The 57,671-nt window shown below is 58.8% G+C and carries 41 protein-coding genes and 1 tRNA gene (2 of these 42 running past the window's edge); 27 read left to right on the top strand and 15 right to left on the bottom strand.

The genetic code is table 11. The features are described from left to right. On the top strand, positions 1-721 hold the 3' end of the coding sequence (locus OHL14_RS17485; protein WP_263380665.1) for a TonB-dependent receptor. 3,260 nt of this gene lie to the left of the window's left edge; only the last 721 of its 3,981 coding nucleotides appear in the window; the start codon falls outside the window, past its left edge; the stop codon is at positions 719-721. Positions 722-791: 70 nt separating this feature from the next. Here OHL14_RS17485 and OHL14_RS17480 read toward each other — a convergent pair whose 3' ends face one another. Together OHL14_RS17480 and OHL14_RS17475 are read right to left on the bottom strand one after the other, a co-directional pair. Further along, complete coding sequence (locus OHL14_RS17480; protein ID WP_263380664.1) at positions 792-1,565, bottom strand: RNA methyltransferase; 774 nt, start codon at positions 1,563-1,565, stop codon at positions 792-794. An 82-nt stretch (positions 1,566-1,647) separates the two neighbouring features. Continuing rightward, a complete protein-coding gene (locus tag OHL14_RS17475; RefSeq protein WP_263380663.1) occupies positions 1,648-2,928 on the bottom strand; it encodes a YXWGXW repeat-containing protein in 1,281 nt (426 codons plus the stop codon). A gap of 212 nt (positions 2,929-3,140) precedes the next feature. Here OHL14_RS17475 and dnaG point away from each other — a divergent pair, with 212 nt between their 5' ends. The 4 genes from dnaG to OHL14_RS17455 all read left to right on the top strand — a co-directional run bounded on the left by dnaG (position 3,141) and on the right by OHL14_RS17455 (position 8,997). Next, the gene (gene dnaG / locus OHL14_RS17470) at positions 3,141-4,916 is read left to right on the top strand and encodes a DNA primase (protein WP_263380662.1); all 1,776 of its coding nucleotides are present in this window, start codon (positions 3,141-3,143) and stop codon (positions 4,914-4,916) included. 163 nt (positions 4,917-5,079) lie between these two features. Beyond that, on the top strand, positions 5,080-5,259 hold the full coding sequence (locus OHL14_RS17465; RefSeq protein ID WP_263380661.1) for a hypothetical protein: 180 nt from the start codon (positions 5,080-5,082) through the stop codon (positions 5,257-5,259). A 390-nt stretch (positions 5,260-5,649) separates the two neighbouring features. After that, positions 5,650-6,564 (top strand): energy transducer TonB, encoded by a 915-nt coding sequence (locus OHL14_RS17460; protein ID WP_263380660.1) that lies wholly within the window; start codon positions 5,650-5,652, stop codon positions 6,562-6,564. A gap of 42 nt (positions 6,565-6,606) precedes the next feature. Next, complete coding sequence (locus OHL14_RS17455) at positions 6,607-8,997, top strand: S9 family peptidase (protein WP_263380659.1); 2,391 nt, start codon at positions 6,607-6,609, stop codon at positions 8,995-8,997. A 169-nt stretch (positions 8,998-9,166) separates the two neighbouring features. On the opposite strand, the gene OHL14_RS17450 is transcribed toward OHL14_RS17455, so the two are convergent. Then, entirely contained in the window at positions 9,167-9,802 is a 636-nt protein-coding gene (locus OHL14_RS17450; RefSeq protein ID WP_263380658.1) for a hypothetical protein, read from the bottom strand. Positions 9,803-10,428: 626 nt separating this feature from the next. Here OHL14_RS17450 and OHL14_RS17445 point away from each other — a divergent pair. Both OHL14_RS17445 and OHL14_RS17440 read left to right on the top strand, forming a co-directional pair. Continuing rightward, positions 10,429-12,441: a DUF2075 domain-containing protein gene (locus OHL14_RS17445; protein WP_263380657.1), complete on the top strand. Its 2,013-nt coding sequence runs from the start codon at positions 10,429-10,431 to the stop codon at positions 12,439-12,441. A gap of 322 nt (positions 12,442-12,763) precedes the next feature. Beyond that, complete coding sequence (locus OHL14_RS17440) at positions 12,764-13,099, top strand: hypothetical protein (protein WP_263380656.1); 336 nt, start codon at positions 12,764-12,766, stop codon at positions 13,097-13,099. Positions 13,100-13,336: 237 nt separating this feature from the next. Here OHL14_RS17440 and OHL14_RS17435 read toward each other — a convergent pair whose 3' ends face one another. Continuing rightward, positions 13,337-14,773: an alpha-L-fucosidase gene (locus OHL14_RS17435; protein ID WP_263381146.1), complete on the bottom strand. Its 1,437-nt coding sequence runs from the start codon at positions 14,771-14,773 to the stop codon at positions 13,337-13,339. A 106-nt stretch (positions 14,774-14,879) separates the two neighbouring features. After that, the gene (locus tag OHL14_RS17430; protein WP_263380655.1) at positions 14,880-16,259 is read right to left on the bottom strand and encodes a glycosyltransferase family 4 protein; all 1,380 of its coding nucleotides are present in this window, start codon (positions 16,257-16,259) and stop codon (positions 14,880-14,882) included. Positions 16,260-16,620: 361 nt separating this feature from the next. Between OHL14_RS17430 and OHL14_RS17425 the strand changes: the two genes are divergently transcribed. The 11 genes from OHL14_RS17425 (at position 16,621) to rplI (ending at position 30,159) form a co-directional block, all read left to right on the top strand. Continuing rightward, the gene (locus OHL14_RS17425) at positions 16,621-19,074 is read left to right on the top strand and encodes an NHL repeat-containing protein (RefSeq protein WP_263380654.1); all 2,454 of its coding nucleotides are present in this window, start codon (positions 16,621-16,623) and stop codon (positions 19,072-19,074) included. Between the two features lie 452 nt (positions 19,075-19,526). After that, positions 19,527-21,698, top strand: coding sequence for an NHL repeat-containing protein (locus tag OHL14_RS17420; RefSeq protein ID WP_263380653.1), 2,172 nt, complete (start codon positions 19,527-19,529; stop codon positions 21,696-21,698). A gap of 461 nt (positions 21,699-22,159) precedes the next feature. Next, positions 22,160-24,238 carry an NHL repeat-containing protein gene (locus OHL14_RS17415; RefSeq protein WP_263380652.1) on the top strand — a complete coding sequence of 693 codons (2,079 nt, stop codon included), beginning with the start codon at positions 22,160-22,162 and terminating at the stop codon, positions 24,236-24,238. Between the two features lie 28 nt (positions 24,239-24,266). After that, positions 24,267-25,337 (top strand): 4-(cytidine 5'-diphospho)-2-C-methyl-D-erythritol kinase, encoded by a 1,071-nt coding sequence (locus OHL14_RS17410; protein ID WP_263380651.1) that lies wholly within the window; start codon positions 24,267-24,269, stop codon positions 25,335-25,337. Between the two features lie 36 nt (positions 25,338-25,373). Further along, positions 25,374-25,447: transfer RNA gene (locus OHL14_RS17405), tRNA-Gln, on the top strand. 360 nt (positions 25,448-25,807) lie between these two features. Further along, complete coding sequence (locus OHL14_RS17400; protein ID WP_449727810.1) at positions 25,808-26,944, top strand: ribose-phosphate diphosphokinase; 1,137 nt, start codon at positions 25,808-25,810, stop codon at positions 26,942-26,944. Positions 26,945-27,034: 90 nt separating this feature from the next. Then, a complete protein-coding gene (locus OHL14_RS17395) occupies positions 27,035-27,697 on the top strand; it encodes a 50S ribosomal protein L25 (RefSeq protein ID WP_263380650.1) in 663 nt (220 codons plus the stop codon). A 113-nt stretch (positions 27,698-27,810) separates the two neighbouring features. After that, complete coding sequence (pth, locus tag OHL14_RS17390; protein WP_263380649.1) at positions 27,811-28,410, top strand: aminoacyl-tRNA hydrolase; 600 nt, start codon at positions 27,811-27,813, stop codon at positions 28,408-28,410. Positions 28,411-28,512: 102 nt separating this feature from the next. Then, complete coding sequence (gene rpsF, locus OHL14_RS17385) at positions 28,513-28,989, top strand: 30S ribosomal protein S6 (RefSeq protein WP_263380648.1); 477 nt, start codon at positions 28,513-28,515, stop codon at positions 28,987-28,989. Positions 28,990-29,181: 192 nt separating this feature from the next. Then, positions 29,182-29,562: a 30S ribosomal protein S18 gene (rpsR, locus tag OHL14_RS17380; RefSeq protein ID WP_263380647.1), complete on the top strand. Its 381-nt coding sequence runs from the start codon at positions 29,182-29,184 to the stop codon at positions 29,560-29,562. A gap of 63 nt (positions 29,563-29,625) precedes the next feature. After that, on the top strand, positions 29,626-30,159 hold the full coding sequence (rplI, locus tag OHL14_RS17375) for a 50S ribosomal protein L9 (protein WP_263380646.1): 534 nt from the start codon (positions 29,626-29,628) through the stop codon (positions 30,157-30,159). A 96-nt stretch (positions 30,160-30,255) separates the two neighbouring features. Here rplI and OHL14_RS17370 read toward each other — a convergent pair whose 3' ends face one another. Further along, on the bottom strand, positions 30,256-31,629 hold the full coding sequence (locus OHL14_RS17370; protein WP_263380645.1) for a hypothetical protein: 1,374 nt from the start codon (positions 31,627-31,629) through the stop codon (positions 30,256-30,258). A gap of 292 nt (positions 31,630-31,921) precedes the next feature. After that, a complete protein-coding gene (locus OHL14_RS17365) occupies positions 31,922-33,193 on the bottom strand; it encodes an ABC transporter permease (protein ID WP_263380644.1) in 1,272 nt (423 codons plus the stop codon). Positions 33,194-33,537: 344 nt separating this feature from the next. On the opposite strand from OHL14_RS17365, the gene OHL14_RS17360 reads away from it, so the two are divergent. Then, positions 33,538-35,082, top strand: a complete 1,545-nt coding sequence (locus OHL14_RS17360; protein WP_263380643.1) for a flavin monoamine oxidase family protein — start codon at positions 33,538-33,540, stop codon at positions 35,080-35,082. Between the two features lie 27 nt (positions 35,083-35,109). Further along, positions 35,110-35,601 (top strand): Rid family hydrolase, encoded by a 492-nt coding sequence (locus tag OHL14_RS17355; RefSeq protein ID WP_263380642.1) that lies wholly within the window; start codon positions 35,110-35,112, stop codon positions 35,599-35,601. 44 nt (positions 35,602-35,645) lie between these two features. Here OHL14_RS17355 and OHL14_RS17350 read toward each other — a convergent pair whose 3' ends face one another. After that, positions 35,646-36,083, bottom strand: a complete 438-nt coding sequence (locus tag OHL14_RS17350; protein ID WP_263380641.1) for a hypothetical protein — start codon at positions 36,081-36,083, stop codon at positions 35,646-35,648. Between the two features lie 5 nt (positions 36,084-36,088). Then, a complete protein-coding gene (locus OHL14_RS17345) occupies positions 36,089-37,318 on the bottom strand; it encodes a dipeptidase (protein ID WP_263380640.1) in 1,230 nt (409 codons plus the stop codon). A 192-nt stretch (positions 37,319-37,510) separates the two neighbouring features. Between OHL14_RS17345 and OHL14_RS17340 the strand changes: the two genes are divergently transcribed. Continuing rightward, the gene (locus tag OHL14_RS17340; protein WP_263380639.1) at positions 37,511-38,755 is read left to right on the top strand and encodes an FAD-dependent oxidoreductase; all 1,245 of its coding nucleotides are present in this window, start codon (positions 37,511-37,513) and stop codon (positions 38,753-38,755) included. A gap of 535 nt (positions 38,756-39,290) precedes the next feature. Then, positions 39,291-42,968, top strand: coding sequence for a TonB-dependent receptor (locus tag OHL14_RS17335; RefSeq protein ID WP_263380638.1), 3,678 nt, complete (start codon positions 39,291-39,293; stop codon positions 42,966-42,968). Between the two features lie 67 nt (positions 42,969-43,035). Here the strand turns inward: OHL14_RS17335 and OHL14_RS17330 are convergent, their stop codons facing one another. The 3 genes from OHL14_RS17330 to OHL14_RS17320 are packed head-to-tail and all read right to left on the bottom strand — an operon-like array spanning position 43,036 to position 47,106. After that, on the bottom strand, positions 43,036-44,745 hold the full coding sequence (locus tag OHL14_RS17330; protein WP_263380637.1) for a tetratricopeptide repeat protein: 1,710 nt from the start codon (positions 44,743-44,745) through the stop codon (positions 43,036-43,038). 22 nt (positions 44,746-44,767) lie between these two features. After that, on the bottom strand, positions 44,768-46,561 hold the full coding sequence (locus tag OHL14_RS17325; protein WP_263380636.1) for a tetratricopeptide repeat protein: 1,794 nt from the start codon (positions 46,559-46,561) through the stop codon (positions 44,768-44,770). Positions 46,562-46,566: 5 nt separating this feature from the next. Then, a complete protein-coding gene (locus tag OHL14_RS17320; protein ID WP_263380635.1) occupies positions 46,567-47,106 on the bottom strand; it encodes a hypothetical protein in 540 nt (179 codons plus the stop codon). A gap of 121 nt (positions 47,107-47,227) precedes the next feature. Between OHL14_RS17320 and OHL14_RS17315 the strand changes: the two genes are divergently transcribed. The 3 genes from OHL14_RS17315 (at position 47,228) to OHL14_RS17305 (ending at position 52,579) form a co-directional block, all read left to right on the top strand. Continuing rightward, the gene (locus tag OHL14_RS17315) at positions 47,228-49,630 is read left to right on the top strand and encodes an amylo-alpha-1,6-glucosidase (protein WP_396271433.1); all 2,403 of its coding nucleotides are present in this window, start codon (positions 47,228-47,230) and stop codon (positions 49,628-49,630) included. A gap of 521 nt (positions 49,631-50,151) precedes the next feature. Beyond that, positions 50,152-51,159: an SPFH domain-containing protein gene (locus tag OHL14_RS17310; RefSeq protein WP_263380633.1), complete on the top strand. Its 1,008-nt coding sequence runs from the start codon at positions 50,152-50,154 to the stop codon at positions 51,157-51,159. Positions 51,160-51,181: 22 nt separating this feature from the next. Beyond that, on the top strand, positions 51,182-52,579 hold the full coding sequence (locus tag OHL14_RS17305) for a porin (RefSeq protein ID WP_263380632.1): 1,398 nt from the start codon (positions 51,182-51,184) through the stop codon (positions 52,577-52,579). Positions 52,580-52,646: 67 nt separating this feature from the next. Here the strand turns inward: OHL14_RS17305 and OHL14_RS17300 are convergent, their stop codons facing one another. Both OHL14_RS17300 and OHL14_RS17295 read right to left on the bottom strand, forming a co-directional pair. Continuing rightward, entirely contained in the window at positions 52,647-52,838 is a 192-nt protein-coding gene (locus OHL14_RS17300; RefSeq protein ID WP_263380631.1) for a hypothetical protein, read from the bottom strand. A 131-nt stretch (positions 52,839-52,969) separates the two neighbouring features. Further along, positions 52,970-54,136 (bottom strand): response regulator, encoded by a 1,167-nt coding sequence (locus OHL14_RS17295; protein WP_263380630.1) that lies wholly within the window; start codon positions 54,134-54,136, stop codon positions 52,970-52,972. Between the two features lie 1,296 nt (positions 54,137-55,432). On the opposite strand from OHL14_RS17295, the gene OHL14_RS17290 reads away from it, so the two are divergent. Both OHL14_RS17290 and OHL14_RS17285 read left to right on the top strand, forming a co-directional pair. Then, positions 55,433-56,074 (top strand): OmpH family outer membrane protein, encoded by a 642-nt coding sequence (locus OHL14_RS17290; protein ID WP_263380629.1) that lies wholly within the window; start codon positions 55,433-55,435, stop codon positions 56,072-56,074. An 80-nt stretch (positions 56,075-56,154) separates the two neighbouring features. Further along, entirely contained in the window at positions 56,155-57,318 is a 1,164-nt protein-coding gene (locus OHL14_RS17285; RefSeq protein ID WP_263380628.1) for an acyltransferase family protein, read from the top strand. 334 nt (positions 57,319-57,652) lie between these two features. Here OHL14_RS17285 and OHL14_RS17280 read toward each other — a convergent pair whose 3' ends face one another. Continuing rightward, positions 57,653-57,671 carry the final stretch of a cryptochrome/photolyase family protein gene (locus OHL14_RS17280; RefSeq protein WP_263380627.1) on the bottom strand. Its footprint extends 1,697 nt past the window's final position, so the window shows 19 of its 1,716 coding nt (coding positions 1,698-1,716); its start codon lies beyond the right edge, outside the window; it ends in the stop codon at positions 57,653-57,655.

The following is a 57,671-nucleotide window of genomic DNA, read 5'->3' as shown; positions in this document are numbered from 1 at the left end:
CGCCGCCAACCGCATTGACCGCTCCGTCGGCAATTTGGACCAGCCAGAAAACCTGGCGATATACGGCGTCTATAAGCTGCCGTTCGGCAAGGGAGGCATCGGCAACAACTCCCGTGCCGTTCGCTGGATCGCCGGTGGGTGGGAGGTCTCGGGCATCGGAACCTACCTCTCCGGTGTGCCGCTCTTCATCACCTCCTCCGCCTGCACCAGCAGCACCGAGCCTGGACAGGGCCAGTGCATGCCGGACGTCAACCCCAACTTCACAGGCAAGAACATTCGTGTTAACGGCAAGTGGGGACAGGGTGTAACCGCTACCACACTCGGCACCCTCAGCTATCTGAACGGTTACGTTCCGAGCACGACACCCGGGCAGGGAGTCAGCGGCACCACCGCGACGGCCTGCACGGGATCGACCGGACCGTTCTGCAACTCCGGCTACCAGATGATCGGTGACGCTCCGCGTGCGCCTTTCAACCTCCGTGCTCCAAGCAACGCCCGCATCACGGGTGGTCTGCGCCGTACCTTCGACATCACCTCGCAGGTCAAGTTCACCTTCGGCGTCGACGTCCAGAACCTCCTCAACTCCGTCACCTTCGGCGGAGGTGGAAGCGGTTCGAACGCGGGCATCGGTCAAAACATCAACACAGCCACCTTTGGAACGCTGGGCTCTGCTTCGTCAGACAGCCGCGACTTCCAGTTCTCTGGACGTATCAGCTTCTAACTTCAACTCGCACCCTCACCCAGAAAGCCCCACGCATCCGCGTGGGGCTTTCTGGTTCTACTTCGGTTTCTTACTTTCCCTCCCCACGCTCCCGCCACAGCACCTGCCGCAAGAACCCCATCCATGTCATCGCCTCGCGATGGCTCCCCCCAAGCTGCTGTGCCAGCTGCCGTACCAGCGTCTCGCTCGCATTTTGCGGATAGCGCCGCGTGTATCCCACCGCATGCATTGCATCCAGCAGCAATTGCGTCAGCCGCTCGCGATCCTCGCCCGTCGCCGCTGCTTCATGCTTCACCGGCAGCGCGCGCGCGCCCTCAAAGCCCTCGCGCGCCAGCTCATACAAACACACCGCCACCGACTGCCCCAGGTTCATTGACAGATGCCGCGCACACTCGGGCTGATACATCGGGATCGTCGTCAGCAGGTTGCAATGGCTTAGCTGCTCGTTCGTCAGCCCCGTCTTCTCCGACCCGAACAGCAGCGCCACGCGCCCATCGCCGCCCTGCAGAGCCGCGGTCATCTTCGGAGCCGTTACCCGCAGCGGTTCCACCACCTGCCGCATCTCGCGTTCGCCAATCGCCGTTGTCCCAACCACCACATGGCAGTCCGCCACAGCCTCGGCGACGCTCGCAAATAGCCTCGCGTTCTCCATCACCGTGCTCGCAGCCACGGCCGACTTCGCCTCCAGCTGCGCTGCCTCGAACGACGCTCCGTACTCATTCACCACGCGCAGGTCGCTGAACCCGAAGTCATGCATCGCCCGCGCAGCCGCGCCGATATTGCTCGGGTTCCTCGCGCCCACCAGCACCACGGTCAGCCGAGCTCTCTCTGCGCCATTCAACATCCGTCTATTCTATCGAGCGCACACGGCAGAGGGACCGTCACACTCAGCGGTCCCTCTGTCTTACCCGTTGATAGATAGCCTGCTACTTTGCCTTTGGCATCTTCTCGTTGTTGTGCTTCTCGTTGTTGATCTGCCGCGAGTTCCTGTTCTCCGCGCGGTTCGCCTGCTGCTTCTGCTGTCCAGTCAACGCTCCACCATTCGCCGTCCGCTCATTGTGGACACCTTGTGCCACGCCCGCCTGGTTCGCGTTCGTGCGGGCAGCCTCACCTGAGGTCATCTGACCCGAGCGCAGACCCTGCGCCGTCCGTGCCTGCTGGTTCGCCTCGCGGTTGTCCACCTGGTTCGGAGTGATCGTGTTGCCGTTGTGCTTCTCGTTATAGATCTGCTGGCTCGCCTTGTTCTGCTCGCCGTTGATCTGTTGCTTCTCCTGCCCGGTCAACGTGCCGCCATTCGCTGCGCGATCGTTATGCACCTGCTGATCGATGTTCGACTGCGTGCGATCCGCCCGGGCAGCCTCACCCGAGGTCATCTGTCCCGAGCGCAGTCCGTTCGAGATGCGTTGGTCCTGGTTCGCCTCGCGGTTGTTCGGGTTGTAGCTCTTGCCCGCCGTGCGGTCCTGCGCGGAGATCGGCTGCGACTGCATGTGCTGCTGCGCGACCTGGTGATACGCTGCCGGGCTCGCCGCTGCCATCGTCGCAGGGCGTCCATGGTTCACGCTCGCCAGCTGTGACCGGTCCTGCGCCGCTGCCTGGAAGTGTTGCTGCTGCATGCCCGTCGGTTCCACATGATGCTCGTTCGCTGCGGCCATCTCCTGCGCCGTTGCATGGGCCTGGTAGCCGCCGGGGCCGTTGAAGCTCGCACGGTTCACGACCGTGTTGTTGATCACGACGTTGTGCTCATACACATTCGTCACATGCACGCCGCCAAAGTTCGAGTATGCATGGTTATAGAAGAACGAGCCATGGTTCCAGTAGCCGCCCTCGAAGCCCACGCCTACATAGCCAAAGCCGTAGTTGATGCCACCGTAGTAGCCGATGTGCGGTCCCCAGTAGCCACGGTGCCAGCCATAGTAGCCACCCTCAAAACCCCAGTATCCCGGCGTCCACAGCAGGCCAGCCGAGGGTGGCTGCACCCACACACCCGGAACCCAGTAGTAGCCTGCATCGCCATAGCCCCAGTAACCGGGCGTCCAAATGTACCCCGGTGAAGGCAGCGGTGGCTGCGCGTACACCGGTAGAGCCGGAGGTGCAAAGCCTACCGAAATCCCGACGCTGATCTGCGCCTGTGCTGCAGGAACCATCGCTACAGGAACGGCCAGCGCCGCTCCCACTGTCAACATCCGAACTGCGTTCTTGAACATCATCTGATCTCTCCTGAAAATCCAGCGCTGCCGCTGTCGCATCGCCCCCGGTCTGCTCAGCAGTCGTCCGGGTACATGCCGTTTCAACACAGCTTCACGGCAGGTGTTGCTCCGCCGCAGAATCTTATCTCGTCTTTTCGCAAAGTGCTGCATTACCAACGGTTGCCCGCCGACCGCCAAACGCCCACCCATTACCCATACACTGGAACAGGAACATGGCAGATAACTTCGCACAGGTAGTCAAGGCCCAGGCCGACATCGCCCGCATCGTCGGCGAGTACATCAACCTCCGCAAGTCCGGGGCGAACTGGTCTGCGCTCTGTCCCTTCCACAAAGAAAAGTCCGGCTCCTTCTATCTCTATCCCGCCACCGCCAGCTACTACTGCTTCGGCTGCAAGGAGCATGGCGATGTCTTCACCTTCGTCATGAAGATGGAGTCCCTCAGCTTCCCTGAAGCCGTCCGCGCCGTCGCTACCAAGATGGGCATCCCGCTTCCGCAGCGCGAGTTCAACTCGCCCGAAGAAGCTCGCTCCGCTGGCCTGCGCAAGCAGCTCATCGACGCGCACGAGGCCGCCACCCAGTACTTTCAGCAGAACCTCCGCTCGCCCGAAGCCGCCCGCGCCCGCGAATACCTCTCCGCCCGCAGCGTCACGCCGGAGACCATCGAAAAGTTCCGCATCGGTTACGCTCCCGAAAGCTTCAACGACATGCGCGACCGCCTCGGCAAGTTCTTCTCCGAAGAGGTCCTCCGCGCCAGCGGCCTCTTCAGCTGGAAGGAGCAGGAAGATGGCTCACCGGGTGCCATGTATGCGCGTTTTCGTAAGCGCATCACCTTCCCCATCGCCAACGAGCAGGGCAAGCCCATCGCCTTCACCGCCCGCGCACTCGACTCCGCTGACGTCGACGCCAAGGCCGGCCCCAAATACCTCAACTCGCCCGAGACACCGCTCTACACCAAGGGCCACGTCCTCTTCAATCTCGATAAGGCGAAGTCCTCCATGCGCGAACTCGATATCGCGCTGCTGGTCGAAGGCCAGATGGACTGCATCTCCGTCTTCATGGGTGGCATTCAGAACGTCATGGCCACCAGCGGCACCGCGTTCACTGAGCATCAGGTCCGCCTGCTACAGCGCTTCACCAAACGCGTCGTGCTCAACTTCGATCCCGACCAGGCCGGTGCCGTCGCGGCAGAAAAAACCATCTCGCTGCTCGTTGAAGAAGGCTTCGAAGTCCGCGTCGTCACCCTCGATGGCGGCCTCGACCCCGACCGCTACATCAAGGAGCGCGGCATGGCGGAGTACTCCACCGCCGTCCGCAACGCCACGCGCTACGCCGACTACCTCATCGACCGCGCCCGCACGCTCTTCCCGCCGCGCACGCCTGAAGCCAAGGTCAAAGCGCTCAACTTTCTGCTGCCGCACATCCGCCGCGTTCCCAATCCCATCGCCCGCAACGACTTCGCCGAAAACGCCGCGCAGAAGCTCGGCATCGAAAGCTCCATGATGCGGCAGGAGCTCAAGCAGGCCGCCGCGCAGCGCCTCGAAAGCGTCCGCGCCCCGCAGCCCTCAGCAGTCTCCGAAGTTGAACGCATCCTGCTCCGCGCCCTCATCCTGCCGGAGGCCTCCTCTTCGCGAGCCCTCGCCGCCACACAGCTCGGCACCAACCCCGACTGGTTCGCCGAACTCGCCTCCGCGGCTGTCATGGACGTTCTCGTCAACGCCCCCGCACCCGACAATCCCTTCGAAGCCGCGCCCGACGAGTCCTCCCGCGCCCTGCTCGCCAGCGCTCTCCACGAAAGCCACGACGAAGACAGCGAAGCCTTCCTCGCAAAGGTGCAGGACGCCCTCGATGCCCTGGCGGGAAGCTACATCGAGCGCCGCCTCCGTACCCTCACCTCGCAAATCGCCGAAGCCGAACGCCGCGGCGACGAAGCCATGCGCCTTCAGCTGATGCAGGAATTCATCCGCTTGCAACGCGAACGCCAGCGCTAACCCCACCCCCACGCCTGCCCTTCCAACTCCCGCAAGGGCTTGTCATTTCGGCCGAAGCATCGCGGGCGTCATCGCAATCCGCAGGATCAACCTGAACACAACGTCATCGCACACCCCTAGACGTAGCTGTTCTCCCGCCGATACACCCTGTGGAGGAAACATCATGAACGTCGCAGCCATCAGCTCCACCACTCCCGTTACTACCGCAGCCGAACTCCCCAAGGCCGCCCCCGCTCCCTCGCCCGTAGCCACCTCACCCACAGCCACCGACACCGTCACCCTCAGCCGCGCCGCTGCCCACCCCACCACGGGCGACGTCGACCACGATGGCGACAGCCACTAGGAATTCACCCCGGCGGATGTCCAGCATCCGATTCACACCTTGGCTGCCCACGTCTCCCATCTGAGACGTGGGCTCGCCGATGTGCCCCGTTCATACGCGGCCTCATCACGGATGAGCGAAATCCCCAGCATCTACACCCTCATCCCAAAACTCCGTCATCCTGAGCGAAGCCCCTGAGCTTGTCAAAGGGGCGCAGTCGAAGGACCCGCTCCACGCCCGAGGCAGCCGCAGAACTGGTCAAGGGAACACCCTAAATATCGTCAACGCGATAGAAGCTTCCCCCATGCACCTTCTTCGCTCTTGGTCGTTGAAGCTTCAGTCGCGAACGCCAGCGCTAAAAGAGTGCAGGGAAGATCACTCCGTTCCTTTGAAACCAGATAAGCTCAACGCATGAAAATCCTGCGATGGATTTGTCTGGCGTTATTCAGTGGCGTAGGTGCAAGGGCACAGGGACCGTTGATCCCTCCGGCGTTCTACGCCGTGCAGGGCGCTCCCTTCACGCTTACCGTAGAAACGCACACGGAACCAGCAAGCCTTTCACCGTCGCGCACGCAACGAATTTTGCGTGACACCGCTGGAAGACAGCGCTATGAGCCCACTGCAATCAATGGGGTGCCCCAAAGCTCGTTGATCACCATTCTCGATCCTGTAGTCGGGCGGACGATCAAGCTCGATACGGAAGCGATGACCGCTGCTGTGTCTCTCATGACCGTAGGCCACCTCATTACCCTTGATGTGTCGCAGCCCACCTCGCTGCCTCCGCCCACATCCGCCAAAGGGCAAACGCTGCTTGGTTTAAAGCAGATCGTTGGGCTTGAGGCCTGGGGGCAGGAAACAAAGGGTCGGGAGCTGTGGCTCTCTACGCATTACCGCATGCCCCTGATGCAGGTCGTCAGGAGTGAAAGGGGCACGACGACGCAGAGCGTCTTCGCCTTTGAGGCGGCAGAACCCGATCCTGCGCTCTTTCAAATCCCTTCTGGGTTCACAGTCGTCGATGCGCTACCACCCCAGGCAAAAGCGCCGTTTGGTGGAGAAGGAGTTTCGCCGCCCCGGGTCATAAAAAGTGTTGACCCCGAGTTTTCGGAGCAGGAGCGGCGTTCCAGGCTCAACGGCACGGTTGTGGTAAGTCTTATGGTCGATGAGGCCGGTCTCCCGCAGAACGTAAAGGTTGTTCGCGGTGTCCGTCAGGATCTGGATCAAAAAGCTGTGCAGGCAGTGCAGCAATACCAGTTCAAACCAGCCATGCGGAATGGGATACCCGTAAAAGTAGATCTGACGATTGACGTAAACTTCCACATCTTCTAGTGTCGCGAGCCAGTTATTCACACTGATTGATAGAATCCCCCCATGCACCTTCGTCGCTCCCTCTGCACACTCCTGGCCCTTGCCGCCACCGCCGCGTCCGCCCAGAAGGTCTACACCGACCACGACTACGCCCAGGCGGAGCGCTGGATGTCTTACAACACCAGCGGCCTCGTGCATCACTCCATCAGCCGCCCGGACTACCTCTCCGATGGTCGCGTCTTCTTCCGCGATCCCGGCACCGACTCCACGGCCTACAAAATCGCTGACCCAGTGAAGGGAACCGTCACTCCTGCGTTCGATAACGCCAAGCTCGCCGCCGCCCTTTCGCAAGCCACTGGCAAGCCGGTTACGGCCAATCGTCTCGGCGTCCTTTACTACTACGCAGAGCCCAGCGGCTTCGCCGTCACCACGCGCACCGGCACCTTCCACTGCGACGGCATGGCCAGTAAGTGCTCCATCGATAAGCCATCGGCCGCCGCAGACGCGCCCACCGGCCGCCGCAAGCCCTCCATGAATGTCTCGCCCGACGGCAAGCTGGGCGCCTACATCCTCAACAACAATCTCTGGGTCCGCACCCTCGCCACCGGCGCTGAAAAGCAGCTCACCTTCGACGGCGCGCAGGACTTCGGCTACGCCACCGACAATGCCGGCTGGCAGCATTCCGACTCCGCCGTCGTCACGTGGTCTGCCGACGCAAAGAAGATCGCCACTTTCCAGCAGGACCAGCGCAAGACGGGCATGATGTACCTCGTGCCCATCACCAACCGGCACCCGCAGCTCGAAGCCTGGAAGTACCCCCTCGTCGGCGACAAAGACGTCACCATGATCGAGCCGGTCGTCATCGACGTCGAAGCCGCCAAGGTCACCCGCCTGAAGATCGCTCCCCTCCAGCACCGCAGCATGGAGTGCGACGACGTCTCCTGCGATGGCGACGGCCGCTGGACCGACGCCGAGTTCTCCCCCGACGACTCAAAGCTCGCCTTCGTCGCCACCTCCCGCGATCACAAGGACGAGGACGTCAAGCTCGCCGACACCGGCACCGGCGACGTCAAGCAGATCTATCACGAGCACGTCGACACCTACTACGGTTGGCAGGCCAAGATCGACTGGAAGGTCCTCTGGTCCTCCAACGAGTTCCTTTGGGCCTCCGAGCGCTCCAACTTCGCGCAGTATTACCTCTACGACCTCAACACCGGCAAGCTCAAGAACGCAGTCACCCACGGCGACGGCCCTGTGTATCAGCTTCCCTATGTCGATGAGAAGGCCCGCGTCGCCTACTTCACCGCCACAGGCAAAACCCCCGGCATCGATCCCTACTTCGAGCAGCTCTTCTCCGTCTCTCTCGACGGCAAAAACCAGACCTTGCTCACCCCCGAGCCCGCCGAGCACCAGATCACCGCCGCGCCCGACGGCTCCAGCTTCGTCGACATCTACTCCACCGCGCAGGAGCCCCGCACCGCCGTCCTCCGCGACCGCACCGGCAAGGTCATCGTCACCCTCGGCAAGCAGGACATCTCGCAGCTCGTCGCCGCTGGCTGGAAGCCCTCGTTGCCCATCAAGGTCAAAGCCCGCGACGGCAAGACCGACCTCTACGGCTTCCTTGTCCGCCCCACCAACTTCGACCCCAGCAAGAAGTATCCGCTGGTCGACTACATCTACCCCGGCCCGCAGGACGGCTCTTGCGGAGGCCCCGAAGCTCGCAGCTTCCAGGTCTCCCACGGCGATAATCAGGCCATGGCCGACCTCGGCATGGTCGTCATCTGCCTCGACGGCCAGGGCAATCCGCACCGCAGCAAGGCCTTCCACGACGCTCACGCCTCCACCCCCGCTGATATGGGCGACGACACCATCCCCGACCAGGTCTCCGGCATCAAGGACCTCGCTGCGCAATATCCGTGGATCGACCTCGACCACGTCGGCATCTGGGGCCATTCCGGCGGCGGCAACGCCACCGTCTCCGCCATGTTCCACGCGCCCGACTTCTTCAAGGTCGGCTGGTCCGAGTCCGGCAACCACGATAACCGTGACTACGAAGACGACTGGGACGAGCGCTGGGCCGGCCTCGAAACCATCTCCCCCGATGGCAAGAGCAACTACGACGCCCACGCCAACCAGAACTACGCGAAGAACCTCAAGGGCCACCTCATGCTTGTCCACGGCACCATGGACGACAACGTGCCCCCCTCTAACACCCTGCTCGTCGTCGACGCCCTCATCAAGGCCAATAAGGACTTCGACCTCATCATGGTCCCCAACGTCCACCACGGCTACGCGCAGGACACCCAGTACATCACCCGCCGCCGCTGGGACTACTTCGTCACCCACCTCCTCGGCGACACCCCACCCCACGAGTACCACATGGCCACCACCGAAGAGGTCCAGCGCAAGATGGCAGCCACCGGCCCCGACGATGAGGACGACGACGAAGACTAATCCTCACCCCAATCCCCGCAAACAGAAACGCCCGGCATCCATCGCCGGGCGTTTGCTGTTAAGTCCTCTGTAAAGTTTGTCATCCTGAGCGAAGCCGAAGGAACCCGACACACTCCACAGCACCACGATCGTTGGAGCCTTTCAGCCACAACACGACCGCGCCCAGCCGTTACTGCACAATGCTCCCATCCGCACTCGTAGCCCTGTGCGAGCCACCCGGAGGCGGCGTCGTCACCTTCCAGCCATCCGCCGTATCCGTCAGAGTCGCCGTCGCCGCGCCACTCCCTGCCAGGTCCGTCTGCACCTGAGGAAACGCCGTCTGGATCGTCCCAGCCTTCGCCCAGCTCGGAGCCCCGCTGAAGCTCCACTGGTAGTTCACCACCGTCGTTGCTCCCGGCTCTCCGCTGTTCGGCGAACTGCTCGTAATCGACTGCACCCCGCGATGCCCATAGCAGAAGTTGCCATATCCCGGCTGCGTCGTATCCGCCGTCCACGCACTCCGCCCACTGTCGCTCAGGTCGTAGTTGATCTCCTGCTTCGAGATGATGATGATCTTCTTCTCACTCGTCGACCGCACCAGCAGCCCCTGGTCCACCAGCGCCGCAAACGGAGCGTTCTGGCTATCATTGCTCGCCGCTACCTGCGTCGGAAACTTCTGCGGCGTGTCCCACAGGCACGAAGGATGCGCGCTGTACCATCCATCGATCGCGCTCTTGTAATTGATGCTGTTATCGGCCGTCTTCTTACAGCCCCCCAGAAGCAGCAACCCCGCCGCCCCAACACTCGCAATACGAAGAAAATTCATGGCTTACCTCACCCGCCATAGGATGCGCCCAGTCGTCCCCGCGTCTAGAACCAGACGCCACCCATTCCCATCTCGTCACGTTTCACTTTCACGAAATCGACATCGAACCGCTGTCATCCTGACACAACGATCATGGAGACAACGGCGGTGGCGTCTGAACGCTGCCAAGCGCCAAAGGCGTGACGTACAACATCCCAGGGCGATGCCCTGAATAAGTTACCCATCAAACCCAAGATGACTGAAAGCCCGACCCATAACTCGATGTTTCGTACGTGTCAGGCCTTCAGCCCTGACACGTACCCTCGCCCCCAAAATCCCGTCATCCTGAGCGAAGGTTGGCGCGTACTTTGCGCCAATCGCAGCCGAAGGACCCCGAGGGAGGCTATGGGAGTACAAGAGCTCGACCTTTCTGCCTACAGATTCGACTTCTCCCATTTATAGGCCGCATCCGAAGTTGAGCTAAAACGCGACCCGGCTTCCGCCCATTCCATCTCGTCACGTCCCACCCTCACATGATCGAAAGCACACCACAACGAGATGATTGATGCTTGAGTATAGGCTTGGAAATTTGCCGACTCTAAGCCGGAATGAAAACCAGCTTGCGCCTGGTATCCTGGCGCTCATACATGGCCTCTTATTTCCGATCGACCTTAGCAGAGTTCTTGGTCACTCCTGCAAGTGAGTTATTGTCCACGCTGACATTGGCCTACGCACGAGATGGTTTCTCGGAGATGAAGACAGATACTCCTCTAACCTGGTGGCAGGATTTGGAGTTATTGCACTTGGCTCTGACTCGCGTGAGCGAGTCTCGCCCCGAGGCTCTCACGTGGTGGGTACTTCTGGAGTTCTCCGTTCCACGCAAGGCTAGTCGGCTAGATGCCGTGCTTCTCGCTGGCGATGAAATCGTGGTGCTGGAATGTAAGTCAGCTAAAGCTACGAGTGAGGCGTTTCGTCAGGTCGAGACATATGCATTACTACTGCATTACTTTCATAAGCCCAGCGATCGAAAGCGGATCGTGCCTATCGTGGTAACACCACACTCCCTAGATAAGAACTCCTTAGAACAGTCTCTGCAAGAGATGCGGCAGGCGGAACTGGGTTTCGACGCGTTGCCTTCGTTTTGGATTAAGAAGACGCAGTTGGCTTCTTGGGATGCGTTGCCTGAAATTCTTCTGAGCTTAGAAGTTGCCAAACATGACCAATCGGAAGGGATTGCTTGGGATCACGGATCGTATAGACCCACTCCGACAATTATCGAAGCTGCCTTAGCGCTTCGCAGTGGGCTAAGCATTGGGGACATTGCTCAGTCGGAGGCTGCCGAGGAAGACATCGCGGCAGTCACGAGTGAAATTCAACGAATTATTGAAGAAGCAAGAATTGAAAAAAAGCAGTCAATTGTCTTCCTGACTGGCGTACCCGGATCAGGCAAGACCCTGGTCGGTCTGAGTCTCGCACACTTGGGAGAAAGGAAAGAGGACGCTATCCACTTCATGAGTGGCAACGCCCCCCTTGTGAGTGTGCTCCAGGACGTGTTCAAGAGACATGCCATGCAAAAGGGATTGCGGTCTCGCGACGCTGAAATTCAAGCCGAAACACTGATCGAAGATGTCCACCTCTTCGCCAAAGAGTACACAGAGAAAGACAAGTCGAATCCCCCCTCAAACCATGTAGTCGTCTTTGATGAGGCTCAGCGAGCTTGGAATTTGGAACAAGGACAAAGGAAGTTTGGCCGTGAAGACTCCGAACCGACCATGTTGCTAAAGATTATGGAACGTCATTCTGACTGGGCCTGTGTGATTGCGCTAGTCGGTGGTGGGCAGGAGATTAACAGCGGCGAAGCAGGGCTCGAGGAGTGGGGCAAGGCTATAGAGGCGAGCAACGCAGAATGGTCCGTGTATGCGTCTCCTGAAGTGATAAATGGCGGTACATCAACGGCTGGAAGACGACTTTTCGAACATGTATCTCAGCGGGTGGAAGTACGCACAAGCGGCATGCTACATCTCCGCACATCAAACCGCAGCTTGCGAGCAGATAACTTAGCTCGCTGGGTAAATCTCGTCCTGGAGGGGAAAGCTGAAGAAGCAGCAGCTTTGAATGTGCGTTTCCCTATCTTCCTTACAAGAAGTCTCGATGCGGCCCGACGAAAGATGAAGTTAGAAGCACTCGGCGATAGTCGGTATGGCCTTGTGGGTTCTTCTAAAGCGGAGCGGCTGCGAGCGGAAGGTCTGGAGCCAGATGGAACATTTCATGGAGCCTATCCTTGGCAGCATTGGTATCTCGCGCCGCGTGAAGATGTGCGATCAAGTTATGCCTGCGAGGTGTTTGCAACGGAGTTCGAAATTCAAGGACTGGAACTCGATTGGATTGGCGTGTGCTGGGGAGGAGACCTCGTACGACTCAACGGAGAATGGGTGCCACGCAAGTTGTGGAAGGGCGGAGTGCCGCGGTGGATTCTCACCAAGAGTGAAACAGAACAACAATATCGAAAGAACTCATATCGCGTGCTGCTAACGCGCGCACGACAAGGAATGGTTTTATTCGTACCCGCAGGCGATGTCCATGACCCGACGAGGAACACAAAGGAGATGGATGCAATTGCAGATTTCCTTTTGCGATGCGGCGCTACTCCTCTTTCATAGGGTTATCCTCGTGAATCGTTATTCTTTGCGCATAGCGTCGAACTTCCTATCAGTCCCTGGGTAGCTCAATTCAGGAACATAAAAGAGCGTGTCTACTTAGCCTAGGGCCCAATCTGAGCGCTTGTCCTTTCGCTAATCCTTCTTTCCTGGCTTTAACGATGTGTCTCCCGCGCCGCCCTCAACTTCATCCCATCACGATGTCGGCTAAAGGCCCCCTCTTCGTAAGACGACCCACCGAACCAAGGCGCGCGGGTCACTCGACTAACGAAGAGTCAGCGTCTGGCCGGGCTTTGGCAGACAGCCATCTGGCAGGGAGAACTCTATGCAACAAAAGTTCCGCAACGCCTTCCGTCGCCTCAAAACCTCCGTCGCCGACCCCGTTGGCGCGGTCTATCTCCTGCATTCGCCTCTTGGCGAGCTGCGGGTAGCCGAATTCCACTACGGCATTGAGGGATTCGTCTTCGTCACCGGCCTCGACGCCGCAGAAAAATGGAGATACGTCCTCTACTCCGACGAGCAGATCCTCGCCATGCCCCTCGAAGTGAAATGGGAGAAGAGCGAAAGAGCTCTCGGTAAAATCAGCCTCGAAGACCCCGCAGATGGCTCGGGCGACATGGACAGCGTCCCCTCCGACGCGACCAGGAGCTACGAGTTCTGATCCCTCGTTCCGCCCACATTCTTGTCAAGCCCCAAATCGTCTAACCCCTTCAATTCAAGGGGAATAGATTTGCATGTTCACTCTGTTCAATCCGCTATAATTGAAATAGAGAGAAAAAAGAAAGGCTGCACCGGCACCCGCCGCTGCAGCCTTTCTTTTTGAAACACCTCAAGTTCAGATCTAACTCTCACCCTCTCAAGACTTTGAGCCCCAAAGTACGGGGGGAGAGGGGGGTAGTTACTTCTCTGTCTTCAGAACGATGACAGTCGCGATCGGATCGAGCGGCTTCGCAGGCAGTTTTACCTCGATTCCCTCAGCGGATTGCTTGAAAGTAAGCGGCGTGTGCTTCGGATCGGCGAGCAGATACGCCGCGCTCACCTTGCGCGTCAGATGGCCGAGATGCAAAGCTCCTGTCGGCCACGCAAAAACCTCGACATACACTTTGTCCGGCGCAGTCGTAGAACGCCAGTTCCACGTCGCGATCCGACTCGGCTTTCCATCCTCGCCCTTCTTTACCGGATCAGGAATTGAAGTCGGTGTATCGAAAAGTGTCGCGCTGGTGCCATAGATAGCCTCGCCATTCACATCCAGCCAGCGGCCCATCTGCCGCAAACGCTCCACCTCAGCTGGCGGCACAATTCCATGGCTGTCGGGACCGATGTTCAGCAGGTAGTTGCCGCCTTTGCTGGAGATGTCGATCAGGTTGCGCAGCAGCGTCTCGGTTGACTTGAAGTTCGTATCGCCGGACTTATAACCCCACGTGTCGTTCATGGTCATGCAACTCTCCCAATCTTCGCCAGGAAAGCCCTGATCGGGAACATACTGCTCAGGCGTCTCGGTATCGCCCTTGTAACCGCCACCGAGGCGATTGTTCCAGATGAGCTTCGGGTGCTCGTTCAGCAGTGTGACGATCTCTGAAGCCAGCTGCGGAGTCATGTCGTCCGTCGGCGTGTCGAACCAGATCACCGCCGGATCGTAGTGGTTCAGCACCTCTCTCAGCTGCGGAATGGCCTTGGTATGCAGATAGGTGGCGAAGTCGCCGTCCTGCGCTTTGTCCCAATGGAAAGTCGGTGGCTTGTGGTCGCCGGTCTTGAGAGCCGCGCCGCCAGGAGCGGTCCAGTCCTGATCCTGCGAGTAGTAGAAACCGAGCTTGATGCCCTGCTTGTGCGCTTCGTCGGCGAGCTCGCGCAGCGGATCGCGGTGGAAAGGCGTGCCAGTGACGATGTTGAACGAGTCGGCCTTCGAGTCGAACATGGCGAAGCCGTCGTGGTGCTTGGAGGTGATGACGATGTACTTCATACCGGCAGACTTCGCAAGCGCGACGATGTCGTGTGCTGAGAAGCCTGTGGGATTGAACTGCGGCGCGAGCGCCTTGTAGTCGGCGACCGGAATGGATGCAGTGTTCATGATCCACTCGCCGACGCTGGGCACGGGCTTTCCGTCCCACACGCCGCCGGGGATGGAATAGAGGCCCCAATGGATGAACATGCCGAAGCGGGCCTCGCGCCACCACCTCATGCGGGCGTCGCGCTGCGCAGCGGTTTCGGTGTCCTGGATCGCCTTGACCGGATGGGCGGTGGAAACGTCATAGGGCTTGTCGCCCTTGAGCTGCGCGTAGGCAGCAGAGCAGAGAGTAGCGGCGAGACAGAGGGCAGTGGCGGCGCGAGGAATCATCACGCCCTTCACGATATATGAAAAATAGCTTTTGGGGATGAGAAAGAGCACGGCGCAAGCTCGGAGTGAGCAGTGGCCTTCAGGCCACTGCTCACTCCTTTGAGAATTACTTCTTTTCCGTGATCAGGGAGTTGTAGAGCTCGATGGTCTGGGCGGCAATGGCTGTCCACGAGAAATGATCTTCTACGCGTTTACGGCCTGCTTTGCCCATGGCCTTTGCCTTTTCGGGTTCGGCGAGCAGTTCCTTGATGCGGGTGGCGAGGTCCTGCGAGAACTTCTGTGGGTCTGTGGGGAAGGTCGTGGTGGGGTCGGCTTCGAAGGGGACAAGGTGGCCGGTTTCGCCTTCAACTACGACCTCAAGGATGCCGCCGGTGGCTGACGCGACGACTGGGGCACCGCAGGCCATGGCTTCCAGGTTGATGATGCCGAACGGCTCGTAAACGGAGGGGCAGCAGAAGACGGCGCAGTGCGAGTACAGCTGGATGGCCTCTTCTTTCGAGACCATCTGTTCGATCCATACGATGTTGTGGCCACGGCCAGTGGGGTCGCCGGTGGCCGCGGCGTGGCCTGGCGGGTTGTTCACGTTATCGGAAGCGACTTCGACGGCGGGCTGTTTATCGGAGGCTGCCTCTCCGGGAGCGGCGGTCACATCCACGCCGGTGAGCTTCTGAACCAGCGTGCGCATCTCCTGGGCGATCTCTGGAGTATCCGGGGCTCCGGCGCACAGAACGACTTGTGTACCAGCCGGTAGATGCGGGACGGCCTCGACAAGGTGCGTGACGCCCTTCTGGCGCGTGATGCGGCCGACAAAAAGAACGTAAGGCTTGGCGGGATCGACGCCGTACTTGGTGAGGGCATCGGTCTTTTCGGTGTACTGGTATTGATTGAGATCGATACCGTTGTAGATGACGTGGATCTTCTTTTCGTCGACGTCGGGGTAGGCCTTGAGGATGTCAGCTTTGGTGCCATTCGAGACGGCGACGATGGCGTCGGCGTCGAGGATGGCGGTTCGCTCCATCCAGGAACTGAGCGCGTAGCCGGAGCCCAACTGCTCGGCCTTCCAGGCGCGCAGGGGTTCCAGCGAGTGCGTGGTGAGGACGAAGGGGATGTTGTAGAGCTTTTTGGCGAGAAAGCCCGCCATGGCCACGTACCAGGTGTGGGTGTGGATGATGTCGAGGCGGTCGAGGCGCAGGTTTTGCAGCAGATTCAACGAGAGGGCTTCAAGCGCACCCTTGAACTTGGCCTGCGTGCCATTGGTGATGGCGGGCCAGGGGTTTTCAAAGTGGACATCGAGGTGCGGAGCGTGGACCGCAGGGGTGTTGGCGCCAGGAATGGGACCGAGCGAGTCGTGGTCGGGCGTATCGCCCCAGGCGTGGACTTCGACCTCAATCGTTTTGGCTAGCTCGCGGGAGAGGTATTCGACGTGGACGCCTGCGCCTCCGTAGACATAAGGGGGATATTCGCGGGTCATGAGGCCTACACGCATGATGGCAACTCCTTCAGGGGTTCAGATGCAGGGATGAGGATATAGGAAAGGCCGGAAGTCGGGTGGGAACAGGGAGCAGGCGAGGAAAGCGGCTCCAATGGGGCCTTACGGGTCCGAGCGGTCGGTAAGCCTATGAAAGTAAAGACATCTCGCAACATCGGCGACAAGCTGTGCGGAAGAGTGCGTCACGTTACCGCGGGAGTGTCTACTTCCGTCCGCGGGACGTTATCACGCAAGGCGCAAACGAACCGTTGATTCAGATCAAATTAAGCTAGCAAAAGTCCCAAAAAGGGTTATTCTGGCTGCACAGAATCCCCATTGAACGACGACGTAGATCTATAACACTTTGGTACTGATACCTATGAAAACTCTCTGCTCGCTCTCCAAATGCGTGTTGGTCGCTGCGGCACTTGCCACTCTGGGTGGTTGCTCGGCGACCATGGTCTTTCCGAACACGGCTGTGACCCAGCCGGACGTGCCCGTAGGAACTTTGACGGGCAGTAACTATGGCGGCCATGCGCCGATCGTCAACGCACATGTGTATGTGTTGCAGGCGGGCACCGGCGGCTACGGCACTGCGTCGAAGTCGTTGCTTGGGCCGGCGGTGGCGAATCCGGTGACAGGTGGCTATGGCACCAATCTCGATGTCTCGGGCGGTGTCACGAACAATATGTACTATGTGACGACCAATAATCAGGGAGTCTTCAACATTACCGGCGACTACAGCTGCACCCCGGGACTTCCCGTGTATATCTATGCAGCTGGAGGAACATCCTCGCAGTACCCGAATTCGCCGATCACTTCAGGTACGGTAAGCGCCGGCTCTGCCACGTTCAATGGGCCCAACCTGTTTTCTGTGGGGCAGTATGTGACCTTCTCCAGCCTCGGCGGTATCGCTGGTGCAGCCTTGGATCTTGCGACCAATGCAGCCCCCGGCTCGGGTGTAAACAATTTCACTCCGTCCTATCTGGTCACGGCCGCTACGCTCACTAGTTTTACGGTGACGGGCGCGGGTACATTCTTCTTGACCGGATCTACGGGGCCGGGAACTGCGTCCACCACGCTTCCGAACAACCCTGCGATCGCGAACATGGCTGTGCTGGGCAACTGCTCGAGTTCAGGGAACTTCAGCAATCTGTCGTACATCTACTTGAATGAGGTTTCCACGGTAGCGGCTGCCTACGCGCTGGGGGGGTTCTTCAGCAACAGCAGCACTTCGTTGCTGGCTACCGACGCAGTACATTTGAGCATCCCGGCGCAGAACGGCAATGCGGGTCCGTCGCCTGCCTGGATCGGCATTGAGAACGCGGCCAATAATGCGGGGCTGATGTACGACATCCAGGGTCTGGGACAGGTCTCCTCTTCCGGCAACGGCGAAGGGCATATTGCCAGCATTACAACTCCGAGCGGTGGCACCATCTCGCAGGCGCTGATCGACGGTATCGCGAACTCGCTGGCTGCTTGCGTGGATTCGGGCAATACGGCCACGTCTGCTTCGACACCCTGCACGTCGTTGTTGGCGGCGGCGCTGCCCTCAACAACGGGCGGAAGCTCGCCCACCCCGACGGGCACACTCCCCAAGGACACAGCGACCGCAGCTATCAATATGGCGCACAATCCGTGGATGAGCACGGCTAGCACGATCCTGAACCTGGCGACAGGCACGCAGCCGTATGTTCCCACGGTGAGCACGGCGACGGATCTTGCCGTATCCATTAGCTATCCGATCAGCGCGGGCGGTGCGCGTGGCTATAACAGTGTCGCGATCGATGCAGCGGGTGATGCCTGGGTGACGGCGTTCGATGTGGGTACCGTAACGGAGCTCTCCCCTGTGGGCAAGCAGATCTTCACCCACCAGTTCCCCAACGATGGATTGGCGCAGGAGACGCCCGGCGATGTGGCGATCGATAGCAAGGGCAGAGGTTGGGTGGCGATCCGCAACTTGAATGCTGTGCCCAATTACCTCACGGCGAATCCCCTGAATACGACCACCAACTTTTATAACGATGGCGCTTACCTGTTCGGTAGTACCGGCACGCAGGTGGCGGGCAGCCCGTTTTATGCGACGGTAAGTACCACTATAGAGGGCCCCATCGCCGACTCCATCTCTGTTGCTGTCGATGGGAATGACATTGCCTACTTCGCTAACCACCCGTATACGACCACGCAGCAGATCAGCGCTACGGGTACGCTCGGATATAAGTACGGCAGCGGCAGCATCACGCAGGACGGATTCTTCGGAGTTGCCCTGGATGCGAGTAACAACCTGTGGGCGACCACGAACCAACACGCCAACAGCGTTACATACTGGAATACCGCTGGGGGCAACGCAACGACCGCACAGAAGACGATTACGAACATCCCCGATCCGGAAGGCCTGGCGCTGGATAAGAACGGTAACGTGTGGGTTGCGAACGCGGACGACAATAATTTGTACGAGATCAAGAGCGGAGCTAGTTCGGCGGTTACGTACACGAACGGCGGGATTGAAAACGCAGTCGATGTAGTGGTGGATGGGTCTGGCCTGGTGATTGCGTCGAGCCCTGCGGGCGGAGCGAATAATCTCGGCAGCCTGGCTGTGTTCAATAGTTCGGGTTTGGCGCAGAGCAGAGCGAACGGGATCAATGGCTCGTTTGTAAGCGGCGGCGCGACGACCACGCCGATGAGCGGACCGTATAACCTGGCCATCGACAACGCAGGTGATGTTTGGGTGTCGACGAACAAGAGCGCGGTGGAGTATTTCGGGTTCGGCACGCCGGTGCTGACGCCGCTCTCGGCGGCGGTGTCGGCGGGGACGATCGCGGCCAAGCCATAACGAGTCACTGAAGCTGAGGCGAAAGCCCCGGTCCTTGCTCCTGTCGAGGGAGCGAGACCGGGGCTTTTGCTTTGGGCGGGGTTGGACGAGCGATACAAGCTCGCGCTGCGTATTCCGATGTCTAAAAATGCGGGGTTTCTTCGCTAAAGAGCGTAGTGGAGCTGCGCTGGTCCGGTCATAACGCCAGATTTTGGTCGAGGTTTTTGGGGCGGGGCGGTGTCCCGGAATGGCTCGTTCCTGTTTTGGTTCCCAAAGTGGGTGGGGTTGGTCCATGAACTTTCATGTGTGATGTGCCGGAGAGGGGCTTTGGCATCGCAACCTAAGAAGACTGCTTCCGCCGTGAGGGTTGATGATTGCGGCGAAGTTGCCGATAAGGGTCATCAGGAGAAGGTCCGGAACATTTGGGCAGATCCGGACAGCGGATGCAGAGCAGGGATTCGAGGGCCACGATCATGGGTGTTTCACTGATTCGCAATTTTCGCCGTAACGCTGCTGCGTTCGGCTTGTTCTCTTCACTCTCTATCGTTTTGACGGGTTGCACGGGCGCTTTTGCCAACTTTCCGGAAAGCACGACCTCGCAAATTGTTACGACCCCGATAGGTACGTTACAGGGCAGTACGTATGGTGGTCAGCAGCCTGTTTGGAACTCGCATGTGTATCTGATGAAGGCGAGCACGAACGGTTACAAAACGACGAGCACGTCGATTTTGCAGGCAGGATCGAACACGGCGGCGGATTCGAGCGGCAACTACTACGTCACAACAAACGGGTACGGCAACTTTACGATCACTGGCGACTATACGTGCACCTATAACGCGAGCACACCTTCGCAGTCGGATCAACTTTACCTAGTGTCCCTGGGTGGCAATGCGAACTACAGCACACCTGCCACTCCAACGGGCGGGTACAACAATGCGTACATTGGCTTGATGGCGGTGCTGGGTGCTTGCCCGTCAACGGGAACATTCGCGGGGCAAATCAGCTACATCTACATGAACGAGGTTTCGACAGTGGCGGCGGCATACGCGCTGGCGGGATTTGCGGGCAGCAGCACTACCGTGGGCAGTACGTCGGGCGGACGGATCGGCCTGGCGAATGCGTTTGCGAATGCGAACCAGCTGTATGACATTCAGGGGCTGGCGAGCCCGCTCACGCACGAGGCGCGTCTGACCACGCCAGCCTCGACAGCGGCCCTTACCGGGACGGTGCCCAACACTACCCTGAACACGCTGGGCAACATTCTGGCATCTTGCATCAATCAGGCGCAGACGACGACGGCGCCGCCAACGGGCGGCAACTGCCAGACGCTTTATAACCTGACAAGTCAATCTCCGGACACGGCCTCAGCGGCGATCTACATTGCGCAGCATCCGGCGGCGAATGTGGCGACTCTGTACGCGCTGCAGTCGCAGTATGTGCAGTTCCCGACGAAGCTGGCGAGTCAGCCAAACGATTTCTCCATCGGGATCAAGTATGCGGGTACGACGACGGCAAATCCGGTGGATGTCGCTATCGATGCGAATGGCTATCCCTGGTACACCACGAGCACGACCTTGGCGAAGTTGACACCTCTCGGTGTGCAGGTGGCCGGCTCGCCGCTCAACATGCCGAACGCGAACTACCTCTCGGTGGATCCTTCGGGCAATGTGTGGGTAACGGCAAACAACCTGGTGTACGAGGTGACAAACGCAGGAGCGAACGTCACGGGTAGCCCGTACTCGAATGCGGTGCTCGCTGCGGGCTTGGGGACCATTGCGACCGATGCTGCAGGCGCGTATGTGGCGAACCCGAACTACGGGCTCAACCTGCTGACGTTGAACACCCCCGGCGCGGTGACACGCATCCTTCCCTCCGGCGGTTCGGCAACCTATAACTCGTACTACAACGGCGTGACGGGTCTGCTAGGCGGTGCGGTCCTGAATAACATTCCGTACGTCAGCCAGGTGGCTAGCGGAAATACGGGTGTGAACGGACACCCGACGGTGCTGGTTTCAGGAGATGTCGGCAACTGCATCCTTTCGCTGTTCATCTGCGAGGGCGTAGCGATTCAACAGGTAGACACCACGACCGGCTTCCCGGGGGGCTTGCTGCTTTCCAGTCCGAACTGGTCGACAAATCAGGTCGGCAATCCCAGCCCGTATGGCTGCGTCATCCTCGTTCTTTGCTCAGCCTTCCAGACTCCTGGGTTTCTTGCGGCTGATAACGCGAACGTGACCTGGGCATCAGTGTTGGCGACGGGAACGGGCGGCACCGATAAGCTGGCGCGCATCACAAATGCTGGCGCAATCACCTTGCTGACGGGCGGCGGTCTTAACAGCCCACAGGGCGTGGCGGTGGACGGTAACGGCAACGTGTTCGTCGCGAACAAAGGCGGCAACTCGCTGCTGGAGTATGCCGGTTCAGCCCAGACCGAAGTGACGACCTCGAACGGCTACATTGGAGCGTCCAGTGGATCGGTACTCACCACTCCAACGACGCTGGACATTGACCCTTCCGGCAATGTCTGGGTGGTGAACGCGGCAGGCAGTAACGGTGCGCTGACGGAGTTTATCGGGTTAGGCAGCCCGGTGGTTCGTCCGCTCTCGGCTGCGGGTGCAGCCAACAAGCTTGGTACCACGCCCTAAGGTGTGTTGCCGAAAGAGACGCTGGGCCTTCGGACCCGACGTGAACGTGCAGACTTGTGGAACCGTGGCGCAGGCGGAACATCTTCTGCGCCACGGTATTTTTTTTGGAGTAAGTAAGAGGTGGGGCGGAGTTCTTACGGCGCTACTTCGTGGATGGGGTCGAAATTTGGGAGGTAGCTGCATGTTCCAGCTCAAAAAACACAGGAGCTGGACGCTGTAGCTGCGTATACTTTGGGAGAGACCTCCGGAGCTGCTCGGCCATGAAAGAGTTGCCAGAGTTGCGGAACTATCTTCGTACCGATGGGTGCGAGGGTTGCGTTCTCCCGTTTGTCTGCTGTCCTGGAGTCGTCCTGCCTTAGTTCATGCGAGCTTGTTGCTACTGCTTCTGCAGCAGCCAACCAGAAAGGGACCTCTGCTTTGGTGGAGGTTCGCAAAGATGACAAGTTATGAGACAGACGAGCATGTTCAGGACCCCTGTTGTATTCGCTTCCCAATTTTCTCTCTGCTTCAAACTGTGGCGTAACTGCGCCGGGCTTCTTCTGGTGCTTTCGGTGCTGGCTGCAACGAGTGGTTGCACAGGCGACTTTAAGAGCCTGCCATCGGTCAGCTCGATGGACAGCGAGGATGTACCGATCGGGAACCTGAGTGGCAGCGTGCATGGTGGGCAGGCACCGATCTGGAATTCGCACGTGTACCTGATGAAGGCCACGACGGGCGGATATGGGCTGGCGAGTCTTTCAATGCTGAAGGCCACGGGCGGAAACACGACAGCGGACACGACCGTGCTGGGGACAACGGCAAACCCTGCCTACTACGTGACGTCAGATGGCACGGGCAACTGGAATATCACAGGCGATTACACCTGCAGCTACAACACATCGAATCCGGCTCTGTCGGACCAGTTATACATGCTCTCGCTGAACGGGAACACGTGGTTCCTTCCGGGCACGCCACCAACGGGCGGAGCGATGAATCCGGCGATCGGGTTGATGGCTGTGCTGGGCCAGTGTCCTTCGAACGGCACCTTTGCGGGACACCTGAACTACATCATCATGAACGAGGTATCAACGGTAGCGGCGGGGTATGCGCTGGCCGGTTTTGCGACGAATAGCAGTACCATTTCCAGCGGCAGCTCGACGCAGTCGATGCAAGGATTAGCGAATGCGATGGCCAACGCGGACCAGCTATACGACATTCAGAACCGGTTGAATTCTTCGACGCATGAGGCGCGCACCGTAACGCCTGCGGGTAATGGCGTGGTGCCGTATAAGACGATCGACACGCTGGCGAACATCCTGGCGGCCTGCATCAACGCCGTGGGCGGGACGGCATGTGGCACGCTTTCGACCTATGGCGGCGGTTATTCGGACACGGCGAGCAATCTGATCTGGATTGCGCAGCATCCGGCGGCGAACATCTCTAACCTCTATGCGCTGCAGGCGAGTTATGTTCAGTTTGCGGATTCGCTGACGACGAAGCCGAACGATTTTTCGGTGGGGATCACCTACTCGTCAACGGCGTTGAGCAGCCCAGTCGGAATCTCGATCGATGCGTCAGGGAACGCGTTTGTGTCGAGCTCGGGACAGACGGCTTCGATCTCGAAGTTCAGCCCGCTGGGTGTGCTGGCGACGGGTTTCCCGGTGGGAACGGCGGCGAGCAGCTATAACGAGATCGATACGTCGGGCAATGTTTGGGCGACTACTACAAGCAATGTGATGGAGTATTCGAACAGCGGCACGCTGATCGCAGGCTCGCCGTATACGGATGGCGGCGCGTTTGCGTCCGCAATAGGGATTACGTCCGACGGCTCCGGAAATACGTATGTGGCCAACACTGCCGGAACCAACGGCGCGATCGTGAACTTCGCACCGAACGGCAACTTCATCAAGATCAGCGGGTCTGGAACGAACCCGACCTATACGACTCTCTCTTCCACAAACCTGTTTTTAGGAACGATTAGCCAGAACAACTACTCACAGCCGACATATGTGGCTGCGGATCAGGCGGACTACTTCTGGTCCACGCTCACTGCCACCAACCAGATCGCACGCATCGGCCCGACAGGCACGGCGGTCTTCCGTGGCGCGGTGGGATCTCTGAACGCGCCGACTGCGGTCGCACTGGATTCAGCGAACAACGGATGGACGACCTGGAATGGATCGAATGCGGTGACCAAGACGACCTCGACCGGTTCCAGCACGACGTATACCGGCGCTGGCCTGAATGGTCCAAAGGGTGTTGCAATCGACGGGGCGAACAATGTGTTTGCTGCGAATTCAGTCGGTACGGTGTCCGAGGGCACGAGCGCGGGCGCGGCGGTGACGGTGCCGGCGAGTGGAACCGGAGGGACAACCGGGTATGCGGCGCAGTCGACGCTCGGAACCACGACGGGGATCGCGGTCGATATTTCAGGCAATGTTTGGACGACGAATAACAGCACGAGCACGCTAACGGAATTCATCGGGCTGGGTGTACCGGTGGTGACGCCGCTGGCTGCGTTCACCGGTATTGCGTCGAACAGCCTGGGAAATAAGCCGTAACGGCGGCTGCCGTTAGAATTGTTGTCTGATGTCGACCACTGTTCGTTCGTACTCGAAGATTAATCTTGGCCTGGCGGTGGGACCTGCGCGTGAGGATGGATTTCACTGTCTGACGACGGTGTACCAGACGCTGGCGCTACACGATCTGGTGACGGTAAAAGCGCGGGCTGCTGCGGAGACGGCGGTTCGGCTGAGTTCGGACCATCCGGGGGTGCCGACCACGAAGGCAGGTTCGGCGGAGCGCAACACGGCATGGAAGATAGTGGCCGGTGCTCTGAAGCGCATGGGGGTGACGGCTGAAGTCGATATTCATATCGAAAAGCGGCTTCCGGTGCAGGGCGGGATGGGTGCTGGATCGGCCAATGCTGTTGCGGCGCTTGTTGGATTGGAGCGGGAGCTTGGTTTCGCGCTCCCCGGGCCGGAACGGCTGAAACTGGCGGCTGCGGTAGGGTCGGATGTGCCGCTGTTTCTGTTGGGGGGGACGGTTCTGGGGCTGGGCCGTGGGGAAGAGGTGTTTCCGCTGCCGGAGGGTGGCCCGAACGGCGGAGCGCTGCATTGCGTCATCGGGGTGCCCGGTGCAGGAGTTTCGACGGCCCTGGCTTTTCGGGATCTGGACCTGAGAATGCGCGAGGAAGAGGAAGCTTCATTGACTTCCGGGCCACCTGTGGATAAACTAAAAGAGTTGAGCTATGCCGTAGCAGCCGTCTGGACCCCTGGGGGACAGGTTGGCGCTGAGGTTGGCCCCTCCGGTATCGCCCGGCCTGAGACTGGTTTCCAAACCGCCAAAGGCAATCAAGGTGATCTGGCCGAGAATCCTCTTCTCGCGCTTGTCCGCACCGGGATCGAGAACGACTTCGAAGAGGTCGTGTTCTCACAGCATCCCTCCTTGCGTTCAACCAAGCGTGATTTGTTGGGAAGTTCGGGTGACGGTGCGATCTACGCAGCGTTATCAGGGTCAGGTTCTGCGTTGTTTGGACTCTATGAGTCGAAGGCAGCAGCGGAGGCGGCTCAGCAGCGTGTGCAGCACGGTGGCACGCGGGCGATCCTGACGGTGACCCTGCCTCGCCAAGCGTACTGGCACGGTATGTTCGCAGAGTGACAGTGTCGGCAAATGTGTGAAGCGCGCCGACAGTACTGGGCGATCGACTAATGGTAGGTCAACTGCCTTTGACGCAGTTTGTCTAGGTTCGAATCCTAGTCGCCCAACCACCTAAGGTCGATCGGTTGAGTTATTGAGTGGTAACTCCTCGAACCAGGAAGTAAGAAGTTCTTCGCGGAAGCGAAGGTGTGACTTACCTCTCCTATAAGCTCTTGAGGCGAAGGTCCGAGAGTTGTAGTTAGGGAGCTTTTGATTTTCGGCAGGCACAAGGCCAGCCAGAGATTTTGTACGTCCCGCTCAACGAGTGCCGGAAGAATCCGGAGAGAGCGGGAGATGCAAGAAGTTCGCGGTACACGGCATGGTGCAATCGACCCGGCCAGTACCGATAAGAGACCGAAGTAGCAGCAAACGCGGTACTAACAAGCAGTAACGAATGTCCATAAGGTCAACCAACCTGGAGGATTTCAAACGTGAGTGAACAAAACACGACTGCGGTCTCTTCCCCGAGTTCTACACATGATGGCTCCCATCAAGCGGCCAAGGCCGCGCATGGTGAGCAACCGAAGCAAGCTGTTGATTTGACAGCCTCTGGTTTGGGAACGAAGGCACCCGTAGAGGGAAAAGCGACGGAGAAAAAACGCTCCTCGAAGCTTTCGGACGACAAGCGCTTCAAGATCTTCTCCGGCTCGGCTAACCGGCCATTGACGGAGGCGATCGGTAAATTCCTGGGCGTCCCCGTCGGGGAGACCCGCTTACAGCGGTTCTCTGACGGGGAAACCCATTTTCAGCTCCTTGAAAACGTGCGAGGCGTGGATGTATTCCTGGTCCAGCCCACCTGCCATCCAGTCGACCAGAACCTGGTCGAACTGCTGATCATGATGGACGCGCTACGGCGCGCCTCGGCAGGACGAATCACGGTAGTTGTTCCGTACTACGGCTATGCGCGTCAGGATCGCAAAGATCGGCCGCGTGTAGCGATTACCTCGAAGCTGGTGGCAGATCTGTTGACGACAGCCGGCGCAAACCGCGCGCTATTCGTTGATCTGCATGCAGCTCAGATTCAAGGCTTCTTCAATATCCCGGTCGACCATCTGTTTGCCAGCCCCGTGCTGGTGGGTTACTTCCGCGATCTGAACCTGCCGAACCTCACTGTGGTCAGCCCTGATGCTGGCGGCGTGGAACGAGCAAGATTTTTTGCGAAGAAACTGGAAGTGCCGTTGGCGATCGTCGACAAGCGCCGTACTGATATCAACGTCACCGAAGTGATGAACGTGATCGGCGATGTAAAAGGACGAACCTGTCTGATTCTTGATGACATCGTCGATACGGCCGGAACGCTGGTGAAGACCGCAGAAGCCCTGTTGGATCAGGGTGCGGACAAGGTGTATGCATGTGCCTCGCATGCGGTGCTCTCAGGGCCCGCGGTGGAGAGAATCCGGTCCTCGCGATTGGAACAGTTTGTAGTGACGGACACGATTCCGCTGTCCGCCGAAGGCCTGAAGCTTGAGGCTGAAGGAAAGATCAAGGTGCTTACGATTGCAGGCCTGCTGGGCAGGGCGATCGAGAGCATTCATATGGAGACCAGCGTGAGTACGCTGTTCAACTAGTCTCCACAAGAGTTTTTGTAGGTTGCAGAGTTTTGTGAGTTGCAAGAAAAGGGAGCGAGGCTCAACCTCGTGCCCGAAAGGACAACGAAAATGGCAAGCACCAAGATTGACGCAGTCGTCGCAACGCCCCGCACGGGCACCTTCAACAAGAACCATGCACGCCGCGTGCGCGTTCAGGGCTTGATTCCCGCAGTGGTTTACGGCGCTGGGCAGGACTCGGTCGCCGTTACGGTCGACCCCAAGGTGATCACCAAGATTCTGTACTCGGAGTCAGGTCACAACACGATTTTTGATCTGTCCATCGAAGGTCATGGCAACACAAAGGTCATGATCGTCGACTGGCAGAACGAGCCCATCAAGGGCAAGCTGCTGCACATCGACCTCAAGCGCATCGCAATGAACAAGACCATGCGCGTATCGGTTCCCGTTCAGCTCGTCGGAACGCCTGTGGGCGTGAAGACCAGCGGCGGTCTGCTTGGCCAGGTTCTGCACGAGGTCGAGATCGAGTGCCTCCCGGACAACATCCCAAGCCACATCGACATCGACGTTTCGAACCTGGAGCTCAACGGCGCGATCCACATCTCCGACCTGCCGCACAGCGACAACATCAAGTTCCTCGGCGAAGAGAATGCTCTCGTTGCTCACGTAACTGTGATCAAGGAAGAGATAGCTGAAGAGGTTGCACCGGCCGAGCCTGAAGTAGCGAAGAAGGGTAAGCAGGATGCTCCTGCTGCCGACACTGCGAAGAAGTAGTTTGGAAGAGTGGTAAGTGACAAGTGTTAAGTGAGAAGTAAGACGATGGCTAATATGACTTATCACTTATCACTCTGCACTTATCACTCGTTCTTCTCTAAAGGAGAAGAACGATGAAGTTGATTGTCGGTCTTGGGAATCCTGGTCCGGAGTACGCAACGACGCCGCACAATGCTGGTTTTATGGCGATCGATCGCATTGCTAGGCTATGCGATGTGCAGGTCACCAATTTTCGCGGCCGGGCAATGACCGCGAAGACAAGGTTGATGGGACATGAAGTTCTACTGGCAAAGCCGGGAACCTTCATGAACCTGAGCGGGCTCTCGGTAGCCGCTCTGCTGAAAGAGTTAGGGCTTGGTGTCGAGGACCTGATCGTTCTCTATGACGAGCTTGCATTTCCGTTGGGCACCCTGCGATTGGCAGAGCGTGGATCGGCAGCCGGGCATAACGGAGTGAAGTCGATCTCCGCTGAGCTTGGGACGCAGGATTGGTTTCGCGTTCGGATCGGAGTCGGCAAGCCGCCTCTCGAATCCGGCCGAGTGATCAAGGCCGGCGGCAAGGATTTCCTGTTGGCTCCGATGCGCAAGCAGGAGTTGGCAGAGTTGGACGAAGTGCTCGACCGGGCTGTACGAGCGGTTGAGGTTGTGCTGACGAAGGGTGTCAGCGCAGCGATGAATGAGTTCAATCGCAAGGTTGAACCTGAGAGTACGTAAGCAGCAGTAATAAGCAGCAAGGAAGCAACAATCTTCCACACCGGTTTCGGTAGGAAGCAGACCGAAGCGGTGCGGGGCAGAACCCCGCAGAAAGAAGTAACTATGAATCGCTCTTATGAAGTGATGTTTATCGTTCGGCCGGACGTTGATGAGGCTGAGCTCGACAAGCTGATCGAAACGTTCTCCGGCTATGTTACGACCGGCGGCGGCACGATCCGTTCGACCGAGAAGATGGGCCGTCGTCGCCTAGCCTACACGGTCAACAAGTTCAACGATGGCTTCTACCTCCTGCTGATCATTGAAGCGCCCGCGTCGCTGATCTCCGAACTCGAGCGCCGTCTGCGCGTGTCGGAGCAGGTGATCAAGTTCATCACCGTTCGCACGGATGAGGAAGACAAGCGCGTCGCCAAGATCAAGAAGCACCGCGATGCGCACGTGAAGCGCTCCGCTCTGCCGCAGGTCAACGCTGAAGCCGCTGCTGCTACCGAAGCTCCTGTTGCCGCGCCCGCTGCTGTTGCAGCCGAGCCGGTTGCCGAGCCCGCTGCTGAAGCTGCTGAGCCCGTCGCCGCACAGGTCTAAGTACACAAGAGTTTCGCCGGACACGCAGTTGCGCGTTCGGCTGATGAGGACGAGAGCAACGCTGCAGAGTGCTTCCAAGGTCAGCAAGGTTTGACCGAGTCCAGGAACCCCAACGCGGGTTCGGAGCAAGCGCAGCAAAACCGGGCTGGAGACTTCAGATGAAGGATTCCGGTCAGACAAAGGATAAGCAACATGGCTGATGAGATTGTGAATCAAGCAGCAACTCCCGCGGCTCCGGCTGAGGGTGCTACGGCTTCCGCTCCGGCGGCACGTACGGGTTATCAGGGAACGCGTCCTGCGGGCGCACGTCCTCCGCGTCCTGCGGGTGGTCCTGGTGGCGGTCCTGGCGGACGCAAGTTCTTCCGCCGCAAGAAGGTCTGCAAGTTCACGGTAGAGAAGATCGACACGATCAGCTACCGCGATGTGCGCCTGCTTCAGCAGTTCGTGTCGGACCGCGGCAAGATCATCCCGCGCCGTCTCTCGGGCACCTCGGCTCCGTTCCAGCGCAAGCTGACGCGCGCCATCAAGCAGGCCCGCGCGATCGCCCTTCTGCCCTACGCCGCGAAGTACTAAACCCGGCGGACCCAAGGTTCCTACCGCACAGAGCTCTGTGCACGCAGTATTTGGAGAACAGTCATGGAAGTGATTCTCAAAGAAGACGTAAACAAGCTGGGCCATCGCGGCGATGTCGTGAAGGTTGCAGCCGGCTACGGCCGCAACTACCTGCTGCCCGGCAAGCTGGCCATCGAGGCCACGCCTGCGAATAAAGCAGTCATCGAGCAGATGAAGGCTTCGGCCGTCCGCAAGTCGGCCTCTGAAAAGGGCGGCGCGGAAGAGCTCGCAGCCAAGCTCAACGAGCTGGTGCTCACCTTCGAGCGCAAGACCGGCGACAGCGATCAGCTGTTCGGTTCTGTCACCTCGTCGGACATCGCGCACGAGCTCGAGAACCAGGGCTACAAGGTGGACCGCCGCAAGATCCACCTCGAAAACCCACTCCGCACCGTGGGCGAGTTCCATGTGCCGATCAAGCTGCACCGTGAGGTTTCGGCCCACCTGCAGGTGACGATCAAGAGCGACGCTCCAGAGAAGCCGATCTCGGCAACCCCGGAAGACGACGACACGGCATTCCGCTCCACCTACAAGGGTGAAGTGGACTTCCAGCGCGAGTAGTTTTTACTGGCAATTCTCAAAACAACGCCCCACTTCATTGAAGTGGGGCGTTGCTGTTTTGGGCTAGTTATAGATATGCTTCCTAAGTGTTTCCAGCTAGCGCAATATGTAAATCCGAAACTCCGGTTGCTTTTGCGACCTGCTCCACAACTTATATTGCCGGTCTGCCTGCCATGACTCGTATAGCTTGTAGTGCATTTGCAGAAGAGTGGCGAGTTGCGGCCAACGGTCGAGCCTCGAAAAGCCAGCGTTCTCTGCAAAGCAATCCTGATTAGTAATCACGATCTGACCAGGCAAAGACGCAGTTATAGCGGATATGAAATCGGCGCGATACTCCTTCTGCTCCTGGGAATCCTGCGTAAAGAAATAGCAGTCGTATAAATATCCGGTGTCCTGAACCTGGCGCATATTGTAAAGCGTGGCTAAACAACCGCTATAGGTATCAAGACACTGGACCCTTCCGGGAACGAGACGCTGGGCGGCTGCGAGATCTGTCTGAAGCTCCGTCTCCAGCGGAGCTAAAGCCTCATAGGAGGCAGTCTTGCTAGTGGCCTGCAGTGCGAACCAAAAACTAAAAACAGTGAGTGCAGCTAGTGACAGATACCGTGATCTGTCTTTTTGCTCGATCATCTTTACCAAGACAATGCAGCATAAAAGCAGCAGCGGTCCCAACAAAGGATAGCGTTGATATGATAGCCCCTTGCCTTGGCAAAGATAGGAAACGAATCCAGAGAGTGCGGCGAATGCAACCACTCTAAGCGAACGTGACCAGATATGGATATGTTTATATGCTGCCAAGCCAGTCAAGGCGGAGCAGACGAGTACCAAACTGATTACGGGGGAAACCGAATGCACGAGCAGGAAGACAAAAGACTTGCGACCTAAGCTCGCATGAACCGCACCTAACTTTTGAATATCTCGCATGAAGCCAAGAAGGGCGTGATTGCGAAAAAGCCAGATCAGTGCCAGTGATGGTGCCAGAAGGGCTCCGCAAACTCCAGTAATGCTTGCCTTTATACGGCTGGAGGTACGCTCGCCGTCGTACCTCAAAATTACGGGAAGCCAGAAGAGTAGGAAGATAGTAGGCTTTATGGTGACTGCTAGTCCAACGAAAGCTTCAAAGACGAACAAGCTAAGTAGGTAGCTGCGAGACAAACGGAGAAACGCACCGCAGGCGATGAGAGCCAAAGCCGCTATCGCAAAATCCCGCTGGCCGACCTGAGCCAGTCCGTCCTGTAGATGAAACAGTGTCAAAAGGGCTGCGGCACATAGCGCACCCACCTTGGGCCAGTAGCGCCGTTCCGAGCAAAGCCACATGCCGAGACCCGCCGCTATACAAAGGGCCAGATCATAAATCCGTGCGGCTTGATCGCCTGCGCCTACGAAATGAACCTCGACAAACTCCAGAAAATAGGTTCCCGGAAAATTGAAATCCTTCAGGTCAACGTAGGGCTTCGCACCATGCCGCATCGCAAAGACAATGTAGTGAAAAATTCCTTCGTCCCCAAAGAGAGGCCAATGCCATGCGTAAAGAACCGCGACAGCAGCGCAAACGGTTGTAACAGCAGCGCAAAAAATTCCTGTAAGCCAGGAAGCAAGCCCACCTACACTTTCAAACTCTGATTGAGTGTTGAGTGTTGAGTGTTGAGTGTTGAGTGTTGAGTGTTGTGCATTCTCAAATCCGTTAGGAGCATCTCAGCGGTCGGACGGCGGAGAAAGGGTCAGTGTTGGAGTTAAAAAGACAAACGGTTCTAGATATCCATCACTCGTATTTGAGCGTGGTCACGGGATCGAGGCGGGCTGCACGATTGGCGGGCAGGGTACCGAAGATGATGCCTACGATGACCGAGGTCAGCAGTGCGATGATGGCGCTGAGCCAGGACATCGGAATGGCGAAGTCGGTGAAGAGGCGTACGCTCAGCGGAAGCATCAGGCCAAGGACCGTGCCGATCAGGCCCCCGGAGAGCGAGAGGAACACCGCTTCGGTGAGGAATTGCAGGCGGATCTCGCGGCTTGTGGCGCCGAGAGCTTTGCGGATACCGATCTCGCGGATGCGCGACTGCACGTTCGCCAGCATCGAGTTCATGATGCCCACGCCGGAGACGACCAGTGTAATAATCGCGCCGAGCACCAGCACAACGTTCAACATATTCGCGATCTTATTCATCGTCTGCAGAATGTCGGTAAGCGTCTGGGCTTTATAGACGCTGGTGCTGTGGTGACGACTGTGGATGATCTGCGTGATCTTCGCGGCACCGGGCTCAACTTCCTGCGGAGAGGACATGCTGAAGAAGATCTCCTTCAGCGTGTCGGAGCCGGTGAAGTAGCGAGCTACTTCGTAGGGTACGAGCATGGTGTGCTCGGAGATCTCGGACTGTCCGAAGGTGTCGATGCTCTCTTTGAAGACTCCGATGACTGTGAAGGGTATACCGCGTATGGAGACAGTACGGCCGACAGCCTGCGAGTTGGTTCCAAAAAGCTCCTTCGCCATCGTAGTGAAGATGACGGCGACCTTGGCATGGGTGATGGCGTCCTGATCGTCAAAGAAACGGCCAGCGAGCACCTTCAAGTTGCGGACCTGCTTATACTCCGGGCTTACGCCCAGCAGCATGGTGTCTTTGCTGATGCCGTTTCCAATGGCGATGCGATCGTGATACTCCAACATAGGCGAACTGGCAACGATGCCGGGTACCTGATCGTCGACAACTTTCATGTCCTCGCGGGTCATGTAGTCAGGGGAGCTGACGTTGTCAGGTCCCATCACCTCGCCGCCGGAGTACTGCATCTCGACCTTATTCGGTCCGAGGCCGGAGATGGTGTCGAGCGCATACTGCTTGCCGGTGAGGCCGACCGTGACGACGAGTACGATCGACGCCGAGCCGATGACCATGCCGAGCATGGTGAGCAGGAAGCGGGTTTTGCTGCTCTTGAAGCTATCGATGGCGAGGTTTATAGTCTCGCGAAAGGCGACGGTGGAGCGTGCACTGCGCAGTGTACTGTCGAAGGTGTCGCGAGTTGGAGTGGCGGTAGGCATGAAAGGTTCCGTCTTCGCTGCGGGCAGCAAATCGCAGCAAATATAAGCGTAGCAGCAACAGTCATTTGGATGCTTGGGGTATGGGCGCGGTTCCAATACCTGTGGCAGCAGTTCTTTCTGGCAGCGCGATTGTGATGGCAAACACATACAGGGGCGGCGGGGCGCGGTGTATAACGGAAGCTATCAAGTCAATCCTGCAGGATACCCCTGCGCAGGTTGTCAGACCCTTTCAGGCCAGGATGCCGGAAGGCTGACGCTGTCTCGTATTCCCTATCCAGACCAGCATTTGTAAGCTTCCCCGTATTAGCTTCGGGGACCTCGCAGCCATGACGAAAGGTGTTTCGATGAGCGTGACCAGAAGAGATTTTCTTACACGAGTAGGCCAGATGAGCGGATATGGCGCTACGTTCGCTACCATGCAGGCGCTTGGTCTGCTGCCGATGAAGGCTGAGAACCCCGCGTATGTGCGCGCGGAGCAGGGCTCGGGTAAGGGAACAAAGCTGGTGGTCGTCGGCGCTGGTGTCGCTGGCCTGTGTACCGCCTACGAGGCGAAGAAGCTTGGCTACGAGGTGACGCTGCTGGAAGCCGGCAATCGCCCCGGTGGCCGCGTCTGGAGCGGTCGCAACGGCGACGTGGTCGAGTTCGAGGACGGCACTAAGCAGACCATTGAGTGGACGAAGGGGCTCTATCAAAACATGGGGGCCGGACGTCTGCCTTCGATCCACGGCACCACTCTGGGATATGTGCGGCAGTTCAACATCCCGATGGAGATCGAGGTCAACACCTCGCGGTCAACGTTTCTGCAGAACGACCATATCAACGGCGGCAAACCCTACGCGCAGCGCAAGGTGATCAACGACTCGCGCGGACATGTGAGTGAATTGCTGAGCAAGGCGGTCGCCGGGGGCGGTTTCGACCAGGAGTTCAGCACCGACGATAAGAAGCGGTTGATGGATTTCCTCAGTTACTACGGGCCGCTGGATAAGGCAGGAAAATACAAGGGCTCAGACCGCGCGGACCTGAAGCAGTATCCCGGCGCGGGACCGCAGGACATGATCGTAAACGAAGATACGATTCCGCTCGATACGATCCTCAAGGCAAACTTCCTCGGTTATGAGATGTACGAAGAGGCATGGGACTGGCAGGCGACGATGTTCCAGCCGAAGGGCGGCATGGACGCGATTCCGTATGCCTTCGCAAAAGCTCTAGGCCCAGTGCTGCATCTGAACTCGCCCGTGACAGCAATCGCGAAGACAGGTAAAGGTGTGACCGTTACCTATCTAAAGGAAGGCAAGGAAACCCACATTACTGCCGATTACTGCGTGAGTGCGATGCCGCTGACGATCTTGCGGAAGATCAAGGTAGACCTGGATCCGGCGCACCAGGACGCTGTGACAAAGGCGAGCTATCGCGGATCGTACAAGATCGCGTGGGAAGGGCCGCGGTTCTGGGAGAAGGACTTTAACATCTACGGCGGGCTGTCGTTCCTTTCGCAGGGGCCGAGCCCGCTCTGGTATCCGTCGGCTGATATCTTCAGTGATCGCGGCATTCTCGTTGCCGGCTATCAGGATGAGAGCATCGACCGCTTTCAGACGATGACGTTGCCACAGATGTTTGCTCGTTCGCGCGGCAGCGTGGAGCGGTTGCATCCAGGTCATGGAGACAAGCTCGAGAAGCCAATTTTCGTGGGTTGGAAGCGGATGAAGTGGTACGAGGGATCGTGGATCGGCGCTCAGCCCGCTGCTGAGTACGATGTGATGAACCAGCCCGATGGCCCCATCTACTTTGCAGGTGATGCGATGAGCCATGTCGTAGGCTGGCAGGAGGGTGCTTTCCTGAGCGGCATCCGAGCCCTGCAGATGATCAACGACAAGGTAAAGAGCGCGTAGCCAATAACCGAACCGAAGGAGAGTGGAATGAAGCTGAAGAACATGTGGATGGGAGCGGCCTTGCTGGCTGTTTCATGTTGCGGAGCGCAGGCACAGACCAAAGTGACGCGCATGTACGGCACGCCGACGCAGAAATTTGCCAACGCGGTGTGGGCTGGCGATACGCTCTACGTTGCCGGGCAGATGGCTCAGCCTGTCACACCTGCTGATGCAGCCAAGGGCACGCCCGCGGTTTATGGTGACACGAAGACGCAGACACTTAGCGCGCTGTCGATGATCGAGAAGATCCTGAAGGCACAGGGCCTGACGATGGGTGACATCGTGCAGATGGATGTCTTCCTCGCCCCCGATCCTGCAACAGGGAAGATGGATTTTGCTGGAATGAACGCGGGCTACAGCACCTACTTCGGAACGCCCGAGCAGCCAAACAAGCCAGTGCGTGCCGCAATGCAGGTGGCCGCTCTCGCAACCAGCTGGGGACTCGTTGAGATTCAGGTCGTAGCCGTAAAGAGCAAGTAAGTTGTGAATGAAGAAGCGGCGAGGCCAAAAGTCTCGCCGCTTCTTCATTCACCATTGAGCGCAGCCAGATTGGGCGGAATCCATCGGACGCGCGCTTCGATAGAAGCGATCACGTCGAAGTCGTAGTAGCGGGCGTAGATGTCACGCTGCGGTTCAAAGTGCGTTACGGCAAGGTTTACGAACTCGGAGCGAGCCATCGGTTGTCTGCTCTTGAGAAACTCGTTGAGCAGCTTGATCCAGAAAGCTGTGACCGTCTCGTTATACCCGGAGGTCGGCGTATTCTGGCCGCCCACTGCAACGTTGTAGCGCTGCACACACCCTCGCATGTGTTTCAGAGCCGCTTCTTCGCCAAGTAGATGCACATACCAGGCACCACCGAGCAGATGAGCGCCGTGCGTCCAGCGCTCCTTCGGCAGCGCACCTGTTTCGAAGGCGGCCAGGAAGCTGGTCATCTCCTCTTCGGTCGTTGGTAGATGATTCATCGCGCCTACTTCTTATCGACGGAGCTTTCGATCGCTGGCTCGTTCTTCAAATCATGAGCACGCTGCTCAACGGCGCTCATCACGCGCAGAAGATTTCCACCGTAAATCTTCTTGATGTCCTCGGCAGAATAGCCCTTTTCCAGCAGAGCCCGTGTGAGTGCAGGAAATTTATCGTAGCTGCTTAGCTCCGCAGGAACGCAGCCCACGCCATCAAAGTCTGTACCAATGCCGACGTGGTCAATGCCACCGATTTTGACGGCGTGATTGATGTTGGCAACGACATCGGCGAGCGTAGCGGGGGGCAGCTTGGACGCACTCTCTGCCATCAGGGCTTCCGTGGCTGCCTCGCGCGCCGCAGGATCGGCAATCTTCATCGCTTCCTGGTACTTGGCGCGCATCTCCTTCTGCAAGGGCTTGGAGTCGTCGTCGTAGCGTTGCGACAGATAGCCGCAGTCGAAGTTGATCTGCATGGTGCCGCCATTCTTGGCGAGCGCCATGATCATCGCGTCCGTCATGTTGCGCGTGTTGGACGAGACAGCGCGGCAGGACGAGTGCGAAGCGATGACCGGAGCGGTTGAGGTCGCGATTGCATCGTAAAACGTGGCGTCAGCTGTGTGCGAGATATCGACCATCATGCCGAGACGATTCATCTCACGCACCACATCTTTGCCGAAGGGGGTAAGGCCGTTATGGTGTTTCACCTTCGGATTCTCGGCATCCCCCTGCGAGTCAGCCCAATTGTTCGTGTTGAAGTGCGTGAGCGTCATGTACCGCACACCGAGTGCGTAGTAATCGCGCAGCAGGCGCAGCGAATCTTCAATCGCGTGGCCGCCTTCGATGCCTTCGAGCGCGGCGATCTTGTGCTGTGCATGGGCACGGACGATGTCATCTGCCGTAGTCGCAAAGACGAAGTCGTTTGGGTGTGCAGCGACAATATCCGTGCGAACGGTGTCGATCATTTGCAGGGCGCGGTTGGCGGAGTGATTGCCTTCGACATAAGAAGCATCCACATACACTGCGAAAAACTCCGCCCCCAGAAAGCCCTTCATGCGAGCGAGATCGGTCTGGCCACGCTTGTTAGGCGTCGCGATGTTGTAGCCGTCTACGGTGCGTGAGGTGACGTCGTCGTGGGTGTCGATCAGGATCGCTTCGCGAGTAATCTTATCTACCTCTGCCTGCGTTACATGTCGCGGGGACGCGGGGTTCTGGGCCACCAGAGCAAAGGCGATCGGCATAAGTGCGAGAGGCGAAAGAACAAAAGAGCTGAATTTGCGCACGGCGTTAGCACTTCCTCATCTGTAGGGTGTGTGCTTACTCTAAATCAAAGGGCTGCAACGCCGCCTGTTATAGTTCGAAGACCGAAACCAAATTTCTGCATTCCGCGAGGTCTTTCGATGGTTCGCTTCTCTGCATCTCTTTCGCATTCGATGAACCGGCGCTCGTTTCTGCAAGGCTCTGGCGCCCTTGCCGGGGTCAGCGCGCTTGGCCTGAGCGGCTGCGAGAAGCAGGTGCGGACGCCACAGTACTATGCACCGAACCTTCCGCTGTACGACCAGTATCAGCCTCTGGTGCCTATTCGCGCCCACGCCGATCGTATCTTCCGCATTACGGTCTGCCTGCGGCCGTTCCGCGCTGCGGGGCCGCGCATGGATATCGAGAAGGTTGGCGATAAGTCTGTCGTACACAACTATGGGCATGGCGGCAGTGGCTGGTCTCTCTCATGGGGAGCAGCTGCGATTGCGACCAAGAGCGCGATGGTTGCTGCCGATGGCTCACAGGACATCGCAGTCCTCGGCGCAGGGGCGCTGGGTCTGACAGCGGCGACGATGCTACAGCGCGCAGGTGCAAAGGTGACGATTTACGCGAAGGAACGCGCTCCGTATACGCGAAGTTCACGGGCCACAGGGAGTTGGACACCGGACTCGCGTATAGCCCTTGCGTCGGCTGTGCCTTCGAGCTTCGGCGCGGACTGGGAGGCGATGGCTCGTGCCTCGTTCTTCTACTACCAGAGTTACCTTGGCACACCCGGCAGCCCCGTAGAGTGGACCGACCGCTGGCAGCTCAGCGATGAGGAGCCACGCAACCGTGCGGGCGCGCCTGATCCAAACGTGCGCGACGACCGTCCCGCGCCGGTGCATGACTTTATCCATCTCAACAGTCGCATTGCAGACCTGACGCCGCGACCCATCATGATGCCTGCAGGCTCGACGCCCTTCCCGACAAAGTATGTCGCACGCTCCAGCTCCATGACTTTCAACGTGGCGGACTACTCGCGCCAGCTGATGAACGATTTTCTGATCAACGGCGGCAAGATTGAGACGCGGGAGTTCCATTCGCCGCAGGAGTTGACTACGCTGCCGCAGAAGGTGATCGTGAATTGCCCCGGCTACGGCGGACGCTCGCTGTGGAGCGACGAATCGATCGTGCCGGTGCGCGGGCAGATTGCATGGCTCATTCCGCAGGAGGGAGCGGAGTACGGCATCGGCTACAAGGGACTCAATATGCTGGCGCGCCGTGATGGCATCGTGATGCAGTACTCAAAGGGCGGCGAGGACGAGGGCTGGAATGACACCAACGAGACGCCGGATCGTGCCTTTGCAGAAGAGGGCATTGGCGTAATGGCGGAGTTATACGACCGCATGGCGGCGATGCAAAAGAAGAAACCTGCCTAATCATTCGCTGCCTGTCGCGAGGAGAAATGCAGCTGTAAGCGCCATGAGGTTATTACACTTAGGCGGATTCGCTGGAGACGCAAGAGTCCTTATTGCTAGTGAAAGATCGATATCCGATGCAACAACTCTATTGACTTCTCATTCACAAGCTGGCAATGTCAAGGGAATCCCTAAGTTTCGCTCAGCTCTGTCAGTGAATCTTCACGGTCAGCGATTCCTCATCGGCCCGACGTTTTCAAAAACAATATCGGCACTACCGTAGTGGGTATATCCGATTCAAGCGCAGTCCTCGAAGACGACGCTGAGTCAGCAGCTTCCTCAGAAGCTTCAGAATTTTCCGAAAAATAAGTTTCTACCTGGTGCGGGTCTTCTCGCGCTCTTGCTGCTCTGTCTCTTGCGGTAAGGGCATTCTTCATAACCTGCAGCCGCAGGCCACCACCGACTGCTACTTACTCGAACTGCCACTGTCCGTTGTCAGCAGCAGATTCGTGAAAGATCCACACATTGCTTCACCTACTTCTTGGAGGCATGCAACATGCACAGGTCCGCAGCAAAGCCGTACACGTGGCTCGCACTCGTATTCGTATTTTTGGCTAGCGTTTCCAACTTGATGGCGCAGACGAACTACGGTTCCCTCCGTGGAGAGGTCAAGGATGTGCAGGGCGGTCTGATCGCAAGTGCGAAGGTCACACTGACGAACCAGGATACGAAGGTCTCGCGGTCAGTGATGTCGAACTCCTCCGGCAGCTATCTCTTCGGTGGCGTCGATCCAGGAACGTACACGGTAACGGTGACGGTCGCTGGCTTCAAGACATATGAGACCACCGGAAATACTGTGACGCTCGGTAATACGAGCACTGTGGATGCAGCGCTTGCCATCGGCGAAACCTCCGAGACTGTTGAAGTCACCAGCAATACTCTGACCTTGAACACTGCGAGCGCCTCGGGCGGACAACTCTTTAGCGAAACACAGATTCAGGAGCTCCCAAGCCTGGGACGCAACCCCTTCCTGTTGGCCTCTCTCGATGCGAACGTTGTGACCCTCGGCGATCCGCGCTATGTGCGCGCTGAGGATTCCACAGGCAGCTCGCAGGTCTCCCTCGCTGGCGCACCCAGCGGCACGAACAGCTACGCGGTTGACGGCATTCCGGTCTCGACCTCCTCGGGCGGTGAGACCTACATCGTTTCCCCGGATGCAACCTCTGAGGCCAAGGTCCAGACCAACACGTACGACGCTGAAGTCGGTCGTACCGGTGGTGGTGTGTTTGCAAACTCGCTGAAGGTTGGCACCTCGCAGTATCACGGCGAACTCTACGGCGAAACGCGTCAGACTCCGTGGTCCGCGAACGTATGGTTCAATCCGAATCATCTCGCAACCCCGAGCGATACAACCTACCTATACTCCGGTGCTGTTGGCGGTCCGCTCGCTCCGAACTGGATCAAGAAGCCTCACTGGCTGGACAACACCTTCTTCTGGGTGACGGAAGAGGGTTACCGCCAAGGACAGCCCAACACAGGTACGAACTCTTTCTACGTGCCGACTGCGGCCGAGCGCACGGGTGATTATTCGGCGGATGCCGTGGCACTCTACGATCCCACGCAACGTGCAGCGAACGGAACGGATACTTGCCGCCTTAGCAAGCTTGGCGACTGTGGTGTGGCAGGCGGCGCAGCCGACCCCCTGAACGTCATCCCATCGAGCTACATCAACCCGATCGGCAATTTCGTCCTCAGCGTGATTCCGAAGCCGACAAACACCAATGTCTACGGCACAACTACAGCCTCCGGAGCTCAGGCACCGAACTACGTCCTCGCCACACAAAGTTTCAAGACTCGCTCGGACGAGTACGTGGGCAAGCTGGAGCATACCTTCGCGCCCTGGTGGACCTCTTCAGCCTCGTACCTTCACGACGCGATCCAGGAACCTGGTCTCCTCTTCCTCGTTACCAATTACTGCAATTGCACCAAGCTAATCCGCTATTTCGATTCCACGATCTGGAACAACAGCTTCACGTTGAACTCCAGCACGCTGCTCACAGTGGGCTACGGATTCAATCGTTACTACAGCTCAGCTCCACAATATTCCACCGGCTTCAACTCGGCGACGGGTTTCAACGGTTCTGGCTTTCCAACCAGCTTTACTAGCCAGCAACAGTCGCAGACCTTCCCGGCGTTTGCCTTCACGAACGTGACTAACTTTACTGGCACGCTGCTTGGCAGCGCGAGCAGCGGTCCCACTGTTCAGGCTTCGAATAACTTCGTAGCCGTGATCACCAAAACACTCGGACGCAATACCTTCAAGGCGGGGTATGTCTTCCGCGCCTTCAACTACCGCACGTCTCCCACAACCGGCTCAGCAGGCATTTTCAACTTTGACGGACAATACTCGGTGGCCGGCGGCGGATCGCTATCATCGAACGGTCCTGCAGGCTTTGCCGATGCACAGATGGGCCTGCCCAGCAGCGCGACTATGCAGCTCAACGCAGGTCCTTTCTACAACAAGGAAACCTACAACTCGGTTTTCCTTCAGGACGATATCCGCGTAAACGATAAGCTGACCATCAATGCTGGTATTCGTTACGAGTACGAGCTTGGCCAGTTCGAAGCCCACAACAAGTACAACGTTGGCTTCAACCCGAACTCGACGGCTTCTTATACCAACGGAGCGGGCGCGACGGTAAATCTCAAAGGCGGCTTGGAGTTTGCTGGCGTCAATGGTGCACCCATCCACTGCTGCCAGCCGAGCCATGCGAAGTTTTCGCCTCGCATCGGTGTCTCCTACTCGCCGATGAAGGACACCGTTGTCCATGCCGGCTTTGGTCTGTTCTACGCTCCGGTAGGAATCGCCCCTGAAACAGCGGGCTATTCGCAGGTCACCAGCTACGCGCCCGGCAACGCTACGGGTCCGGCCGCCGTAGGTACGAACGCGTATCTGTCGAATCCGTTCAGCAGTGGCGGCGCAAGCGTCCTCCTACAGCCGACAGGCAATACGCTTGGACCGCTGACAGGGGTTGGCGGCTCTCTTGCCGTGCAGGATACAAAGCGCCAAGTCTCCTACGTGGAGCAGTATTCGCTCGACATTCAGCGTCAGCTACCCAAGGACGTTATTGTCAAGATCGCGTATGTTGGAGCGCACGGCAATAACTTCTACAACTCTGTGAACATCAATCAGATTCCGGACTCGGTCCTTGCAACGTATGCACCGGGCGGAGCGAATTACGGTCAGAGCCTTGCGACGAAGGTCACGAATCCTTATTCGGCGACAACGATCGGTGGCATCCCGGCAACAGGTACCGCCTCAGCGTCGAACAAGACGATCGCGCAGGGACAGCTTCTGCTTCCATACCCGCAGTTCACCTCTATCACCGCCTCGGTGTCGGATGGCTACTCCTGGTATAACTCTCTGGCCTTCAAGGCGGAGAAGCGCATGGCTAAGGGCCTCACGATTCTGGGTACGTACACCTGGTCTTCTAACTGGGACAATCTGTACGGAACCGGTTCGCAGGTCTTCTCCACCTACGGCGCGCAGGATAACTACAACATCGGTGCCGAGTATGCTCGTTCGATCAACAGCATTCCCAACCGTGTGACGGCTGCTGTCGTTTACGATCTGCCCTTCGGAAAAGGCCGCAAGTACATGGGCACGGCAAGCGGTTTTGGCGGTCATTTGCGCGATGCTGCTGTAGGCGGATGGACGATTAACTATGAGGTCGTAGACCAGAATGGTGTACCCCTCTCGGTGATCCAGACAGATCAATCGACCAACTACGGCACGACAGGCATCGGTGGTTCGTATCAACGTCCTAACCTTGTTGGCGACCCGCACAACGCATGCGTCTCCGGAAGCCCGCAGGCACGTCTGGCGGCAGGTAAGGCTTACGTGAACTCAGCTGCATTTACTCCTGCACCTGCGTTCACCTACGGCAATACCTCTCGTTCGCTCCCTTGCCGCGCTCCGGGTTCGAACACCACCACAGCATCGATCAACAAGACATTCCACATCTACGGTGCTTTCAACTTCCAGTTCCGTGCCGAGGCGCTCAACCTGTACAACACACCTCAGTTCGGTTACCCCACAACGACCCTCACCACCTCGCAGGCCTCCACGACAGCGACGCCCGCCATTGCAACGTCAGGCCAGTCGTTCGGTCTGCTCAATTCGCAGATCGGCTTCGGTCGAATCCTGCAACTTGGCGGCAGGCTTAGTTTCTAAGCTCGGCATGCATCGCAACAAAGCAAAGGCGCACTTCGGTGCGCCTTTGCTTTGCGCAAGAGGTAAGTCACTGTGTGCCAGCTAGCGAACAGTGTTGCTGGCCTAAGTTCCCCGTGCGCTCGTAGGTGCGGAGCTGAGGGTCATCCGGGCTTGCTGTTTCCAGCTGATGCAAGACGGTGAGGCCCTGCACGCTACGACCGAGTTTGCAGTCGATGTATACAAGGTTCAACCCTGCGGCTGTCTGCGTGGGGTCGCTTGCGACGAGGCGCTCGAGAAGACGAGTCGCTTCGTTGAGACGTCCTGCGGCTGCATCCAGCACGGCAAGATTCGCCAGTGCGCTTGGCTCGTAAGGGTCCGCATTGAGCACCACCGTATAAGAGGCGCGGGCCTTTTCTGGCTGTCCACTGATCTGTTGCAGATAGCCGAGCCGCGTGTTCAGCTCAGGATCGGACGCGCCGGCAGCAGCGGCCTCTGTGAGCAGCGTCAGTGCGAGTTCGGCTGCGTGGCGATCCCCTTGCTGGGCTTCCTGCGCATAGGCCAAACCATACTCGCGGTCTCCGGCAGGGAAGCCGCCAACGGGAACCAGCTCATCAGAAGCGGCTTCGAGAAAATGTGCGGACGCGCTAGTTGTCGGGCGCGCTTCGATGTCATGATCCGTTACCTGCTCGTGCGAGATGTCGGTGGTATTGCGTGAGAGCATGTGACACTTCGCGCAATCCTGCTCTTCACTGTGGTGTGTCTTCATCGCCGGAGCCGTGTGGCACGCAAGGCACTTCGCGCGGAAGTACTGCACGCGCTCCGCAGGTGACGGGTCAAAGTGTGGATCGTGGCATGTCGTGCAAGTGAGCTTATCGCCGCTGGAGCGCTTGCAGGCGCTGCGCAGCAAAGCTTCGTACTGGCTCGTAGCACGACGACCATCGCCTTCCTCATGCGAGCGAACGAAGTACACAGCGAAGTCGGCAAGGTCATCGCCTGCTTTGAACTGGGCGAGCGACTTGCCCGGTCGATAGACGATCGCGTTGCCTTCAAGATGGCACTGGATACAGGAGCTGTCGCGCCGCGCGACGCTGAGCTTCGCGGGGTTCACGATCGCGCCGTGGCCATGTGTCGCGAGGTGCTGTGTCGGATCGCCATGACACGAACTGCAGCCAATGCCTCCCTGCCGGAAAGGCACGGTGGCGAAGCGGCTTCGCGCGGTGGACAGGTTCGGCTGGATGTCGGTTGCGTGGCAATGCAGGCAGTTCGGATCAACAGGTAGCGGAGCGGGCATCGTGGCGCGGTTGTCGAAGGCCGGAGCCATTGCCCAGGCGCTTTGGCGCGTGTAGTAGTTGATGGGCAGCTCGAACCATTGGCCGCGCTGCTGCATGAGATACGTGCGGCCGCGATGCCCTGAGCCTATGTAGTAGAGAAGCTGCTGCTCGCCGGAGAGTTCGCCCTGCTTACTGGTGGCAGCGCGGGTGTAGGTCATCCAGGCTGCGCCATCGCGCTTGAAGACGCTGTAGTCGATACCGGAGGTCTTGTCGTGAAAGCTGCCCGGAAGAAGTCCGTCCGTTGCGACACCGCTGCCGCGCGCCATGGCTGTCTGCTCGTAGCGATCGTAGATGACCTTATGACAGCTTGCGCAGACCTTATCAGGATTCGCGAGAGGCACAACTGTCGCTGGTTGTGAGGCAGCGTGCACCCGCGTCGCACGCGTTCCGCAGAGTATCGCCGCAGCGATGGACAGGCTGCAAAACGCGGCGAGGATACTTCTTCGGGTTGGAGCGTAACGGCGCATAGGTGTTGTGAACAGGACAGAGCTACTTCACGGGTGCGGCGAGCTCTGCCGCGCGACTGCGTTCCAAGGCGGCGTCCGCAGCCTTGCCCTGACGAGCGTACACCTCCGCGAGTAGCTGGTGCGCGTCCGCTGATTTCGGGTCGGCCTGCGTCGCGGTGTTCAGTTGCACGAGCGCATCGTCGAGCTTGTTCTGCGCAAGCAGCGCCTTACCGCTCTTCAAGGCGAAGCTGGCGCGTTGATGGCTCACGACAGCGCGGCTAAGATCAGCAGCGAGCTTGCGTTCGACTGCTGCTTCTTCTTTATGTCCCGCCTGCGACTCAAGGGCCGCGATTTCGATGTGCAGGTTCGGCTGTCCGGGTTGAAGCATGACTGCATGCTTCAGCGCGTCCATGGCGCCTGCGGGATCGCCAGAGTCGCGCAGCGTGCTGCCAAGCAGAGCCCATGCGTCTCCGTTGGCGGGCTGGAGTTCAACGGCGCGCTTCAATTGTGCAGCTGACTCTGCGAACTTGCCCTGCTGCATATAAATCACGCCCAGTGTGAACGCCGGATCGGGCAGGGAGGGATCGAGCGCAGCAGCGCGTTCAAACTCAGGAATCGCAGCGGCCAGATTGTCCTTCAACTTCAGGGCAAGTCCGAGATCGTAATGCAAATGCGCGCTGCTGGCATCGAGGTCAAGCCCTGCTTGAAACTGTGTAATCGCGTGGTCGAGCTCCTGCCGCTGCAGATACGCAGCTCCAAAATCCTCACGCAGCGTGGGCGAATCGGGGCCGACAGCGAGCGCCTTTTCGTAAAGCTGCACGGCGCCTTTAGCATCGCCTGTTTGCACGTGCGCAAGGGCGACGTTGATCAGCGCGGAGCCGTATTCCGCGGGTTTCCAAGCCTTAGGATCAGACGTAGCTGCGGCGAAGAGAGGCAGGGCTGCAGACGCGTCTCCACTGGCTTGCAGGGCGAGCGCGAGCGCATAGAGCGATTGCACGTTCGTGACCGAGGCGCTCAGTTGCGTGGCGCGATGAAGCTCCATAAGGGCCTCTTCGTCGCGACCTAACGAAGAAAGCGTGCGGCCTAGTTGTAGTTGGAAGTCAAAGCTATTCGGGTTGGTCTTGGCCGCAAGCTGTAAAGGAGCGATAGCAGCATCGGGCTGGTTCAAGGCAAGCAGCGTCGCGCCCAAATGGTATTGCGCCATAGAGTTGGCGGGATCGAGGGTGACTGCTTGCTTGAAATGTGGCAAAGCGTTCGTCAGATCCGTCTGCTTCGCGTAAAGTGTGCCGAGCGCATCGTGAAGCTGCGCCGAGTTAGGCGCGGCAGCAAGAGCGTTGGTTAGCGCAGTCTGCGCCGTCGAAGCATCGCCTGTGGCGTCCAGCGCGGTTGCGTAGGAGATGGCTTCGGCGGGTGAAAGTTCGGGTTTGGAGCTGTCCGAGAGCGCCAGCTGAAAGAGAGCCACCGCAGTGATGTAACGCGCCTTTGCCACCTCGGCTCTTGCGAGGTTGAGATCGGTAGCAAGGTCGCTGGGCGCCAGGGCATGAGCGGTGGTGAGCTCTTTGTCCGCGCGGTCGATCTCACCTTCTTCGAGAAGTACGGAGCCCAGCGCTGCGTGAGTCGCCGATACCTGCGGTGCCAGTGAGACGGCATTTGAAAATGCATTCTGCGCTGCGGCGAGATCACCCTTCTGAGCTGCGGTGATGCCCGAGGCCATGGCTGCTTTCGCCTGATCAAGCGTGGCGTTGTCCTGCTGTGCGAAGGCGAAACAAGGGACGGCAACGCCTGCAAGCAGAAGGGTCAGGCGGCTCTGCCAACTGGAATGGCGCTGCATTGTCATGGCGATTACTTAGCTTCAGGCGAAACGACGACATAGCTGCGGCCGAGGTACAGACGATAGTGGTTTGCTGCCGCATCGGCGAGAACCTGAAGCGGTGTCGGGCGAGCCATCGCCGGATCTTTCAGGGTCGCGACGCGTGCGAGTTCATTGGCTCCAAGATCCATGACGACCATCTTGTCGTTGGCGACGAAGCCGAAACCATACGCGCCGGGGGCGAGCGTCTGATCGCCGATGTGGAGCTTGACCTCAGTGATCAGATACGCCTGATAGGTCTCCTGCACAGAGCTTGAATATCCAGAGGTGTCGACGATCGCGAAGAGAACGAGCTTGCCGTCGGCGACACGAATGCCGCCGGAGTTGCGGCCCTGAATCGTGGCTGACTGGCCGCGATAGAAGACCTTGTCTGGAAGAATGGCGGTCGCTTCGGTGCGATTGACGATGCCGGGTGCTGGAGTAGCGGGCGCAGCCTGAGCGCTGGCGGCGACAGCTCCCACGAACAGGAAGGCGATTAGGGCGTGGCGCAGGACGTTCAGGCAGCGATTCATGATACGGGTCATCCTACGGAACCGGAGGCACAGCTTGCAAGATAGAATGTAGCCGTCTTGAAAGGGTCTATCGATGACGAGTCGTAGTTTGGGTTGGTTATGCCTTCTGGTAAATGCTGCAGTGTTGGGTCAAAGCACCGCGTTGCAACCGTTGAAGTCGTTCCCGATGCGGCTCGATGGGCCGATGTTGAGTGAAGCTGTGCAGACAGGCGTGCCGTTCACCGTGGCTGGGCCGCAGGGTGTGATCGTGGGCCAGCAGCAGGGCGAGTTCGAGAGCTGGATTCTGCCGGTTAAGCTGATGAGCCATCTGCAGATCGAAGCCCACGTGGACAACTACGCGGTGCCGTTGGACATCACCTCGATGGCGCGACAGATCGAGGTGCGACCTGACCGCACGACGATCACGTTTTCGCACATTGCGATGACGTTGAAGATGACGATCTTCGCACCGGACAAAGCACCGGATGGAACGGGAGCGGTGGTGCTGCTTCAGCTCGACTCGGTTAGTCCGCTGAATCTGCAGCTCAGCTTTACGCCGGAGATGCGGCCGATGTGGCCGGAGCGAGGCTTTGGCAGCGTCTCGCCTGAATGGATCCATGAGGGCAAGAGCGGCTACTACGTGCTGCATACGGACTATCCCGAGTTTGCGGGAGCGATCGCTTTACCCGGTGCCGTCGATGGCGTGATGGCTCCTTACCAGGAGCGGCCGAAGGTGCATCCGCTGGAGTTAAAACTGCGCTACGACCCGAAGGTCGATGGAGACCAGATGTACCCGCTGCTGATGGCCGTAGGTGAGACGAAGGCGACGGCGACGAATGAGGCGCTGCATGCGAAGCTGCTTGAGCTAGATCAGCAGCTGCCGGAGATTTATGCGGCAAGTGCAGCGAATTATGCGAAGCAGGAGGCTGAGCGAACGAGTATCCAGACGCCGGACACGGAGTTGAACGAAAACTTTGGCTGGGCCGAGACCTCGATTGGACAGCTGCGGGCGAAGAGCACCGACGGAGAGACAGCGCTGGTAGCGGGCTATTACGCGTCCGGTGATTCGGCGCGACCGGGCTTCGGCTGGTACTTCGGGCGTGATGCGCTGTATACGATCTATGCGCTGAACAGCTATGGCGACTTCGACCTGAGCAAGACCGAACTGTCTTTTCTGCTAAAACGGCAGCGGGCTGACGGCAAGATGATGCATGAGTATTCGCAGACGGCGGGAACGCTGGACTGGGCGCAGTTTCCGTATGAGTATGCGGCTGCCGATGCGACTCCGTTGTTTCTGACGACGCTCCTGGACTACGTGAAGAGCAGCGGCGATGTTGCGTATGTGAAGGCGAATCGCGAGGCTGTTATGAAGGCCTGGCAGTTCGAGACGACGCATGATGCGGACGGCGATGGCATCTACGACAACACGCAGGGAACAGGCTGGGTGGAAAGCTGGCCTGGAGGCATGCCGAAGCAGGAGGTGTATCTTGCGCTGCTGGATCAGCAGGCCTCGCTGGCGATGGCGCAGCTAAGTACGTTGCTCGGCGATGCAGCGACTGCGGACAAGGCAGCAGCGAGGGCCGAGGCTGTCGGTAAGACGATCGAGCGCGAGTACTTTCGCGAAGGCAGATACGCGTTCAGCTGGGACAACGGCAAGGCGGACATGACGGCAACGGTGTTTCCTGCGGTGGCGTGGTGGAACAGCGATGCGGGCCTCGAACATCCGAAGGCAAGTCTGCGCGCGTGGGCGTCACATCGCATCGATACGGACTGGGGTACGCGCGATGTGGATGAGACCGCTTCGGTGTATGACCCGACGAGTTATCACCAAGGTTCGGTGTGGCCATTGTTTACGGGCTGGGCGTCGCTGGCGGAGTATCGTGGCGGACAGCCGTTGGCGGGTTACGAGATGTTGATGCAAAACGCGTCGTTGACGCGAGCGCAGGACCTTGGGGCGGTGACGGAGCTGCTTTCGGGGGCCTTCTACGAGCCGTTTGGGCGCAGTACGAGTCATCAACTGTGGTCGTCGGCGATGGTGATTACGCCGGTGCTGCGCGGGATGTTTGGACTGGGCGTGGATGCGTTGAAGCATACGGTGAAGGTGGAACCGCGTTTGCCTGCGGACTGGAACGAAGCGGCGGTGCGACGTCTGCGCGTGGGCGACGCGGTTGTTGATGTGAGTTACAAGCGCGAGCCGCGAGCGATGGTCGTGTCGCTGACGCAGATTGCGGGGCCGAAGGTGACGCTCGCCGGTGGCGGAACGATGCTGCGGGTTCCGTTGCCTGCGGTTGAGCTCTCTTTGACGCATGCGGAGCCAGCGCGAGGAGCGCGGACGTCGCAGATGAAGGTGCTGCAGACGACGTATGAGGCGCACGAACTGCGGCTGGAGTTGGAAGGTGTTGGCGGAACTGAAAACGTATTGCGGGTGAGGAAGAATGACGCTGTTTCTGTGCGCGCTGAGGGAGCGGCGCTAACAGGAGATGAGTTGCGAGTGAAGTTTCCGGGAAGGGGATATCAGACGCAGGTCGTCACCTTGCGATGGTGAGGTACCCCCCCACCCCTAATTTTGGCCTAAAGTATTCATAACGAGCAACTTAGGCTGAAGTCTAGCGTAAAAGTATTGCAAGCAATAGGGATGCTGGTACATGCGAGATCAAATGACCCACGAGCGTTTCTTTTGATCTCTATTTCTATTTTATCAAGTGGCGATGAGCAAACATGCAAGATTTATTCCCTTTGCAATGAACGAGATAAGGGGGTTGGGGGCTTGACAAGGATTTGCGGCGGAGCGCAGCCAATAGGAGATGGGGAAGCTCTTTAGGTCCGAGTGAGCAGGAGTGTGAACTGGCCCGCGCTTCGCACATCGCTACTGCAAATGCGGGGTTTCTCCGCTGCGCATCGCGATGGAGGCGTGAGGCTTCGGTTCAAATGAGGGACCTCTTTGGTGGAGTTTTCAAATTTCTCGCATCGACGGCAACGCATCGCAATGAACGGGGCACCCGTCGGCTTACGAAAGCTTGACGGGGGCGGGTATATGCTTAGCTCGGATATTGAGAGGTCTTAACGATGATGCCAGCTGTGCTGATGCTCGTGTTTGTGGTGGGTTTGTTTTTGCTGATTATGATTGCCAAGACGTACTACACGGTGCGGACGGCGACGGCGGGTGTGGTGGAGAAGTTCGGGAAGTTCGACCGGATTACGCGACCGGGGCTGCACTTCCTGATTCCGTTTGCGGAGCGGGTGTACTTCGTCGATCTGCAGGTGAAGCAGGCGCAGTTTTCGGTGGAGACCAAGACACGCGATAACGTGTTCGTGCAGATTCCGGTAAGCGTGCAGTACCAGGTGCTGGACGACAAGATTGCGGATGCGTTTTACAAGCTGAGCTCGCCGCAGAAACAGATCGAGTCGTTTGTCTTCAACTCGATCCTGGGGCATGTGCCGAAGCTGACGCTGGATGAGACGTTCGAGCAGCAGTCGGGTATCTCGGTGGCGGTGAAGGTGGAACTGGACCAGATCATGTCGAACTTTGGGTTCAACATCCTGACGGCGCTGGTGACGGACATCATTCCGGATGAGAAGGTGAAGGCCGCGATGAACGACATCAACGCGGCGCAGCGGGCGCAGGTGGCCGCGCAGGCACGCGGTGAGGCCGAGAAGATTTTGAAGGTGAAGCAGGCGGAGGCTGAGGCGGAGTCGAAGGCGCTGCAGGGCAACGGTATTGCTCGTGAGCGGCAAGCGATCATCGATGGTCTGTCGGCTTCGATTGAGCACTTCCAGCAGGGAGTCCCGGGAGCGACGGCCGAAGAGGTGATGGCGCTGGTGCTGCTGACGCAGTACTTCGATACGCTGCGCGACATCGGAACGCGCGGCGGAACGAACACGCTCTTTCTGCCGAACAGCCCAGGAGCTGCGGGGGACTTCCAGACACAGATACTGGCTGGGCTGCGGGGAGCTCCGCTGCCGCAGGCACCAGGGCCGAACAAGCCGCGAGTAGTGGAGCCGGAGCGGCCGTATAACCCGCCAGCGCCGCCGGTGGGGACGACGGGAATGCCTGATCCTTATACCGGGCGGTAGCAAAGTTGCATCTCAAGGTTCGATGAGCCTGAAAGTCGATTCCCGTTGGATGCAGGGTTGCGTGTTGCTCGCAGGCTTGCTGTCGTTGTGTGCGGTAGCCGGGGCGCAGGATGTGCCTCGGGACGGGAATGTGTTTTCCCGGCTGTTCCGGTTCTATCACGATGACTGGTGGGGGACGGCGGCGGCGAGTGCGCCGGCGGTGCGGCGAGGTCTGGCGCAGCCGCTGGATTCGCCGCCGTTTCCGGGTGCGGATTGGGGCTATGGCGGGTCGCCGACGATCGGGGAGGCGGATGGGAATGTGTATCCGCTGCAGACCGCTATGAATGGAGTGAAGAGCCGGACGAAAGTTTACGGGTGGATTGAGCCGACGGCGAACCTTTCGACGTCGCGCGACCGGAACTATCCGGAGACGAATGATATCTATTCGAACCGCGTGGAGTTGGGGCAGGTGGTGGTGTATGTGGAGCGGCTGCCGGATGAGGTGCAGCGCGATCATGTGGACTGGGGCTACCACCTAACGGCGTTCTTCGGGACGGACTACAGGTCGACAACGAACAAGGGGTATCTCAGCTCGCAGCTGGAAGATCACAACCGGCAGTATGGATTCGATCCGGTGCTGGAGTATGTGGATGTGTACTTTCCGCATGTGGCGCAGGGGATGAATGTGCGGGCGGGAAGGTTCATTTCGATTCCGGGGATCGAGGCGCAGCTGACGCCGAACAATTACATGTTCAGCCACTCGCTGCTGTATGCGGTGGATCCGTTTACAGATACGGGCGTGCTGGCGACGATCCAGGTGAAGGACGGATTGGTGGTGCAGGCGGGGGTTTCGGCGAGCCACGATGTGGCTCCGTGGACGGCGGATGCGAAGCCATCGTTTATGGGGTGTGTGAGTGCGACGACGAAGAGCGTGAACGAAAACTTCTATGTGTGCGCGAACGGGATCAACGATGGGACATATGCATTCAACAATATCCAGATGTATGACGCGACATGGTATCACCGGGTAAACAAGACGTGGCATATCGCGACGGAGATGTATGGGATGTATCAGCGCGAGGTGCCGAGTGTGAACGGGCCGGTGGCGATTGAGAAGGGAACGAATGGAGCGAACTGCCGCGTGGGCGAGCTGCGGTGTCTTGCGCCGGAGTGGGCGGCGGTGAACTACATCAACAAAGAGCTTTCAGCGCATGATTACGTGTCGCTGCGAAATGACTTTTTGAATGACAAGAAGGGGCAGCGGACGGGATATGCGGGGCGGTACTCGGAGGCGACGCTGTCGTATAACCACTGGATTGGAACGACGGTGCAGATACGGCCGGAGATACGGTTCGATCATGCGTGGGACAGGCGATCGTATGACCAGGGGAGACGAACGAGCCAGTTCACGGCGGCCACGGATGTGGTGGTTCATTTTTGAGTAGGGAGTGGAAACGGAAATGAGGGAGCAGCTGATGCTGCTCCCTCGCTTCTTTGGTGCGGGCCGATTACTTTTTGGTGGTGTTGTGTTCGGCTGCGAGAGCTTCGGAGGCGTGGTGGGCTTCGACGGAGCGCTCGTGCGCCAGGCGGGACTGCTCGTGGGCGCGGAGATGATCGTTCATGCTGTGGGAAGCGGCTGCGGCTTCGTGGGCATGGGCCGCGAGACGGTGAATCTCGGCAGCGTGGACAGAGTCTGTCATGGGCATAGCTTGTTCCTCTGGGTGGTTGGATGCAGAAAACAGAGGAGAGGGGATAGAGGAGGGAGGAGAGTGAACGGCAAAGGCGCCACCTCTTTCGAGGTGGCGCCCTGGTTGTTGCGAAGTGATGGTGCTTAGTAGTTGTAGTTGACTTCCTCGGCTTCTTCGACGCCGTAGCGACGGAGGAGGTTGGGGAGGTTCTGGCTGAAGGCGGCGCGGGGCATGACGACGTCGCAACCGGCTTCGACGGCCTTTGCCTTGAGGTCTCCCTGCAGGTGCGAGAGGAAGCCGATGATGGAGGCCGAGCGCTTGAGCTTTGTCTTCAGCTTGGGAATCAACGTGAGGGGCTTGGCGTTGGCATTGTTAAGATCGAAGACGATGAGCGCGGGCTTGTCCTGATCGCCGTCGGTGAGGCTGGCTATGGCTTCCTTCTCGTTCTTGATGAAGGCGACCTTGACGCCGAGCTTCTTCGCGGACTCCTGGATCTTGGCCTGGAAGAAGAGCTCTTCGATGAAGAAGTAGATGTGGGTCTGCGCACCTTCGGGAATCGGCACGGGACGCGGCATGGAGTGGTCGATGGGCTGCGAATCGCCGTGATGGCGATGCCCGCCGCCGCGACGACCGAGCTGGATGGTGGACGGGGGACCGTCGCCGAAGCCGGAGCCAGCCTCGCGGTAGCTGTGGTCCATGGGACCGACGAAGCCGCGTTCCTTCTGCTGGCCGCCCTTACCCTTGCGCTTGAAGCCGTTGGTGGAGTTGCCGAAGTTGTCGGGGACGGAGCTGCGATAGCCGTTGGAGAAGCTGCTGCCACTGCCGCTGTTATTGTTGCTGTCGGCGCGGAAGTCGTTGCCGGGGTTTTCGCTGCGGCCACCGCCGCTGCGGGGCGTGCGCTCACGGTCGCGGAACTTCTTCTTCCAGCGCTTCCCGTTCTGTCCCTGTCCCTGTCCATTTTGATTGCTGTTCTGCTGCGGGGCGCCGCCGTTGTTGTTGGACTGGCGTCGGGGTTCGCGAGGAGCTTGCGGGGCGGCTGCCGGAGCGGCTGCGGCGGCGATGCTTTCGCCTTCCATCACAAAGGGAGCGGGAGCGGGTGCGGCGGAGCTGTTGGGGGCGCCTTCGGGGGCGTCACCGGCGAGTTTGTTCTTACGCTTGCGACGGCGGCGACGACTGCTCTTGCTCTGTCCGGTGCCGGGTGCGGGCTGACCTTCGCCATCGCTGGAGTCGAAGTCTGCGTTGTTAAAATCGCCGTCAAAATCGTCCGCCGCATTGTAGGACGGAGTTTCTACTGCATTCTGCTCTGACATGGTGCTGTGATTTCCCCTTGCAATTGGGCGCTTGTGGCCGGAAGACCGAGGAGGGGCTGCCGCTTCGCGCCGGTGAGGGGTCGCGTACGGTGTGTTCCCTGGAACGAATCAGTCAGTTGCACTCTCAAGCGTTGACTCAAAGTTGTGTGTATCCATCGCGATCGTGGCAGTTGTCTGCTCATGATCTGGGAACCCATTCTGGAAGCTGCGCTGGAGAAGGTAAATAGCTTTCCATGCACTTCGGAAGGGATCGTTTTATCGGCGGGCCTGTCGGATTCACCCCGTGACAGCCAGTCGACTTGCTTGTTCGTGCTGCTCGCGTGCGGGGCGGTCGATTACCCCTGACGGCGAACTTCTACTCTCGCTCTCGGAAAAACTGTAAACAGGAACAGCGGAGACTCGTTGCTTCAACTGCCGTAGTTCGAACTACTTTCTAAGGCTGAAGCTGAAAGCGAATGTTGCGGGGGTCCCTGAGCTTCGCTGGTATCGCCGGGCGAATCACGGCTTGAGCGAAGCGTACGGCTTCCGAACACCCTGATAGTACGCTGGGAGAGCAGGAAGCGCAAGGGAATAAAAACGGGGAATGGGACAAGAAAGAAGTCCCCAGAAAGGCCGATGGCCATCTCCCCTCCCCGGAAGATGGCCTTCAGCAGCTTGAATGGCCAGTCACTGGCCTCCTGAGTTTTGACTCAGTCTGAAAGGGTGCGTGCCTCTTAGGGCTACGTCTATACCCTGCGTCTGTTGCGACTTTCTGAGAAAGATTCGCTGACGCCCTCAGAACCGAGGATTCTCGCCGGAGGAAGCCTGTACGGCAGGCTCAAGCTCGAACACTTTTACATAGAGCAATCGTCGTACCAAATGTAGGGCCCTTTGTTTTCAACAAAAACCCCCGGAAACGGTGACGGGATACACCAAAATATGGAGGATCGTAGGGCCGCGGCTCCTGTTTTTTGAAGAATGGTAGGGATGACGAGAGTTGGCAGAGGCGCGAAATATAGGGTGGCTCGCGACCCGAGGCACATTGACCAGTGGTTATGGGCTTTCTATAATCGCTGCAAGCCGACTGTCCTCTCGCGCCCGCGAAGGCTCGACCCTCTTACCCTCTACTTAGAGAAACGTAAGGGTGAAGAGACGAGCAGGCAGCATCAATATGACGATGCGCACACGGGCGGAGGAAGGTGGCAGATTTAACTTCCTGCGTAAGCGTATGGTTGATACAGCTGTGCAGGAAGTGACCCAGCCAAAACATCTTTTTGTCCGCAAAGCCGGATATCTGTAAGGAGTTTCAAAGACCTAATGAAGCGCACCCTTGTAATTGCTACGGCGTTGGCCGCAAGCCTCGCTACGTCCACCCTCGTTGCCCAGGCTCCGGCCGCTGCTGCAGCACCTGCTGCCGCTGCTGCTCCCCAGGCCATCCCCGCGAAGGTTGCGATCATCGCCTTTGAACAGGCTGTTGTTGCGACGAACGAAGGCCAGAAGACCGTTGCCGACATCCAGAAGAAGTACGAGCCGAAGAAGGCCGCACTCGACACGCAGGGCGCCGAAGTGGAGAGCCTGAAGAAGCAGCTGCAGGCTCTGCCCGCAAACGCTTCCGACGAGCAGCGCGGGAACCTGGTGAAGAGCATCGACAGCAAGGAAAAGCTGCTGCAGCGCGATGCTGAGGATGCACAGAACTCTTACCAGAGCGACCTGCAGGAAGCCTACGGCAAGGTTGCACAGAAGGTCGGTTCGACCGCTGTGAAGTATGTGAAGGACAACGGCTTCACGCTGCTGCTGAACGTTGGCGGCGGACAGCAGGCGAGCCCGGTTCTTTGGTTTGCTGAACCGACCGATGTGACGCAGGCTGTGATCAACGATTACAACAAGGTGTCTGGCGTTGCGGCTCCGCCGCCGGCAGCACCGGCTCCGGCTCGCCGGGCCACGCCTCCCGCCAAGTAAGAATGGCGCAAGGTAATTACAACAATGGAGGCCTTCGGGCCTCCATTGTTGTTTAGAGCGAGCTTGGTAGCATCAGTTCCATGGTTCAAGAGGGCGAGCTGAAAGCTTCCGTAGCGCGGATGGATGGCGTCGACGCACTGCGTGGGCTGTCGATTCTTGCGGTGATACTGCTGCACATCTGGATACGCTTCCGTGGTGTCGATGTTGCTCTGGGCAAGGGCTGGTCACGGTATGGGCAGCGACTGTTCTTCAACGGAGGCAATGGAGTGACGGTGTTCTTCGCCGTCTCCGGCTTTCTTATCACGCTGACCTCGCTGCGACGCTTCGGCTCGCTCGACAGGCTAAAGCCGGCGGTGTTTTATCGAATACGGTTTGCGCGGATCATGCCTCTGCTCCTATTGCTGCTGACGGTGCTGAGCGTGCTGCATCTGGCGCATGTCGATGGCTACGTGATTAATGAGAAGCACTTCACGCTGCCAAGAGCTCTGCTGGCGGCGTTGACCTTTCATCTGAACTGGCTTGAGGCCTCGCGCGATGCTTGGCTGCCCGCAGTGTGGACGGTGCTGTGGTCGCTGTCGATCGAAGAGATGTTCTATCTCTTTTTCCCGCTGGTGAGCGTGGCGCTGTTTCGTGGCGGACGGTTTGGGCGAACTGCATGGATAGTGCTGGCGCTGGCGTTCGTTGCGGTGGGCCCGTGGGCGCGGGTGGTGTGGCCGCATAACGATCTGCAGGCGGAGAACTCCTACCTTGCGGGCATGGCGAGCATCGCGCTGGGATGCCTGACCGCGTTGATTGTGAATGAGCTACGTGCGCGCAGGCTGCGGAGATCTGTGCTGCTGGCGGTCGAGATCTGTGGCTGGCTCGGGCTGGTGATGGTGGCGATCTGGCCGAAGTGGCATGTGCTGAAGGTGCTTGGCAAGAGCGGTACCGATGATACGTTCGTGGCGCTGGTGGCGTGCCTCGTGATGTTTGGCGTGGCTTTGCGTGGGCAGCATGGTGGGCGATGGGGCGCACCGCTGCGCTGGATGGGCCGCCACAGTTATGAGCTGTATCTGGCGCATGAGTTTGTGGTGATCGCTGGTGTCGAGTTGTTCGTGCGATGGTTTGGAAAGAGTGACTCGCGCGGCGTTCTTGCAAGCTTCGTGGTGGGGATTGTGCTGGCGACGCTGCCGGTGGGATGGGCTCTGGCGAGGTGGTTTAGTGAGCCGATGAACCGGTGGCTGCGTGGGGCGAGGCCGGCGTAAAGTCGGCGCATGAGTGCGTTGTTGCGGCACGATAGATCGCGCCTTCAGCGCTCTCTGCGTGGTAGATGGCTTACCCAGGCCTTCGGCCTGGGCTGTTATGGGTCGGGCCTTCAGCCCTCGAAACCAGATTGTCTTGCAGGAAGGGCAGATCGAACGTCTCCGTTTTGCAGGGGTGCTGGTTCGGGTGATGCAGTTTCCTCCGCTGCGCTGCGGAATGACAACAAAAGAGGCAAAGGCAAGAAGGATATGCGGCGAGACAAGGGAGGCAGCGACGAGAGCGACTGCGTGCGGTCAGTCTTTTGGGGTCAGCCTTCTCTTAAGAGATGACTTTGACTTAGGTGACGATGTCGCCG

Source organism: Granulicella paludicola (genome assembly GCF_025685545.1).
In the GTDB taxonomy this organism is placed as follows: Bacteria; Acidobacteriota; Terriglobia; order Terriglobales; family Acidobacteriaceae; genus Granulicella; species Granulicella paludicola.
The sequence above is the reverse complement of the archived record's forward strand: the minus strand, read 5'-3'. Positions and strand labels throughout refer to the sequence as shown.

Coding starts and splice junctions, on each gene's coding strand:
- OHL14_RS17365 (WP_263380644.1), bottom strand. CDS start 33,193: ATGCCTACCGCCACTCCAACTCGCGACACCTTCGACAGTACACTGCGC.
- OHL14_RS17355 (WP_263380642.1), top strand. CDS start 35,110: ATGAAGCTGAAGAACATGTGGATGGGAGCGGCCTTGCTGGCTGTTTCA.
- rpsR (WP_263380647.1), top strand. CDS start 29,182: ATGGCTGATGAGATTGTGAATCAAGCAGCAACTCCCGCGGCTCCGGCT.
- rplI (WP_263380646.1), top strand. CDS start 29,626: ATGGAAGTGATTCTCAAAGAAGACGTAAACAAGCTGGGCCATCGCGGC.
- OHL14_RS17350 (WP_263380641.1), bottom strand. CDS start 36,083: ATGAATCATCTACCAACGACCGAAGAGGAGATGACCAGCTTCCTGGCC.
- OHL14_RS17395 (WP_263380650.1), top strand. CDS start 27,035: ATGGCAAGCACCAAGATTGACGCAGTCGTCGCAACGCCCCGCACGGGC.
- OHL14_RS17345 (WP_263380640.1), bottom strand. CDS start 37,318: ATGCCGATCGCCTTTGCTCTGGTGGCCCAGAACCCCGCGTCCCCGCGA.
- OHL14_RS17295 (WP_263380630.1), bottom strand. CDS start 54,136: ATGTCAGAGCAGAATGCAGTAGAAACTCCGTCCTACAATGCGGCGGAC.
- OHL14_RS17445 (WP_263380657.1), top strand. CDS start 10,429: ATGGCCTCTTATTTCCGATCGACCTTAGCAGAGTTCTTGGTCACTCCT.
- OHL14_RS17450 (WP_263380658.1), bottom strand. CDS start 9,802: ATGAATTTTCTTCGTATTGCGAGTGTTGGGGCGGCGGGGTTGCTGCTT.
- OHL14_RS17305 (WP_263380632.1), top strand. CDS start 51,182: ATGAGCCTGAAAGTCGATTCCCGTTGGATGCAGGGTTGCGTGTTGCTC.
- OHL14_RS17335 (WP_263380638.1), top strand. CDS start 39,291: ATGCACAGGTCCGCAGCAAAGCCGTACACGTGGCTCGCACTCGTATTC.
- OHL14_RS17415 (WP_263380652.1), top strand. CDS start 22,160: ATGTTCAGGACCCCTGTTGTATTCGCTTCCCAATTTTCTCTCTGCTTC.
- OHL14_RS17480 (WP_263380664.1), bottom strand. CDS start 1,565: ATGTTGAATGGCGCAGAGAGAGCTCGGCTGACCGTGGTGCTGGTGGGC.
- rpsF (WP_263380648.1), top strand. CDS start 28,513: ATGAATCGCTCTTATGAAGTGATGTTTATCGTTCGGCCGGACGTTGAT.
- OHL14_RS17340 (WP_263380639.1), top strand. CDS start 37,511: ATGAACCGGCGCTCGTTTCTGCAAGGCTCTGGCGCCCTTGCCGGGGTC.
- OHL14_RS17410 (WP_263380651.1), top strand. CDS start 24,267: ATGTCGACCACTGTTCGTTCGTACTCGAAGATTAATCTTGGCCTGGCG.
- OHL14_RS17330 (WP_263380637.1), bottom strand. CDS start 44,745: ATGCGCCGTTACGCTCCAACCCGAAGAAGTATCCTCGCCGCGTTTTGC.
- OHL14_RS17420 (WP_263380653.1), top strand. CDS start 19,527: ATGGGTGTTTCACTGATTCGCAATTTTCGCCGTAACGCTGCTGCGTTC.
- OHL14_RS17310 (WP_263380633.1), top strand. CDS start 50,152: ATGATGCCAGCTGTGCTGATGCTCGTGTTTGTGGTGGGTTTGTTTTTG.
- OHL14_RS17435 (WP_263381146.1), bottom strand. CDS start 14,773: ATGATTCCTCGCGCCGCCACTGCCCTCTGTCTCGCCGCTACTCTCTGC.
- dnaG (WP_263380662.1), top strand. CDS start 3,141: ATGGCAGATAACTTCGCACAGGTAGTCAAGGCCCAGGCCGACATCGCC.
- OHL14_RS17465 (WP_263380661.1), top strand. CDS start 5,080: ATGAACGTCGCAGCCATCAGCTCCACCACTCCCGTTACTACCGCAGCC.
- OHL14_RS17360 (WP_263380643.1), top strand. CDS start 33,538: ATGAGCGTGACCAGAAGAGATTTTCTTACACGAGTAGGCCAGATGAGC.
- OHL14_RS17285 (WP_263380628.1), top strand. CDS start 56,155: ATGGTTCAAGAGGGCGAGCTGAAAGCTTCCGTAGCGCGGATGGATGGC.
- OHL14_RS17320 (WP_263380635.1), bottom strand. CDS start 47,106: ATGAATCGCTGCCTGAACGTCCTGCGCCACGCCCTAATCGCCTTCCTG.
- OHL14_RS17425 (WP_263380654.1), top strand. CDS start 16,621: ATGAAAACTCTCTGCTCGCTCTCCAAATGCGTGTTGGTCGCTGCGGCA.
- OHL14_RS17475 (WP_263380663.1), bottom strand. CDS start 2,928: ATGATGTTCAAGAACGCAGTTCGGATGTTGACAGTGGGAGCGGCGCTG.
- pth (WP_263380649.1), top strand. CDS start 27,811: ATGAAGTTGATTGTCGGTCTTGGGAATCCTGGTCCGGAGTACGCAACG.
- OHL14_RS17460 (WP_263380660.1), top strand. CDS start 5,650: ATGAAAATCCTGCGATGGATTTGTCTGGCGTTATTCAGTGGCGTAGGT.
- OHL14_RS17370 (WP_263380645.1), bottom strand. CDS start 31,629: ATGCGGCATGGTGCGAAGCCCTACGTTGACCTGAAGGATTTCAATTTT.
- OHL14_RS17325 (WP_263380636.1), bottom strand. CDS start 46,561: ATGACAATGCAGCGCCATTCCAGTTGGCAGAGCCGCCTGACCCTTCTG.
- OHL14_RS17300 (WP_263380631.1), bottom strand. CDS start 52,838: ATGACAGACTCTGTCCACGCTGCCGAGATTCACCGTCTCGCGGCCCAT.
- OHL14_RS17430 (WP_263380655.1), bottom strand. CDS start 16,259: ATGCGTGTAGGCCTCATGACCCGCGAATATCCCCCTTATGTCTACGGA.
- OHL14_RS17455 (WP_263380659.1), top strand. CDS start 6,607: ATGCACCTTCGTCGCTCCCTCTGCACACTCCTGGCCCTTGCCGCCACC.
- OHL14_RS17290 (WP_263380629.1), top strand. CDS start 55,433: ATGAAGCGCACCCTTGTAATTGCTACGGCGTTGGCCGCAAGCCTCGCT.
- OHL14_RS17440 (WP_263380656.1), top strand. CDS start 12,764: ATGCAACAAAAGTTCCGCAACGCCTTCCGTCGCCTCAAAACCTCCGTC.